At 34.5% G+C, this 57,671-nt stretch carries 48 protein-coding genes and 1 riboswitch (2 of these 49 cut by a window edge); of the genes, 25 read left to right on the forward strand and 23 right to left on the reverse strand.

Translation table 11 applies throughout. From position 1 onward, the window contains the following. On the forward strand, positions 1 to 668 hold the 3' portion of the coding sequence (locus DMB68_RS12360; protein WP_110346959.1) for an MOSC domain-containing protein. Its footprint begins 127 nt before the window's first position; 668 of the gene's 795 nt are visible here — the last part of the coding sequence; its start codon lies beyond the left edge, outside the window; it ends in the stop codon at positions 666 to 668. Here DMB68_RS12360 and DMB68_RS12365 read toward each other — a convergent pair. From DMB68_RS12365 to DMB68_RS12410, 10 genes are all read right to left on the reverse strand, one after another. After that, on the reverse strand, positions 665 to 1,375 hold the full coding sequence (locus tag DMB68_RS12365) for a HesA/MoeB/ThiF family protein (protein WP_110346960.1): 711 nt from the start codon (positions 1,373 to 1,375) through the stop codon (positions 665 to 667). The genes DMB68_RS12360 and DMB68_RS12365 overlap by 4 nt on opposite strands. A gap of 85 nt (positions 1,376 to 1,460) precedes the next feature. Next, on the reverse strand, positions 1,461 to 2,582 hold the full coding sequence (gene thiH, locus DMB68_RS12370) for a 2-iminoacetate synthase ThiH (RefSeq protein WP_110346961.1): 1,122 nt from the start codon (positions 2,580 to 2,582) through the stop codon (positions 1,461 to 1,463). A gap of 60 nt (positions 2,583 to 2,642) precedes the next feature. Then, positions 2,643 to 3,419, reverse strand: a complete 777-nt coding sequence (locus DMB68_RS12375; RefSeq protein WP_110346962.1) for a thiazole synthase — start codon at positions 3,417 to 3,419, stop codon at positions 2,643 to 2,645. Then, positions 3,400 to 4,038: a thiamine phosphate synthase gene (locus tag DMB68_RS12380; protein WP_110346963.1), complete on the reverse strand. Its 639-nt coding sequence runs from the start codon at positions 4,036 to 4,038 to the stop codon at positions 3,400 to 3,402. The genes DMB68_RS12375 and DMB68_RS12380 overlap by 20 nt, the downstream gene beginning before the upstream one ends. Next, positions 4,031 to 4,783 carry a hydroxymethylpyrimidine/phosphomethylpyrimidine kinase gene (locus tag DMB68_RS12385; RefSeq protein ID WP_110346964.1) on the reverse strand — a complete coding sequence of 251 codons (753 nt, stop codon included), beginning with the start codon at positions 4,781 to 4,783 and terminating at the stop codon, positions 4,031 to 4,033. Before DMB68_RS12385 ends, DMB68_RS12380 begins: the two co-directional genes overlap by 8 nt. Then, a complete protein-coding gene (locus tag DMB68_RS12390) occupies positions 4,750 to 5,343 on the reverse strand; it encodes a thiamine phosphate synthase (protein WP_110346965.1) in 594 nt (197 codons plus the stop codon). Before DMB68_RS12390 ends, DMB68_RS12385 begins: the two co-directional genes overlap by 34 nt. Before the next feature lie 80 nt (positions 5,344 to 5,423). Continuing rightward, positions 5,424 to 7,247 (reverse strand): phosphomethylpyrimidine synthase ThiC, encoded by a 1,824-nt coding sequence (gene thiC / locus DMB68_RS12395; protein ID WP_110346966.1) that lies wholly within the window; start codon positions 7,245 to 7,247, stop codon positions 5,424 to 5,426. A 214-nt stretch (positions 7,248 to 7,461) separates the two neighbouring features. Further along, on the reverse strand, positions 7,462 to 7,668 hold the full coding sequence (gene thiS, locus DMB68_RS12400) for a sulfur carrier protein ThiS (protein WP_110347096.1): 207 nt from the start codon (positions 7,666 to 7,668) through the stop codon (positions 7,462 to 7,464). Between the two features lie 66 nt (positions 7,669 to 7,734). Further along, positions 7,735 to 7,831: riboswitch (TPP riboswitch) on the reverse strand. 89 nt (positions 7,832 to 7,920) lie between these two features. Continuing rightward, complete coding sequence (locus tag DMB68_RS12405) at positions 7,921 to 8,490, reverse strand: DNA-3-methyladenine glycosylase I (RefSeq protein ID WP_110346967.1); 570 nt, start codon at positions 8,488 to 8,490, stop codon at positions 7,921 to 7,923. Further along, positions 8,490 to 9,164: a queuosine precursor transporter gene (locus tag DMB68_RS12410; RefSeq protein WP_110346968.1), complete on the reverse strand. Its 675-nt coding sequence runs from the start codon at positions 9,162 to 9,164 to the stop codon at positions 8,490 to 8,492. The genes DMB68_RS12405 and DMB68_RS12410 overlap by 1 nt, the downstream gene beginning before the upstream one ends. Before the next feature lie 194 nt (positions 9,165 to 9,358). Here DMB68_RS12410 and DMB68_RS12415 point away from each other — a divergent pair, with 194 nt between their 5' ends. Then, on the forward strand, positions 9,359 to 11,446 hold the full coding sequence (locus tag DMB68_RS12415; protein ID WP_110347097.1) for a M3 family metallopeptidase: 2,088 nt from the start codon (positions 9,359 to 9,361) through the stop codon (positions 11,444 to 11,446). A 92-nt stretch (positions 11,447 to 11,538) separates the two neighbouring features. Here the strand turns inward: DMB68_RS12415 and DMB68_RS12420 are convergent, their stop codons facing one another. The 11 genes from DMB68_RS12420 to DMB68_RS12470 form a co-directional block, all read right to left on the reverse strand. Beyond that, positions 11,539 to 12,510, reverse strand: coding sequence for a hypothetical protein (locus DMB68_RS12420; RefSeq protein WP_110346969.1), 972 nt, complete (start codon positions 12,508 to 12,510; stop codon positions 11,539 to 11,541). Between the two features lie 12 nt (positions 12,511 to 12,522). Continuing rightward, positions 12,523 to 13,482: a DUF6175 family protein gene (locus tag DMB68_RS12425; RefSeq protein WP_110346970.1), complete on the reverse strand. Its 960-nt coding sequence runs from the start codon at positions 13,480 to 13,482 to the stop codon at positions 12,523 to 12,525. 17 nt (positions 13,483 to 13,499) lie between these two features. Then, positions 13,500 to 13,970 carry a hypothetical protein gene (locus DMB68_RS12430; RefSeq protein ID WP_110346971.1) on the reverse strand — a complete coding sequence of 157 codons (471 nt, stop codon included), beginning with the start codon at positions 13,968 to 13,970 and terminating at the stop codon, positions 13,500 to 13,502. A 17-nt stretch (positions 13,971 to 13,987) separates the two neighbouring features. Then, entirely contained in the window at positions 13,988 to 14,494 is a 507-nt protein-coding gene (locus DMB68_RS12435; protein ID WP_110346972.1) for a hypothetical protein, read from the reverse strand. Between the two features lie 25 nt (positions 14,495 to 14,519). Then, a complete protein-coding gene (locus tag DMB68_RS12440; RefSeq protein ID WP_110346973.1) occupies positions 14,520 to 16,157 on the reverse strand; it encodes a hypothetical protein in 1,638 nt (545 codons plus the stop codon). A 356-nt stretch (positions 16,158 to 16,513) separates the two neighbouring features. Continuing rightward, the gene (tsf, locus tag DMB68_RS12445) at positions 16,514 to 17,476 is read right to left on the reverse strand and encodes a translation elongation factor Ts (protein WP_110346974.1); all 963 of its coding nucleotides are present in this window, start codon (positions 17,474 to 17,476) and stop codon (positions 16,514 to 16,516) included. 138 nt (positions 17,477 to 17,614) lie between these two features. After that, positions 17,615 to 18,397 (reverse strand): 30S ribosomal protein S2, encoded by a 783-nt coding sequence (rpsB, locus tag DMB68_RS12450; RefSeq protein WP_110346975.1) that lies wholly within the window; start codon positions 18,395 to 18,397, stop codon positions 17,615 to 17,617. A 175-nt stretch (positions 18,398 to 18,572) separates the two neighbouring features. Continuing rightward, positions 18,573 to 18,959 carry a 30S ribosomal protein S9 gene (gene rpsI / locus DMB68_RS12455; RefSeq protein ID WP_110346976.1) on the reverse strand — a complete coding sequence of 129 codons (387 nt, stop codon included), beginning with the start codon at positions 18,957 to 18,959 and terminating at the stop codon, positions 18,573 to 18,575. Then, the gene (rplM, locus tag DMB68_RS12460; protein ID WP_026983738.1) at positions 18,959 to 19,414 is read right to left on the reverse strand and encodes a 50S ribosomal protein L13; all 456 of its coding nucleotides are present in this window, start codon (positions 19,412 to 19,414) and stop codon (positions 18,959 to 18,961) included. The genes rpsI and rplM overlap by 1 nt, the downstream gene beginning before the upstream one ends. Positions 19,415 to 19,606: 192 nt before the next feature. Continuing rightward, positions 19,607 to 20,419: a ferritin-like domain-containing protein gene (locus DMB68_RS12465; RefSeq protein WP_110346977.1), complete on the reverse strand. Its 813-nt coding sequence runs from the start codon at positions 20,417 to 20,419 to the stop codon at positions 19,607 to 19,609. A gap of 26 nt (positions 20,420 to 20,445) precedes the next feature. Continuing rightward, positions 20,446 to 21,192, reverse strand: a complete 747-nt coding sequence (locus tag DMB68_RS12470) for a ferritin-like domain-containing protein (protein ID WP_110346978.1) — start codon at positions 21,190 to 21,192, stop codon at positions 20,446 to 20,448. A gap of 189 nt (positions 21,193 to 21,381) precedes the next feature. Here DMB68_RS12470 and DMB68_RS12475 point away from each other — a divergent pair, with 189 nt between their 5' ends. Then, positions 21,382 to 22,410, forward strand: coding sequence for a LacI family DNA-binding transcriptional regulator (locus DMB68_RS12475; RefSeq protein ID WP_110346979.1), 1,029 nt, complete (start codon positions 21,382 to 21,384; stop codon positions 22,408 to 22,410). A gap of 52 nt (positions 22,411 to 22,462) precedes the next feature. Here the strand turns inward: DMB68_RS12475 and DMB68_RS12480 are convergent, their stop codons facing one another. Then, complete coding sequence (locus DMB68_RS12480) at positions 22,463 to 23,287, reverse strand: universal stress protein (RefSeq protein ID WP_110346980.1); 825 nt, start codon at positions 23,285 to 23,287, stop codon at positions 22,463 to 22,465. A 176-nt stretch (positions 23,288 to 23,463) separates the two neighbouring features. Here DMB68_RS12480 and rimP point away from each other — a divergent pair, with 176 nt between their 5' ends. Genes rimP through infB form a run of 3 tightly spaced genes read left to right on the forward strand, consistent with a single transcriptional unit; the run spans position 23,464 to position 28,116 of the window. Further along, positions 23,464 to 23,928, forward strand: coding sequence for a ribosome assembly cofactor RimP (gene rimP / locus DMB68_RS12485; protein WP_165830132.1), 465 nt, complete (start codon positions 23,464 to 23,466; stop codon positions 23,926 to 23,928). A gap of 13 nt (positions 23,929 to 23,941) precedes the next feature. Continuing rightward, positions 23,942 to 25,195 (forward strand): transcription termination factor NusA, encoded by a 1,254-nt coding sequence (nusA, locus tag DMB68_RS12490; RefSeq protein WP_110308204.1) that lies wholly within the window; start codon positions 23,942 to 23,944, stop codon positions 25,193 to 25,195. Positions 25,196 to 25,245: 50 nt separating this feature from the next. Beyond that, positions 25,246 to 28,116, forward strand: a complete 2,871-nt coding sequence (gene infB / locus DMB68_RS12495; protein WP_110346982.1) for a translation initiation factor IF-2 — start codon at positions 25,246 to 25,248, stop codon at positions 28,114 to 28,116. Positions 28,117 to 28,323: 207 nt separating this feature from the next. On the opposite strand, the gene DMB68_RS12500 is transcribed toward infB, so the two are convergent. Continuing rightward, positions 28,324 to 28,713, reverse strand: a complete 390-nt coding sequence (locus DMB68_RS12500; RefSeq protein WP_110346983.1) for an SPOR domain-containing protein — start codon at positions 28,711 to 28,713, stop codon at positions 28,324 to 28,326. Positions 28,714 to 28,932: 219 nt separating this feature from the next. On the opposite strand from DMB68_RS12500, the gene DMB68_RS12505 reads away from it, so the two are divergent. The 19 genes from DMB68_RS12505 to DMB68_RS12595 all read left to right on the forward strand — a co-directional run. After that, positions 28,933 to 30,264, forward strand: a complete 1,332-nt coding sequence (locus DMB68_RS12505; RefSeq protein ID WP_110346984.1) for a c-type cytochrome — start codon at positions 28,933 to 28,935, stop codon at positions 30,262 to 30,264. A gap of 32 nt (positions 30,265 to 30,296) precedes the next feature. Beyond that, entirely contained in the window at positions 30,297 to 33,356 is a 3,060-nt protein-coding gene (locus tag DMB68_RS12510; RefSeq protein WP_110346985.1) for a TAT-variant-translocated molybdopterin oxidoreductase, read from the forward strand. Between the two features lie 33 nt (positions 33,357 to 33,389). Further along, the gene (nrfD, locus tag DMB68_RS12515) at positions 33,390 to 34,793 is read left to right on the forward strand and encodes an NrfD/PsrC family molybdoenzyme membrane anchor subunit (protein ID WP_110346986.1); all 1,404 of its coding nucleotides are present in this window, start codon (positions 33,390 to 33,392) and stop codon (positions 34,791 to 34,793) included. Continuing rightward, positions 34,786 to 35,310 (forward strand): DUF3341 domain-containing protein, encoded by a 525-nt coding sequence (locus tag DMB68_RS12520; RefSeq protein ID WP_110346987.1) that lies wholly within the window; start codon positions 34,786 to 34,788, stop codon positions 35,308 to 35,310. The genes nrfD and DMB68_RS12520 overlap by 8 nt, the downstream gene beginning before the upstream one ends. A gap of 8 nt (positions 35,311 to 35,318) precedes the next feature. Beyond that, positions 35,319 to 35,864, forward strand: a complete 546-nt coding sequence (locus tag DMB68_RS12525) for a c-type cytochrome (RefSeq protein ID WP_110346988.1) — start codon at positions 35,319 to 35,321, stop codon at positions 35,862 to 35,864. Between the two features lie 27 nt (positions 35,865 to 35,891). After that, the gene (locus tag DMB68_RS12530; RefSeq protein WP_110346989.1) at positions 35,892 to 37,415 is read left to right on the forward strand and encodes a quinol:cytochrome C oxidoreductase; all 1,524 of its coding nucleotides are present in this window, start codon (positions 35,892 to 35,894) and stop codon (positions 37,413 to 37,415) included. 19 nt (positions 37,416 to 37,434) lie between these two features. Next, positions 37,435 to 38,625 (forward strand): cytochrome c oxidase subunit II, encoded by a 1,191-nt coding sequence (locus DMB68_RS12535; protein ID WP_110346990.1) that lies wholly within the window; start codon positions 37,435 to 37,437, stop codon positions 38,623 to 38,625. A gap of 30 nt (positions 38,626 to 38,655) precedes the next feature. After that, complete coding sequence (locus tag DMB68_RS12540; RefSeq protein WP_110346991.1) at positions 38,656 to 40,458, forward strand: cytochrome c oxidase subunit I; 1,803 nt, start codon at positions 38,656 to 38,658, stop codon at positions 40,456 to 40,458. 110 nt (positions 40,459 to 40,568) lie between these two features. Beyond that, positions 40,569 to 41,591 carry a Holliday junction branch migration DNA helicase RuvB gene (gene ruvB, locus DMB68_RS12545; protein ID WP_110346992.1) on the forward strand — a complete coding sequence of 341 codons (1,023 nt, stop codon included), beginning with the start codon at positions 40,569 to 40,571 and terminating at the stop codon, positions 41,589 to 41,591. A gap of 11 nt (positions 41,592 to 41,602) precedes the next feature. Next, a complete protein-coding gene (locus DMB68_RS12550) occupies positions 41,603 to 42,949 on the forward strand; it encodes a cytochrome P450 (RefSeq protein WP_110346993.1) in 1,347 nt (448 codons plus the stop codon). Beyond that, on the forward strand, positions 42,946 to 43,872 hold the full coding sequence (queG, locus tag DMB68_RS12555) for a tRNA epoxyqueuosine(34) reductase QueG (protein WP_110346994.1): 927 nt from the start codon (positions 42,946 to 42,948) through the stop codon (positions 43,870 to 43,872). Before DMB68_RS12550 ends, queG begins: the two co-directional genes overlap by 4 nt. Before the next feature lie 261 nt (positions 43,873 to 44,133). Further along, positions 44,134 to 44,559: a CBS domain-containing protein gene (locus tag DMB68_RS12560; RefSeq protein WP_110346995.1), complete on the forward strand. Its 426-nt coding sequence runs from the start codon at positions 44,134 to 44,136 to the stop codon at positions 44,557 to 44,559. Positions 44,560 to 44,712: 153 nt separating this feature from the next. Then, positions 44,713 to 47,004, forward strand: coding sequence for an NADP-dependent malic enzyme (locus DMB68_RS12565; RefSeq protein WP_110346996.1), 2,292 nt, complete (start codon positions 44,713 to 44,715; stop codon positions 47,002 to 47,004). Between the two features lie 65 nt (positions 47,005 to 47,069). Next, entirely contained in the window at positions 47,070 to 47,651 is a 582-nt protein-coding gene (gene ruvA, locus DMB68_RS12570; RefSeq protein WP_110346997.1) for a Holliday junction branch migration protein RuvA, read from the forward strand. Positions 47,652 to 47,676: 25 nt separating this feature from the next. Next, entirely contained in the window at positions 47,677 to 54,954 is a 7,278-nt protein-coding gene (sov, locus tag DMB68_RS12575) for a T9SS outer membrane translocon Sov/SprA (RefSeq protein ID WP_110346998.1), read from the forward strand. An 84-nt stretch (positions 54,955 to 55,038) separates the two neighbouring features. Continuing rightward, positions 55,039 to 55,419: a glycine cleavage system protein GcvH gene (gene gcvH, locus DMB68_RS12580; protein ID WP_110346999.1), complete on the forward strand. Its 381-nt coding sequence runs from the start codon at positions 55,039 to 55,041 to the stop codon at positions 55,417 to 55,419. Further along, positions 55,412 to 55,795, forward strand: a complete 384-nt coding sequence (locus DMB68_RS12585) for a VanZ family protein (RefSeq protein ID WP_110347000.1) — start codon at positions 55,412 to 55,414, stop codon at positions 55,793 to 55,795. The genes gcvH and DMB68_RS12585 overlap by 8 nt, the downstream gene beginning before the upstream one ends. Before the next feature lie 80 nt (positions 55,796 to 55,875). After that, complete coding sequence (gene deoC, locus DMB68_RS12590; protein WP_110347001.1) at positions 55,876 to 56,619, forward strand: deoxyribose-phosphate aldolase; 744 nt, start codon at positions 55,876 to 55,878, stop codon at positions 56,617 to 56,619. Next, positions 56,619 to 57,671 carry the start of an energy transducer TonB gene (locus DMB68_RS12595; RefSeq protein WP_110347002.1) on the forward strand. 1,089 nt of this gene lie beyond the right edge of the window, so only the first 1,053 of its 2,142 coding nucleotides appear in the window; its start codon is at positions 56,619 to 56,621; its stop codon lies off the right edge, out of view. Before deoC ends, DMB68_RS12595 begins: the two co-directional genes overlap by 1 nt.

Here is a 57,671-nt window from a genome sequence, read left to right on the forward strand (position 1 = left end):
ATTCGGATAATCAACACATAACACAGCGTGAATACCCTTTAATGAGTCAGTTTTATCCGGAGATTTCAGGCGGTAAAATCAGCATCACTTTTAAGGATCAAAAGCATGAATTTTCAATTGATGAACATTTAGAACATCAGATTTATACTAAAGTGTGGGAGGACAAAAGTTTTGTTTTCGAAGTAAATAAAGCGACTTCAAAATGGTTTAGCGATCATATAGGATTCGAATGTAAATTGGTTAAAATTATTAAGACCGGAGACCGTAAGCATGAAAGTTCAAGGTCAAAAGAAATCTATAATGTTAGTTTTGCGGATGCTTATCCTTATTTACTCATTGGTACTCAAAGCCTGGATTTTTTAAACGATAAGCTCGAAGAAAAAATTACGATAAAAAGATTCCGTCCCAATATTGTTGTGAGTACTCAAAACGCTCATGAAGAAGATGATTTTGAGACTTTTAAGGTTGGAGAGGTTCAGTTTAAAAATGTAAAACCATGCGGAAGATGTATCATGGTTAACAATGATCCGCAGAATGGAGTTGTAAAAAAAGAACCTCTGAAAACCTTAAGTAAATATAGAAATTTCAACAAATCTGTTCTATTCGGAACCAATATTGTGGGTTTGAATCCCGGAATAATTCAGGTTGGTGATGAAGTTGTTTTTTAGAAGTTCAATTTCGTAAAATTATAATTCAAAGTATTAAAAAGTACTAATTCATTTTTTAATGTTGGCAATTCCAGAATTAATTTCAGTGTTTCATGCGCCATCATTGTGCCTATAATTCCGGGTAAGGTGCCAAGAACACCGTTTACACTACAATTCGGAACATACTTCGGATCCGGCATTTCAGGAAATAAATCACGAAGATTTTTGCTGCCGTTATGATTAAAAACAGCGACCTGACCTTCAAATTTTAAAATGCTTCCGTAAACGAGAGGTTTGTTTAAAGTGACACAGGTATCATTTACCAGATAACGGGTTGTAAAATTATCAGAACCATCCACAACAATATCATATTGCTGAATTATCTGAGCTGCATTTTCAATAGTTAATTTTTCAGTAATAGGTTCAGCCTGAATTAAAGGGTTTAGTTTCGAAACAATATTTTGGGCTACAATAGCTTTCTGCTGACCAATTTCGTTTTCAGTATATAAAATTTGTCGGTGTAAATTATGAATTTCGATGGTGTCAAAATCCATTATTCCAATAAAACCAACTCCTGCGGTAGCAATATATTGTAAAATGGGACAGCCTAAACCTCCGGCTCCAATAACCAGAACTTTCGCTTTTTTGATTTTTTCCTGACCTTCATCGCCAATTTCGGGTAAGATAGTCTGTCTGCTGTAACGTAAAAATTCTTTTATAATGCTCATTTTTTAAGTCTTAATGTTTGAAAGTTGTAAAGTCGAAAGTCAAAGGGTCTACTTCAAAAGTTGATAGACTTTATGACTTTCGACTTTAAGACTTTTGGCTAAATGTTCTGTCCCAATCTTTCCAAACGGGTTCATAGCCAGCTTTTTTTATAATTTGTTTAATTTCTTCTGCAGAACGTTCGTCGCTGATTTCAAACTGTTCCAAAGATTGCGGATCAACGACATAACCACCCGGATTAGTTTTAGAACCGGCACTCATACTCGTAACACCAATCGGAATAATATTGTTTCTGAATTTTTCGTTTTCACGTGTTGAAATCGAAATTTCCAAGTCTTCGTTCCATAAGCGATAAGCACAAATTAACTGTGTCAGATCTTTATCGTCCATAATAAAATTGGGTTCGATAATGCCTTCTGCAGGTCTTAATCTTGGAAATGATACTGAATATTTCGTCTGCCAGTATTTTTTTTGAAGATAATCCAGATGCAGGGCATTAAAAAAACTATCAGTTCGCCAGTCTTCCAAACCTAATAAAACTCCCAAACCTATTTTATGAATTCCCGCAGTTCCAATTCGGTCTGGAGTTTCAAGCCTGAAATCAAAATTTGATTTTTTGCCCTTGGTATGATATCTTTTATAAACTTCCTGATGGTACGTTTCCTGATAAACCAAAACCGAATATACACCTGCTTCGTGTAAACGTTGATATTCTTCGGTTGAAAGTGGTTGAACTTCTACGGAAATAATAGAAAATTGTTCTCTGATTAAATTAATGGCATTCAGGAAATAATTAATATTTACCGTATAATTGGCTTCGCCTGTTACCAGTAAAACATGATCGAAACCGTTTTTTTTTAATGCTTCAACTTCTTGTTTGATTTCTGAATCAGAAAGTGTTTTTCGTTTGATTTTATTATCAAGACTGAATCCACAATAGGTACAGATATTTTGACATTCATTGCTCAAATAAAGTGGTGCATACATCTGGATAGTTTTGCCGAAACGTTTTTTGGTAATTTCATGGCATTCCCGGGCCATCTGCTCTAAATAAGGCTGAGCTGCTGGTGAAATCAAAACCAGAAAGTCATCAAGATTTCTTTTGGTTTTGGCTAAAGAATATTCAACATCTTTTGATGTGGTTTGGTATATTTTTGATTGAATGGAATCCCAATCGTATTGTTCAAAAGCAGATTTGAATGTTTTCATTGTATTATTTTATTTCACACAGATTTTTGCCTAGTTAAGCAGATAAAAAGTGATTTCTTTTTATTCATATAAAAAAGCCGTCAAAGGGCTGGAAGCCACAGCATAGTTTTGCTGATTAGCAACCTTGGCTTCAAACGCTTTTCTCCCTGCGATTACGGCTTCTTTAAAAGCTTCTGCCATTAATTTTGGATTTCCGGCGACAGCTATTGCAGTATTTACCAAAACTGCATCGGCACCAATTTCCATAGCTTTTGCAGCATCAGATGGAGCTCCAATTCCGGCATCGACTATGACAGGAACACTACTTTGTTCGATGATAATTTCTAAAAAATCAATTGTTTTTAAGCCTTTGTTACTCCCAATTGGCGAACCTAATGGCATGACTGCAGAAGTTCCTGCATTTTCCAGATGTTTGCATAAAACGGGATCAGCATGAATATATGGCAGAACAAAAAAACCAAGTTTAGCAAGTTCTTCAGTAGCTTTTAAAGTTTCAATTGGATCCGGCATCAAGTATTTTGGATCCGGATGAATTTCAAGTTTGACCCAATTTGTTTCGAGTGCTTCACGTGCCAATTGTGCAGCAAAAATAGCTTCTTTTGCATTTCGGGCACCTGATGTGTTGGGCAATAAATTGATGTTGGGATGCTGTAAATGTGATAAAATTGCATCTGTATCGGTTTCGAGATCAATACGCTTTAAGGCCACTGTTACCAGTTCACTTTCTGAAGCTAAAATGGCTTCTTCCATTTGCAGGTTAGAACCGAATTTTCCTGTTCCCAAAAATAAACGGGAATTAAAGATTTTATCTCCTATTTTAAATAATGACGTCTGCATGTAATTTGTCGTTAAGTTGTTGAACCAGTTTTTCTTTTTGAAGGCTTTTTGTAATCATTCCGGAAACGGCAATGCCATGAACACCTGTTTTCATCAGGCTTTCTATATTTTCTAAAGTGATCCCGCCAATGGCATAAACCGGTGTTGTAATGTTTTCTGATTTCATTTTATTCAGGATAGAAACATAACCTTCTGCACCTAAAATGGGACTTAGTTTTTCTTTCGTTTCAGTAAACTGAAAAGGTCCTAAACCAATATAATCGCAGCCGTTTTTTGTCTGCAGAAGAAGATCTTCAAAAGTATTTGCGGTTGCACCAATGATTTTTGTGTCTCCTAAAATAGCCCTGGCTGCCAGGATATTCATGTCAGTCAAGCCTAAATGCACACCATCTGCTCCAATTTTATGAGCAAGTAAAACATCATCATTTACAATGAAAGTTGCCAGATATTCTTCGCATAAATTTTTTACTGCTTCGGCAAGAATTATTCTGTTTTCAAAAGTTTGATTTTTGAATCGCATTTGTATCCACTTACAACCAGCGTCCAATGCCTGATGGATATTATACAATTGTTTTTCGGCAGTTTCGCCTTGTGAGATATATTGTAATTTGTTAAACATAATGGTACCCAATTAGTGTTGATGTGGAGTTTAAATACTTTTCGATATATACTTTAGCTTCTAAACAAGCCGTTTTTAGGTCATAACCCAAAGCTAAATTGGCAGCAATGGCTGAGGATAACACGCAGCCTGATCCATGTTTTGGGCGGAAATTAATTTTAGTAGGCAGGAGTTCAATCAGATTACTTTTTAGAAATAAATAATCAGTGCCCAAAGCGGTATGATTATGGCCGCCTTTCAATAAAATAGCAGTTGGGAGTTCATTTTTAACCCAAAGTTTTTCAGAAATGAAATTGGGATAAAGCTGTAGTATTTCCTCATAATTGGGCGTTATCAAATCAATTTTGGACAACGTTTTTTGTAAATCTGTTTGGTTTTCGATTGTTAAAAATTCAAATTCGGTTGAAGATTTCAATACAGTATCCCAAACAATAAGGGTGTTTGGACTTAGCTTTTTAATTAAGGAAACCACTTCGTTTAAATAAAAAAAGGAAGGAACGATACCAATTTTAACTGATTTTATTGTATAATTTTTAAATAGCTTTTTTATAGAACGTAGCACAAAATCAAGTGATGTCCATTCTATTTCGTAGAATTTACAATCGGTTTGAATTGTATTTGCAGTGCTGATAGCCAATCCCTGTACCTGATGCTGTTCAAAAGTTTTAGTATCTGCTAAAATTCCGGCACCTCCTGAAGGGTCTAAACCAGCTATGCTGAGAGCGAAAGGACGATTTTTTGACATAGTTTAAAATTTTTAATTGCATTTGGATTATTCCAGATGGTACCTAAAAGAGCAACATCATCAAAACCACTTTGTAAAGGCTTTTCAACATTGCCCGAATAAATTCCGCTTAAAGCAACCATTTTGGTATTAAAATTTTCTCTCTGTTTTATTGCTTCAAAAAGATTGGTTTGTGAACTGTAATTTTCCTTTGAAATACTAGGAAATACAGGACTCAAAAAAGCATATTCAAAAATGTTTTCCAATGCATTAAAATCCTGAATCGAATGTGTTGACGTTGACAAAACATAACCCGATAGTTCAGGAAAATCGATTGCTTTTTTTCTTTCTGTTTCTGAAAAATGAATTCTGTTGATTCCAAAGTCAGCTGCTATCTGATGATGGGTATGTAAAACCAGATTTTTTCGATGTTTATGCTTTATCTGATGAATGAATTTTGCTGTTTCTACTTCTGAAAAATCCGGTTTCCGAATATGAAGTAAAGACAATCCTTCTTCAAATAAGGAATCAATAATGCCGATTTCATTTGCAATTGGAGAAGGATTTGTAATTACAATCATATTTCGTAAAATGTTTTCTGTGAGATGTAAAATGTGAAAATCAATCAATGCCTTTCACATTTTACAAATATCATCTCACATTATATGTAAATCTCTTTCCCTTGTTCAATAAATTCTTCTGATTTCTCCTGCATCCCTTTTTCGGCGGCGGCGACATCCCTGATTTCCTGAGATATCTTCATGGAGCAGAATTTTGGTCCGCACATCGAACAGAAATGGGCGACTTTTGCACCGTCAGCCGGAAGCGTTTCATCGTGGAATTCTCTTGCTGTATCAGGATCTAACGCCAAATTAAACTGATCTTCCCAGCGGAATTCAAATCGTGCTTTACTCAAGGCGTTGTCTCGATATTGCGCTCCCGGATGACCTTTGGCCAAATCAGCAGCGTGTGCAGAAATTTTATAAGTGATTACTCCATCTTTAACGTCTTTTTTATTAGGTAAACCAAGATGTTCTTTCGGTGTTACATAACACAACATCGCGCAACCGTACCAGCCTATCATAGCAGCTCCGATTGCAGATGTAATATGATCATAACCTGGTGCAATATCAGTTGTTAATGGGCCTAAAGTATAAAATGGCGCCTCATGGCAATGTTCTAATTGTTTGTCCATGTTTTCTTTGATCATGTGCATCGGAACGTGTCCCGGACCTTCAATAAAAACCTGAACGTCGTGTTTCCAGGCAATTTTTGTCAGTTCTCCTAAAGTTTCTAATTCGGCGAATTGAGCGGCATCGTTGGCATCTGCAATAGATCCGGGACGTAAGCCATCTCCAAGGGAAAAAGCAACATCATATTGCTTCATAATTTCGCAGATTTCTTCAAAATGTGTGTAAAGGAAATTTTCTTTATGATGGAACAGGCACCATTTTGCCATAATAGAACCACCACGGGAAACGATTCCGGTAACACGATTAGCGGTTAAATGAATATAACGCAGTAAAACTCCGGCATGAATTGTAAAATAAGAAACACCTTGTTCTGCCTGTTCGATTAAAGTATCCCTGAAAACTTCCCAGGTTAAATCTTCTGCGATTCCTTTTACTTTTTCTAAAGCCTGATAAATCGGAACAGTACCAATTGGAACCGGCGAATTACGTATAATCCATTCTCTGGTTTCGTGAATGTTTTTTCCGGTTGACAAATCCATAATCGTGTCAGCTCCCCAGCGGCAAGCCCAGACTGCTTTTTCAACTTCTTCCTCGATACTTGAAGTCACAGCACTGTTTCCAATATTTGCATTTATTTTCACTAAAAAGTTACGTCCAACAATCATAGGCTCACTTTCCGGATGGTTGATGTTATTTGGGATGATAGCTCTTCCGCAGGCAACTTCGCTACGAACGAATTCAGGCGTGATTTTGCTTTTTGGGGTATTGGCACCAAAACTATGTCCGCTATGCTGACATTGCATGGCTTTGGTTTGTTCGTTTAAAAGTTCGATGCGCTGATTTTCACGAATCGCAATATATTCCATTTCAGGAGTGATGATTCCTTGTTTAGCGTAGTATAATTGTGTTACGTTCGTGCCTTTTTTTGCACGTTTTGGCTGATGTAAATATTCAAAACGCAGATGGTCTAAACTTTCATCCTTCAAGCGAGTTTGCCCATAATCTGAAGTTATTTCGTTTAAGATTTCAACATCATTTCGTTCTAAAATCCATTGTTCCCTTAAACGTGGCAAACCTTTTCGGATGTTGATTTCGATGTCCGGATCAGTATAAGCTCCCGAAGTATCGTAAACGCTAACGGGTGGATTTTTCTCAATTCCGCCATTCGAAAGTTTGGTGTCGCTTAAATGAATTTCGCGCATTGCAACTTTTATGGGATGAATTTCGCCATCGATATATACTTTTTTAGAATTTGGAAATGGGGTTCTGGATATTTGTTCTTCCTGATTCATTCTTCTTAGATTTGAATTAATATTGTTATTTTGATTGAAAATTTAAATTTCTCTTAGCCATTTTCTGCCAGGGATAGAAGTGTAAAGCCCGTAAAGGAGAAAACCGTAAAAAAAACAAGGAATAAAAAAGCGACCAGCGGAAGCTTTGTTATGACTATGTTTTTGTGGTTGACGACTGCGGACTTGTAACGGATAGCCCGTTTGTGCAGCCAAATTATCCTCCCTGAGTGGCAGAGATAATTAGAATTTCGTCAGTTTCGGATACAAAATGCCGGCTCCAGTTTATTTTTGGAACAACGGTATTGTTAATGGCAACGGCGATTCCGTTTTGTTTGTTTGGAATTTCGAGATCGAGCAATGATTGAACGCTTAGCGATTCAGCATTGAATTGTTTGATTTGTTGGTTGATTTTTAGTTCCATTCCTTTGAATTTAGTGTATAGTGACACATTAGGAATGGCTACAATTACGCACAAAAAAATGCGTGAAGAAGTCATCTTACTTTTCCCTACGCTAGTATGAACTAGATCAGGTTCAGAGGGTAAAATCTCAGCCTGCACGATGCAGACACCCCTAAAGTGTGAAGCAAATGTAATGAAAATTTTGTTTGGGAGTTTAAAAAAGTTTCAGGTTTCAGGTTTCTGCTTATTGGTAAACCTGAAAATCTAGGCCGTTTATTTAGTTCTTATCCAGCAATCTTCAGCGTGATCATTGACCATTCCGGTAGCCTGCATGTGTGCGTAAACTACCGTTGAGCCTACAAATTTGAATCCTCTTTTTTTTAAATCCTTACTAATTTCATCAGAAAGCGGAGTAGTGGCAGGAACGTCTTTTGAGGTTTTTGGATTGTTTATTACGGGTTTTCCGTTGGTGAATTTCCAGATATAATCAGAGAAACTTCCAAACTCTTTCTGAATCTTCATAAAAGCCTGAGCGTTTGAAACAGCCGCTTTTATTTTGAGTTTGTTGCGGATGATTCCGGTGTTTTGCATCAATTCTTCGATTTTCTCTTCAGAATATTGAGCTACTTTTTTATAATCAAAATGATCAAAGGCATTTCTGAAATTTTCTCTTTTGTTTAAAATAGTAATCCAGCTTAATCCGGTCTGAAAAGTTTCAAGAATTAGAAATTCGAATAGAGTAGGGTCATCATAAACAGGAACGCCCCATTCTTCATCATGGTATTTTTTATATAAATCGCTGGAAGTGCACCAGCCACATCGAATTAGATCTTGAGTGGTCATTATTTATCCTGAATTTCTTTATGCAGATTATCTTTTTCTAGATACTTTTTAATCCAATGATGTCCTGCGTAAATTAAAGGCGTTAGTAAAATGGCAACCGAAAGTTTAAATACATAACCGGTTAATCCTGATGTAATGAAAGTTTCAAAATCAATTTTCCCAGGTAGCCAGAATGCGATTCCAAGAACAATAAACGAATCAAATAATTGAGAAATTACAGTTGAACCTGTTGCTCTGAGCCAAATCTTTTTTTCTCCCGTACGTTTTTTAAAAAACCAGAATATCCAAACATCTATTAATTGTGACACTATAAAAGCTATTAAACTTCCGACAATTATCCACATACTTTGACCAAAAACTGCCTGAAATTGCTCATCATTTACGGGACTAATTCCTTTTGCTGCCGGAATTACAATTGCCATAAAAAGGATAAGAAAAGCATAAGCAATTAAACAAGCTGTAATAAATGATAATTTTTTTACTCCCTTTTCACCAAAATATTCATTGATTAAATCTGTTGTAAGAAATACAATTGGCCAGGGCAAAATCCCGATACTCATTACAAATGGACCAATCTGAATCAGTTTTCCTCCTATAAGTTCTGCTACAACGGCATTAGTGATAAATATTCCTGCCAGAATTACAAATACAATCTCTCTTTTGGTTTTAAACATAAAAATTTGCTAAATGATACATCAAATTTAAGGTATTTCTATTTAAAATTTCGGGAGAAGTAACAAATTAAAAGTGATGTTTGCTGTAATAAAATTGTAAATTTGGTTTTGATGATTCATTAGAATAGTTTTTGAAAACAAAATTTCTAATTTGTCGAATGATCACTTTACGAATAAAATCAATTTTAGTTTTTATGAATACGACTGTTTTAAATAACAATACTTTAGAATTAAATTCACAGAATCCGCTGCTTCAAAAATGGACAGGACCATATGGAGGAGTTCCATCTTTTCACGAATATAAGGTTTCAGATTTTAAACCTGCAATAGAAATTGCGATTCAGGAAAAATTAGATGAATTAGATAAAATTGCGTCTAATCAGGAGTCGCCTTCTTTTGAGAATACAATCGAAGCTTTAGAACTGTCAGGAAAAACAATCGCAAGAATCCGTGAAATCTTCGAAGTCTTCAGTTCAAATATTTTTACTCCTGAGTTCGGAATTGTAGAAACAGAAATGTCTCCAAAATTATCTGAGCTGAATGATAAAATGTATCAAAACCACAAGCTTTTTCTAAGAATAGAAACTATATATAATTCAGAAGAATATGAAAGTCTGAATAGCGAACAGCAAAGATTGGTTTGGTGGTATTATACTAATTTTGTTCGGGAAGGGGCAAAATTAAATAGCAATGACAAACAAAAAGTGGCAAATATTAATCAGGAATTAGCACTTCTGTTTACTAAGTTTAGTCAAAATTTATTAGCCGAAGAACAGAATCAATTTATTGAATTAAAATCAGAAAAGGATTTTGACGGTCTTCCTGAAGAGATAAAAAAGGCAGCTATTGCTGAAGCAAAAGCCAGAAAGATTGAAACTCTAGGCTGTATTCTAAATACAAGATCTTCTATTGAGCCTTTTTTGACATTTTCTAAGAATAGAAATTTAAGACAGAAAGCTTTTGATATTTTTGTAAAAAGAGGAGATAACGGAAATGAAAATGATAATAATGCGATACTTATTTCAATTTTGAAATTACGAAGTGAAAAAGCAGTATTGTTAGGTTATTCTTCTTTTGCAGAATGGAGTATGTCAAATAAGATGGCAAAGAATCCTGGTGAAACATTAGCATTGATGCATTCTGTTTGGAAACCTGCTGTTGATAAAGTACATCAGGATGTTGCAGAAATGCAAAAGATTGTTGATGCTGAAGGGGGGAACTTTAAAATTGAGCCATGGGACTATCGCCATTATGCTGAAAAAGTTAGAAAATCTAAATATGATTTGGATCAAAATGAAGTAAAACAATATTTGCAACTGGAAAACTTACGCAAAAGTATGTTTTGGGTGGCAGGTAAATTGTTCAATTTAAGTTTTAAACAAATCGATACGATTCCGGTTTTTCACCCGGATGTTCGTGTTTGGGAAGTTAATAATGACGAAACCGGTAAAACCATTGGGCTTTGGTATTTTGATCCTTATGCAAGAGCAGGAAAACGTTCAGGAGCATGGATGAGTTCTTACAGAGATCAGCAAAAGTTAAGTAATGTACTTCCGATTGTTTCTAACAATTGTAATTTTATAAAAGGAAACGCTAATGAACCGGTTTTAATTTCCTGGGATGATGCAACAACTTTATTTCATGAATTTGGCCATGCGCTTCATGGTTTATCTTCCAATGTAACATATCCGAGTTTGTCAGGAACGGCAGTAGCGAGAGATTATGTAGAATTTCCATCTCAATTATTAGAGCATTGGCTGGCTACTCCTGAAGTATTAAATAAATTTGCTTTGCATTACAAGACAAACGAGCCATTGTCGGAATCTTTGGTTGAGAGAATAGAAAAAGCAGCCAATTTTAATGAAGGTTTTGCAACTGTAGAAACAATTTCAAGCTCTTTTGTTGATATGGAGCTTCATCTAACAACCGAAACAATTAATCCCGTTACATTTGAAGAAAAGATATTGAAAAAACTGAATATGCCTTCAGAAATTGTAATGCGCCATAGAATTCCACAATTTGCTCACATTTTTTCCGGAGATGGATATGCAGCCGGATATTATAGTTATTTATGGGCAGATGTAATTAATGCAGATGCTTATGAAGCTTTTATTGAAGGGAGTGGACCTTACGATAAAGAACTGGCAAAAAGACTTTATGATACGGTTTTTAGTGTTGGTAATACTATTGATAATGAAATAGGATATGAAAATTTCAGAGGAAGAGCGCCAAAATCGAATGCATTGATGAAGGCAAGGAATTTTCAGATTACAGATGAATAATTAAGACTGTTCAATTCTAAAGTATTTTTGTAAAAAAAAGCAAACCTCAATTATATAATTGAGGTTTGCTTTTTTTTAATGATTAGTAAAATTTACCACCATCCTTGTACATTGTAAACTACAGATTTAGCCTGACCATTACCATAAGCAACTCCTACTGCCTGATATGCTTTGATTAAGTCTCTTTTAAGATTGACATCTGTTTCAATTTTATAATCCCATTCTCTTTGTTCAAGATCTAAAACGCGTTTTGATATTTTTGCGGATAATGTTTTAACGTCATTATAACAGCCCGCTTGCGGATCAATAGAATTTAAAATTTCTCCAACTTGATTAGCTGTAGCAACATCCTGGTTTGCGGCCCAAAGATTATTTGCCTGAGCTAATTTTAGTTTGCAATCTCTGTTTATCATTTTATCAAACATAGGGGCAATTATAGCTACTGCTTTGTTGTAACAATCTGTACATTCTTCTGGAATTGCAGTTAGCTTGTAAATCGCTTCATCGTATTTTAGCTGTGCCTGAAGTGCCTGAGCTTCTTTGATTATTTGAGCGCAACGAGTATTGTAGTAATTGATGATTTTCTTTTTTCCATTTGATAAAAAATTCTGGATACTTTCATCATTGACATTTATACCTTTTATGGCTTCCATGTAGGCTAAGTTTTCATTTGTGCCAACTCCCTTAACCGATACTGTTTGACTTGAATATTTTTTTCCGTCCAAACCGTCACCAATATAAAATGTTACATCTAAGGTCAAAGCTGTCATTGGGGGAGCTGTAGCCAGCATATCTTTTGTAAGAACATTTATATTGGCTGTAATAATGAACCTTGAATCAATACCCGAAGCAGCTATTCCATTAGTACTGGTAATCTGGTTCAATTTGTTGATTAATAAATTTTCGGCTCCTGATGGCAGGTTTTCAATTTGCTCCGGAACATATGATGTAAGTGCAATATTTCCTAAAGCTTCATTTGTTGATGGACTTTGTGCAGTTGTAAAAAAGCTAAAGCCAAATATAGTTAACGCACTAAAAATACTTTTACTGATATAATTTTTCATAATTGTCTCTTGTTATTTTTCACCTAAAATAATTACAGCCTGTCCTAAACCTTTCATAGTTAATTTGTTCGGAATAGAATATGGAGCATTTTTTAAATAGTCCTGAAGCCCTCTAAGAAAACCTCTGGCATCAGTCGCTCTATTTTTACTGTCATATAAAGGAATGCGTACTTGTTCAAAAAGCATAGTGTTTTCGGTTGCATCACTTGTATTGAAACGACCTTTCACAGTGTTTTTAGCAATCCAGTCTTCTATGATAACGCTTAAATCTTGTCCATCATATTGCTTTTCTAAATTACCTGACCAGCCATTGAATTTTTTAATACGAACAATTATTTCTCTGCCATTTTCAAACATATCGTCAAAATGCTTTTGCAATTGTGCGTTAAAATTATCAACATGTGCCAAAACAGCTTCTTCTAAAAGTACTGGTATTTCTGCAGAAAAAGAAGGGGCTCCGGTTCCTTGTGCGGCAGCAATTTGTTTATCGGTATAAGAATCTATTCCCTGAAGTATAAAGTTTACTGATTTTTTTGGGCCAACTTGTTTTGTTTCCCAGGTTAGTTGGATGATAATATCTGCTTTAGCAACTTTTTTTATTTTATCGATTGGGCTTTCAGCAATTCCTGCTCCTGTTTTAGATGAAGTAAGATTATTTTCAGCACTTTCAGCTTCAAGTGTTTTAATGGCTGATTCCATATCTTTTAACGGGAATCCTCTTTCGGCCATCAAAGTATTGATTTTAGATATCACGGTTTTAATATCCATGTTCTCCTGAAAAACTTTTTTATAATTAGGAATTTTTACTTTCGTTCCCTGATTATCAAATTCCATCATGTATCCATTAGTGTTGCACCATACATCACTAGGGACTATCATAATAGTTGGTTTTTTTGCCTGAGAAAAAGCAAAACTTACAAAGAAAATTGTAAATAGAGCCAGTGTTTTTTTTATGTTAACTATTTTTTTCATTGGTTTGTTTTCAATTATTATTTAAGAATACCGTCAGCAATTAATTTCTTTTTTAAATCGGAGCGAAGAACTCTCAGAACAATACCTTTAGTAATACTCTTATGAGCTTTTCTTTTGTCTCTTTTTTCATTGTTTTCATCTCTTAAAGAAATAAAACGTTTGTAGTCTCCACCATCGGTAAAAAAAATGTTAAAATAATCTTCGTATTTCTCCCTGGCATTTACTTCTGTGATAAGAGGTTTTATTTCACATTCCTGCTTGCCTTCGTGTATTCCATTAAAAAGTACATCACGCACTGCATTTTTTTTCGCTTGTTCTTCTGCATCAGCTTTATTTTTTCCATTGCCCCATGCTTTTACAGTTTGGGACCCATCTAGTTCAACACCAAGGCATTCAGTTTTGTAGATGTAATTACCTGCAATTTTTTGCTGAGCATTCGAATTAGTAAGTAATAGTAAGAATGTTATTAATGGTAAAATTAATTTCATGTTTTGATATATTAAGATTAAAATCCTGATGATAAACTTCTGATGATTCCTGCTGCTTCCAGGTCTTTTCTTAGTGCATCTTTAGAAACAGATACGATTACACCAATCTTATACTCTTTTCCAACTTTCATACGATCTGAAGCATCTATATTTCCATCTGTTGATTCGCTTACATATTTCATGTATTTACCTCCTTCTTCAAAGAAAGACAAAAAGAATTCTTCTTTTTCAGATTCGATGTTTGGATTGGTAGTTAAAGGTTTTTGAGCATTACAGCCGCGTTCTCCTCCAGAAAACCCTTTAAAAATTATTCCGTGAACAGCATTTTTTTTAGCTTGAGTAATTGCTATTTTGCCATTTTTGGAATATGACCAAACTTTTACCAGGTAAGTTCCATCTGTGCCGATACCAGCACATTCGATCTCATATTTCCATTGGTTTGTAGCTTTGTCTGCTTTTTTTTGAGCTTGGCTAAAACCTGCCAGTGAGGATATTAAAATAAATAGTGTGAATAGTTTTTTCATTTTTAGTTTATATTTATTGTACGGATTATTTACCTTTTTTCTGAACCAATAACATCCCGGGAAAAAGTTCTTTCCCACTTATTTTTTTTAAGTATGTTTTGTCAGTAGTAGTATCGGGATTCTCAACGTCAGCACCATAGCGATTGTCCCAAATTGGGAATTTATCATCTATTTTAACCTGGCCAACAGTGACATATGACATAATTCCCTCTTCGTTAACTTGTTGTTCTAAAACATCAAAAACTGATTTATAAGATACACCTTCTTTTAATCCAATTTTAGCAGTCAGAGGTTCATTTGTATATATTGGTGTTTTGGTTTTAAATTCATCGTGATTTTTCTGTAGCTTAAAAATTACGGCATCCATAGCTTTCATTGTCGCTCTTTCTACTAATTTTAAATCTGTTTTATTAGTAAAGATTGAAGACTGTACGTCCGCCCAGGATTCATCCGTGCCTACATAAATCAATTTAAAAATATCCGTCTCATCAAAGGCTTTTTTTCTTTCCGGAGTAATAGTTTTATCTGTTGCCCAAAAATCAGCATAAAATTTAGCAGCAACTTCATCATTCCAATCCAGACGATATAAGTGTCCTTTTGTTTTTACAATATACCCTTTACCCGCAATAGTAACCCCCACAGATGTCAAGGCCGAAACATTTGATACATTCGATGCTCCAGGCACAAAAGCTGCTGCTTGAGAAACTATATTAAGGATACCACTTGTTTTTTTAGCGACTTCTTCTTTGTCAGTATATTTGAATTCATTGATGAGTACAAAGGTGTTTTTAATTAAATCCTCTCCCGCATCACCTAGCATGGCTAAACCTCTTTTACTGGCTCTTGCTTTTGCAATGTCCATAACAGTGGCGTCATAATTACCTCTGGATTTAATAAGACTCATATTAAATCCTCCTTTTGGTGAACGGTCAAACCATTTGGCAACTAATGCTTTAGCAATGTCATTGATTTCTTTTTGTTCTGCATTAATCCTGTCCTTGACTTCCTGAGGCAATAAGTCATATTCTTCTTTTTGTTGTTTTTGAGCATCAAAAACAACTCTTTTGTCTATATATTCTAATATTTTTTTCTTTTTCGTTACACCTATTTCTTTCGCTTCTACTTCAAGTCGTTTTCTTTCAGCTAAATATTCCTTTGCATAGGAAGTTTGAGAAACGGCTAAAAGGTTAAGCATCTGATTTGATACTGGTGCTGGTGAATCTGAAGTATCTTCGGAAGATTCTCCACCAGTTAAGGAAGAAAGTAGACCTGAACTTGTTGTTGGTTTTGAAAATGAAGTAAGTAACTCAGATGAAGGAGAAGGTAGCTTAGTTATGATTCTACTCCCTAAATTGTGATTATTGAATTTATCAGGTATTTTGCTATCAATAAAATATTTTTTAATAGAGTCTCCATAAGGCATTGTGGGAGTCTCTAACATTAGGGTATAAAGAGAACTTCTTCTGTATTTTACTTTTAAAGGATTTGATTCCGGAGCCTCTTCAACAATTTGTTTGTCAATATTCTCTTCAGTTTCAGTTTCTTTAACTAAAGTGGTTTTTGTCGATTTTTTAGAAGTCGTCTTTTTTTTAGGCTTTGTTTGTGCGCTCCCTATCGTCAGATATAAAATTAGTAATAAAGTGCTTAGTAGTTTTATTGTCATAAAGTTAACGCGATTTTAATTGTTTTTTTTAGGGGTAAAACTAAAGTTTATTTCTTTAATAAACAACACAAAAAATTAACATTATTTAAGATATTAAAACAAGAAAAGTCTTTAAAAAAAGCCTATTTCGGAATATTTCGTAAGAATTTAACTATTGTTTAATTTTTTAAAATCGATAAACTGTTTAAAAAAACCGATGAAGTGATATAGTTGTTAATTTTGTAAATAATTACACTCTTTTTTACTATTGATTTTTAATTTTAAGTTTTTAAAATTTTTTCAAAATGGATATTAAAAAAAGCACAAAAAAAGCCCGAATAAATTAATATTCGGGCTTTTTATATTGAAATAATATATTAACCTAAAGTAACTCTTTTGAAACCTGTAATTTCAACGTTGAATCCTTTAACGTAATCACTTACTTTTTTACTGTCATCTTTGATGAAGTTTTGGTCTAATAAAGCTTTCTCCTGATCTAAAGTAGTGTTATCAGAAATGAAACGCTGCACTTTTCCAGGAATAATTTTATCCCAGATTTGTTCTGGTTTACCTTCTGCTTTTAATTCCGCTTTAGCATCTTCTTCAGCTTGTTTTAAAACTTCTTCAGTTAATTGAGAGAAAGAAATATATTTAGGAACATTTTTTAAAGTTTTTCCTAAACGTTTTGCCTCTTCGTTATCTTTTTCGATTACAGCAATACGAGCAGCAAGTTCAGATTCAACGAAAGCAGGATCAAAATCTTTGTAAGATAATGTATCAGCTCCCATAGAAGCAACTTGCATAGAAACATCTTTAGTTAAAACGTCAGCGTTAGGAATTGCAGAAGAAATGGCTGTTAATGCAGCAATTTTGTTAACGTGAACATAAGATCCAACGAAAGCACCTTCTAAAATTTCAAAACCACCGATTTCGATTTTTTCACCGATAACACCAGTTTGCTCGATTAATTTTTCAGCAACAGTAATTCCGTTGAAATCTGAAGCTAAGAATTCCTCTTTAGAAGAAAAGTTAATAGCTTTTTCAACTAAATCTTTAGCTAAAGTTACGAAAGCTTCATTTTTACCTACGAAGTCAGTTTCGCAGTTCAAAGTGATGATAGCTCCTTTAGTGTTGTCTGCATTTATAAAAGAAACAGCAGCTCCTTCAGAAGACTCACGGTCAGAACGGTTAGCAGCAACTTTTTGTCCTTTTTCTCTAAGGACTTGTATAGCTTTATCGAAATCTCCATCAGCTTCAACTAAAGCTTTTTTACAGTCCATCATTCCGGCACCTGTAGATTGTCTTAATTTATTTACGTCTGCAGCAGTAATTGTTGCCATAATATTTTGAATTTTAATGTTAAAAGTAAAAATTCCATCTTCTAAATCCCAGACTCCAATTTTATTAAATTATCAACATAACGTTTTTAATTTTGTATTTGGAATTTGGAATTTAAAATTTGGAATTTAAAATTTGATTTATTCTTCAGTTGCAGCAGGAGCAGCAGCTTCAACAGCTGGTGCAGCTTCTACAGCAGCTTCTTCTGTTGTAGCTTCAGTTTCTTTTTCAGAACCTCTGTCAGAAAGACCTTCGATTACAGCAGCAGTTACTAAAGATAAAATTTTGTCAATTGATTTAGAAGCATCATCATTTGCAGGAATAACGTAATCAACCTCTCTTGGGTCAGAATTCGTATCAACCATTGCGAAAACTGGAATGTTTAATTTTTGTGCTTCTTTTATTGCGATGTGTTCAGCTTTGATATCTACTACGAACAATGCTGCAGGTAGTCTTGACATATCAGCAATTGAACCTAAGTTTTTCTCTAATTTAGCACGTAGACGATCAACTTGTAAACGCTCTTTTTTAGAAAGTGTGTTGAAAGTACCATCTTTCTTCATTTTATCAATAGAAGACATTTTTTTTACTGCCTTTCTGATAGTTACGAAGTTAGTTAGCATTCCACCTGGCCATCTTTCAGTGATATAAGGCATGTTTGCAGCTTTTGCTTTATCAGCAACGATGTCTTTTGCTTGTTTTTTGGTAGCTACGAATAAAATTTTTCTACCTGATGCAGCGATTTTTTTTAAAGCTTCATTAGCTTCTTCAATTTTAGCTGCAGTTTTATATAGATTGATAATGTGAATACCATTACGCTCCATATAAATGTAAGGAGCCATGTTTGGATCCCATTTTCTAGTCATGTGTCCGAAGTGAACACCTGCTTCTAGTAAGTCTTTTACTTCTATTTTGTTTGCCATTTTTGTACTAGTTTACGTTCTGTTGATTAGCAATGTATAAATGGCGGTTTCCCAGGCTTTATACATTTAGATGCTAAACTATATCCTACCTCGGTAGGAGAGCAACAATAACTGTGTTTTTAATTTCAATAAATAATTGATAATGTCTTGTCCCATCTGAACAAGACAGGTAATATTAACGTTTAGAGAACTGGAATCTCTTACGAGCTTTCTTCTGACCGAATTTCTTACGTTCAACCATTCTTGGATCTCTTGTTAATAAACCTTCTGGTTTAAGGATAGCTCTGTTTTCAGCGTTAGCTTCACACATTGCACGTGCTAATGCCATTCTTACAGCTTCTGCCTGACCATTTGAACCACCTCCGTAAACATTTACTTTTACATCAAAGTTACTTGCGTTTTCTGTCATAGAAAGCGGTTGTAAAACTTTGTACTGTAAAGTTGCAGTTGGAAAGTAAGTTGCGAATTCTTTTTTGTTTACAGTGATAGTACCTGTTCCTTCAGAAACATAAACACGTGCAACAGCGGTTTTTCTTCTACCGATTTTGTGAATAACTCCCATTACTTAAGATCGTTTAGGTTAACAGTTCTAGGTTTTTGAGCTCCGTGAGTATGCTCAGCACCTACAACAACATTTAGATTTCTAAAAAGTTCTGCTCCTAATTTGTTTTTAGGTAACATTCCTTTTACAGCTTTTTCTACTAATAATGCAGGATTTTTAGATTGCAGTACTTTAGCAGTTAAAGTTCTTTGTCCTCCTGGGTAACCTGTATGACGCATGTAAATTTTGTCATTCATTTTTGTACCTGTAAGGTTAATTTTTTCTGAGTTGATAACAATTACGTTATCTCCACAGTCAACGTGTGGTGTGTAACTTGGCTTGTACTTACCTCTTAAGATCATCGCAACCTTTGAAGCAAGACGACCTAAGTTGTGACCTTCAGCGTCTACAACGATCCACTCTTTCGTTACAGTGGCTTTGCTGGCTGAAATTGTCTTGTAGCTTAATGCGTCCATAATATTATTTTAATTAAACATTCCATCCCCAATAAAGGGGATGCAAAAGTACAATTAATTATTTTAAAACCAAATACCTTAAAAGATTATTTTATCTACTGAAAATCAGGGCTTCAGTTTTTTATTTGAAACAATAAAAAAAACCACCTTCACAAATAACGTGAAGATGGTTTAATATTTTATATTTTTTTGTTATACAATAAATAAATTGGCAATATCTACTACTTGCTGAGTTCCAAGTGGTTCGTCGTAAGCTTCTGATCCTGCAGCGGCTCCGAATAAAGTGGCTGTATTGTAGCCTGCCTGTATAGTAACTCCTTCGCCGGCATAAACTGCCTGTGTAGCTTCTGGCATTCCTGCGCCTCTTTCTGCATTTGAGATCCATCCTTTTAATCCGCGCAGACGTCTTACTTCTGACGCATGACGCGCTTCTACTGAGTGGATTTGTAATGCCGCTGTTAGTAAATCGGGTGTAGTTATTAAGTTAGCGGCTTGTCCTTTATATGCTCTTACACCTGTGTCTTCAAAAGCTTGTGCTAACGCTAAAAAGGTTGGGTAATCTCCAAAAGGATCGAATGCGCCTCCGACTGTAAAGTCAAAAGTAGGTTTCGGAACAAAATTAGCACTCATTGTTCCACCTAATCCTGCAATTAAAAAAGATACGTGATCTGCCTCGTGTGCAGCTATTTGTTGAAAAACTTTTAAATCGCGTCCGTTATTTTCTGATGCCGGAATCACACCTGAATCTAACGCCTTGGCGTAAAATTCGTTTTCAAGATATTCTAATGTTAATGCAAATTGCAAAGCCCCAATTGGAGTTGCGGGCGTAGGGGTAATGTCTTTTGCTAATACTTTATTTGCTATTGTAGATAATCCAAATGGGATTGATGCATATGCCAGTGTTTTTCCTATGTTTCCAAACTGCGAAAAACTGTCTCTGCGCGAACCGGTGCTTCTCATTAAGCTGTCGTCAGTAAAGGTTTCTATAAATTTTAAAATATTCATAATTTCTAAGTTTTAGCGGGTTAGGATTAAGGTAAATATTTAGCAGTAAATTGTGTGGTAATAAATCCTCCTGCGATTGGTAGAATTTTGGAAGGATCTTTTGCAACATCTAATCCGGTTGATGTGCTTATGATGTCATCACCGGCAAAATCTTTGGAATTTGGGTTTATCAGACTTCTGATGGCTGAAGCGTGTCTTGCTTCAACAGAAACAATTTTCCCTGCCAATAATAAATAATCGGCACTTTTAATTAATTTTCCGGCCCCATTATAGGCTGCAACTCCAGTGTCTTCCAATGCTTTTGCGGTAGCAAGAACTTCTGTACGGCTATTGAAATTCATAGAGCCATAATTAAAAGTCAAAGAAGGCAATAATTGTGAACTTGGGTCAGGAAGTGCTCCGTTTAAAGCAGCTTTAAAAAAATCTCTGTGGATTACTTCATGATGGTATAAGTCGGTTAGCACCTGACGTTCAATGTCATTAAATATGGTATTGAAGTTTGAAGCATTTACAACTTTAGTGTAAAAGTCTGCTTCTAATTGTTCCAGTGCATACGCATATGTTAGTACGCCAAAATCCCCGGATCCTAAATCGAATATCCCATTTCTGACTCCTGGCAATGAGGTGTCGTTCATGTCGTCATCATTGTCGTTATCGCTACAGCCGGCCATAATCAAACCTGCGGTTGCTAATGTCAAACCGCTGAGCTTAAGAAAACTCCTTCTGGTATTCAGTGAAGAATCTACTTCATGAATTTGAACTTCGTTTTTCATAATTTTAGTTTTTTAAAAAAAGGTTATTAACAGTATATTAAGACATAAACGAGATTTTTAGAGATGCGGTTTTAAAAAAGTGTCTTTTTTTAAAAAAGTTCTTACAAGATGGGAATTGGATTTATATGATTTTTGTTTTATTCTCGGTAATTCTATTATATTTGTATTAATTACATAAAATTCACTTGAATGAAAGCTAAAGCAACTCTAAAACAAATAGCAAAAGAACTTGGTGTTTCTGTATCAACTGTTTCTAAGGCACTAAACGATAGTCCTGAAATTAGTGAACAAACAAAGGTGAAAATTAAGGAGTATGCCAAACTCAAAAATTATAAGCCAAATGTTATTGGTTTGAATTTAAAGAATCGTAAAACCAAAACAATTGGTGTAATCATACCTAATATATTGAATTCCTTTTTTGCAAAGGTTTTTAGTGGTATCGAAAAAGTAGCCGATAAAAAAGGATATAATGTAATTACATGTATTTCAAACGAATCTTTAGAGAAGGAAATTCATACGCTTGAAATGCTGAGTAACGGAACTATTGACGGATTTATTCTTTCTGTTTCACAAGAGGCACAAAATTTAGAAGAGTACAGTCATTTTTCTGAAATTATTAATGACGGAACCCCAATTGTAATGTTCGACAGAATTGCTGATGGAGTTCAATGTGATAAAGTGGTAGTAGATGATTTTGATTCGGCTTTGAATTCCACTCAACATTTAATTAGTTTGGGGTGTAAAAATATCGCCTTGATTTCTTCAGTAGATAATTTAAGTGTTGGAAAACTGAGAGCTGATGGCTATTTAAAAGCCTTAAAGAATAATAATATTCCGGTAAATGAAAAAATAATTCTCCGTACTAATTCAGAAGATGATATGAAAAGTAGGATAGAGGCGCTTTTCGATCATAAAATTGATGGAATTTTTGCTTTGGATGAAAATGATTCAGTTGCAGCCTTAAGGGTTAGTTTGAAAAAAGGATTTAATGTTCCTGAAGATATTTCAATAATAGGATTTGCAGATGGAATTTTAGCATCGAGACGTTTGTCTCCAAGCTTAACAACTGTAAGCCAGCATGGAATTGAGATTGGAGAAGTTGCGGCTAAACGATTGATTTCAAGATTGGAAGAAAGTGAGGAAGAAACTTCTGATTATGAAACAATTGTTATTAAAACAAAGCTAAAAGAGCGGGAGTCAACGAGAAAATCTAAATAAAAAAAGAATCCATTTTAATGTTAAAATGGATTCTTTTTTTATTAGGGTATTTTTAAATTTTAAATGTGATAACGGGTCTTGCTGCATGATTTACCAAGCCTTCACTGATACTTCCATTAAAAAAATGAGCGAAACCTGTTCTTCCATGAGTGCACATTCCAATAATATCGGCGTTTATGCTGTTTGAGAAATTGATAATTCCTTTTTCTATACTGGTGTCATTATATATATGTTTCGAATAATTCGTGAGGTTAAATTCATTCACAAAATCATTCATTGCTTTTTCAATAATATGAGTCGGTTTAAAGCTATTAGGTGTGCAAATTGTAACCAAATGTATTTTTGAATCGAAGAATTCTGTGAAGTTCAGTAGTTTTTTAAAGGGTTTTTTAGATTCTTCCGTAAAATCAGAAGCGAAAACAATAGTAGATGCGTTAAAATTTGAAATGTCTTTTTTAATAACCAAAACCGGAATGTCAGAATTTCGAACAACTTTTTCAGTATTAGATCCAATTAGTAGTTCCTCAACACCAGAAGATCCGTGCGATCCCATTACAATTAAGTCAATATCATTTTCTTTGCTAACTTGTGAAATTCCATGGATAGTTTTGTCGATTTTTAAGATTTCGGTTATAGAAATGCCTTCGAGATAAGGTTTTTCAGTGATTTTATCCAGCATTTCATTGGCTTTCTTCATAAACAATATTGTTTCGGGAATACTTGCTCCACCTGTAATCGCATCATTCATTTGGCTTGGTAACTCCAGCATGTGAAGCAGGATGATTTCGGAGTTGTGTTTTTGTGCTATTTGAGCTGCGACTTTTAAGGCGTCTTCTGCATGTTCTGAGAAGTCAGTAGGGACTAGAATTCTTTTCATAATTTTTTGAAGTTAAATTATTTGAATAATCCGTTATTTAATGCTCTAATAAAGATAAGAAATATTATTAGAGCAATCTAATTATTTTGATTTATAAAAAAAACACTATATTTGCACCGTTATTTATTAAAATCTAAATAATGAGGGGACTAAGTGTCCCCTCTTTTTATAAAATTATGACATTTAAAGAAAAAGTAAACGCATTAATTGCAGAAGCCCTTTTAGAAAAGCCATCGATCTTTTTGATTGATTTGAGTATTTCTGATTCTTTTAAAATTAGTGTAGGTTTAGATGGCGATAATGGAGTAGCACTTCAGGATTGTATTGATATCAGTCGTGCAATTGAGAATAATCTGGATCGTGAAGAACAGGATTTTTCTCTTGAGGTAGCATCTGTTGGAGTAGGTTCGCCACTGAAATTTACAAGGCAATACATGAAAAATATTGGTAGAACATTGATTGTTACTACAAATAGTGAAAAAATTGAGGCAGAATTAGTAGAAGCTAACGATGTTTTTATAATTTTGTCTTGGGAAGCAAGAGAACCGAAAAAAGTAGGAAAAGGAAAAGAAACAGTTCAAAAAGAGCAACAAATACCTTATACAGAAATTAAAGAGGCAATTGTTACAGTAACATTTTAATTAAAGAATTCGCATGGAAAATTTAGCATTAATCGATTCATTCTCAGAGTTTAAAGATAATAAACTTATTGATCGTGTAACGCTTATGGCAATTTTAGAGGACGTGTTTAGAAATGCATTAAAGAAAAAATACGGTTCTGACGATAACTTCGATATTATCATTAATCCAGATAAAGGAGATATGGAGATATGGAGAAGAAGAGTAATTGTTGCTGACGAAGATCTTGATTTTGAAAATGAAGAAATTACTTTGACAGAAGCAAGAATGATTGAAGCGGATTTTGAAATTGGTGAAGAAGTTTCTGAAGAGGTTAAATTGATTGATTTAGGAAGAAGGGCTATTTTAGCATTGCGTCAAAACTTAATATCTAAAATTCACGAACACGATAATACTAATCTTTACAAACAATTTAAAGATATTATTGGTGATATTTATACTGCAGAAGTGCATCACGTACGTCCAAGAGTTGTAATTTTGGTTGATGACGAAGGAAATGAAATTGTGCTTCCAAAAGAAAAACAAATTCCATCTGACTTTTTCCGTAAAGGAGATAACGTTCGCGGAATTATTGAAAGCGTTGAATTAAAAGGAAATAAACCTCAAATCATTATGTCGAGAACTTCTGAAAAGTTTTTAGAGAAATTGTTTGAGCAGGAAATTCCTGAAGTATTCGACGGTTTGATTACGGTTAAAAATGTAGTGCGTATTCCTGGTGAAAAAGCAAAAGTTGCCGTAGATTCCTACGATGACAGAATTGATCCGGTTGGAGCATGTGTTGGTATGAAAGGATCTCGAATTCACGGAATTGTTCGTGAGTTAGGAAACGAAAATATCGACGTAATCAATTATACAAATAATATTCAATTGTTCATTACAAGAGCACTAAGTCCTGCAAAAGTTTCTTCAGTGAAAATTGATGAAGAAAATAAAAGAGCTGAAGTTTTCTTGAAATTAGAAGAGGTTTCTAAAGCAATTGGTAGAGGAGGTCATAATATTAAATTAGCAGGCCAGTTAACAGGTTACGAATTAGATGTTATTCGTGAAGGAGATGTTGCTGGTACCGTTGCAGATGAAGATGATGTTGAATTAACAGAGTTTTCAGATGAGATCGAAGAATGGGTAATAGAAGAATTTGCTAAAATAGGTTTAGATACTGCAAAAAGTATTTTGAAACAAGAAGTAGAAGATTTAGTAAGAAGAACTGATTTGGAAGAGGAAACAATTCTTGATGTTATGAAAATACTAAAAGAAGAGTTTGATAGCTAGTTGTATCTACTCTAACAACACAACGAAAAAGGTAATAATAAAAAGGTTATATGTCTGAAGAGAGAGTAATAAGAATAAACAAGGTTTTAAGGGAATTAAATATTTCGCTGGAAAGAGCTGTTGATTATCTAAAAGATAAGGGAATTGCTATTGATGCAAATCCGAATGCGAAAATTTCTGATAGCGAATTTAATATCCTACAAAGCCAATTTGCGGGCGATAAGGGGAATAAGGAAGCTTCTAAAGAGGTGGGGGAAGAGAAGAGAAAAGAGAAAGAGGCATTGCGTGTAGAACGTGAGAAAGAAATTGAAGATAAACGCAGACAAGACGAAGAGCGCCAAAAACAACAGGAAATTATAAAAGCAAAAGCTGTTGTAACCGGACCGGTTCAAGTAGGTAAAATTGATTTGAATCCGAAAAAACCTGTTGCTGTTTCTGTTCCTTCGGAGGAGCCAGCTAAAGTTAAGGCTGAAGAGCCTAAAGTTGTTGTTCAGGCAGAAGTTGAAAAACCAATTCAAAAAGAGGAGGTTAAAACTGAAGCTCCGATAGCTCAAGACAAAGTAGAAAAACCTATTATTACTGAGAAAAAAGAAGTTAAAGCTGAAGTTTCTAAAACAGCACAAGAGCCAGTTGTTGTAACTGACTCTGAAACTGCAGAAGAAACGATCACTACGCAATATCAAAAATTATCAGGAACAACTCTTACTGGTCAGACAATTGATTTATCTCAATTTAACAAACCAAAGAAAAAGAAAGAGGATCCTAAAATTATTCCAAATAAACCTGGAGCACCAGGGGCAAATAACAATGCGAATAAGAATAAGCGTAAAAGAATTGCTCCAAAACCAGGAACTCCGGGAGCGCCAAAACCTGCGACAGGTAATGCGCCAGGAACGCCAAATCCTAATAAAATTACACCAAATGCAGGTGGTGGTGGAGGCTTTAATGCTAACAGAAGCGCGAGACCTGGTTTTGTAAAAGGAAATCGTCCTGCTATTGTAGCTAAGGTTGAACCTACTGAAGAGGAAGTAAAAAACCAAATTAGAGAAACTCTTGAAAAACTTCAAGGTAAAGGCGGGAAATCAAAAGCTGCTAAATACAGAAGAGATAAAAGAGATACACACCGTCAAAAATCCGATGAAGAGCAAAGAGCACTTGATGAGGGAAGTAAAACTATTAAAGTTACTGAGTTTGTTACTGTAGGCGAAATTGCAATCATGATGGATGTGCCGATTACCAAAGTAATTGGAACTTGTATGTCTCTTGGTATCATGGTTACGATGAACCAGCGTTTAGATGCAGAAACTTTAACTATAGTAGCTGATGAATTTGGTTATGAGGTTGAGTTTATAACCGTTGACATCGAGGAGGCTATTGAAATAGTTGAAGATAAAGAAGAAGATTTAGTAGTTAGGGCGCCTATTGTTACTGTAATGGGACACGTCGATCACGGTAAAACGTCTTTACTGGATTATATTCGTAAAGAAAATGTTATCGCTGGTGAGTCCGGAGGTATTACACAGCACATTGGGGCGTACGGAGTAACTTTAGACAACGGTCAAAAAATCGCATTCTTAGATACGCCAGGACACGAAGCGTTTACTGCGATGCGTGCACGTGGAGCTCAGGTTACCGATATTGCTATTATTGTTGTTGCTGCGGATGATGATATCATGCCGCAAACAAAAGAAGCAATTTCTCATGCACAAGCAGCGGGAGTGCCAATTATATTTGCAATCAATAAAATTGATAAACCTAATGCTAATGTAGAGAAAATTAAAGAGCGTTTGGCTAGTATGAATTTACTTGTTGAAGATTGGGGTGGAAAAATTCAGTCACATGATATTTCTGCAAAAGTAGGAACAGGAGTAAAAGAATTATTGGAAAAAGTTTTATTGGAAGCTGAAATCTTAGATTTAAAATCAAACCCGAATAAGGCAGCGCAGGGAACTGTTGTCGAAGCTTTTCTGGATAAAGGAAAAGGATATGTTTCGACAATTTTGGTTCAGCACGGTACTTTAAGAGTTGGAGATTATATGTTAGCTGGAAAGCATCATGGTAAGATTAAAGCGATGCATGATGAACGTGGACATAATGTAAAAGAAGCTGGTCCTTCGACTCCTGTGTCTGTTTTAGGTCTGGATGGAGCGGCTACTGCCGGAGATAAATTCAATGTATTTGAAGACGAAAAAGAAGCGAAACAAATTGCATCTAAACGTTCTCAGTTAATGCGCGAACAATCTGTACGTACACAAAGACATATTACGCTTGATGAGATTGGACGTCGTATTGCTCTTGGTCAGTTTAAGGAATTAAATGTTATTCTTAAAGGAGATGTTGACGGATCTGTTGAAGCATTATCTGATTCGTTCTCTAAACTTTCAACCGAAGAAGTTCAAATTAATATTATACATAAAGGGGTTGGTGCAATTACAGAAACCGATGTTAACTTGGCTTCCGCTTCGGATGCTATCATTATCGGATTTAATGTGCGTCCTGCAGGAAATGCAAGGCAGCTTGCTGATAAAGAAGAAATAGATATCCGTTATTATTCAATTATCTATGCTGCCATTGATGATTTGAAAGATGCAATGGAAGGAATGTTAGCTCCTGAAATGAAAGAAGAAGTCCTTGGAACTGCTGAGATTCGAGAGATATTCAAGATTTCTAAAGTGGGTTCTATTGCTGGTTGTATGGTAACAGACGGTAAAATCTTGAGAGCTTCAAAAATTAGAGTTATCAGAGAAGGTGTTGTTGTACATACAGGAGAGCTGGTGGCATTGAAGCGTTTTAAAGATGATGTTAAAGAGGTTACTAAAGGATACGATTGTGGTATTCAGATTAAAGGATTTAACGACATCGAAGAAAGAGATGTTATCGAGGCTTACCATGAAGTAGCAATTAAAAAGAAGTTGAAATAATAGTAAAAATAAAATTAAAAGTCCCATGGAAATTGGGACTTTTTTTGTTTCTAATGCGTTGTAAATACTGCTAGAGGAGTGTTTTTTTAGGGGTTTAATGCCTGAGATTGTAAATTAAAAAGGAGTTTGTTTTAGGTGTTGTAAATTGACTTTTTTTTCTGAAATCAAAAACAATGGGTAAATTCCCTTTTTTATTAAGGATGGGTTTTATTTACTTGGTTTAACAAGAAAGACGCTTGTATATTTCTTTTTAATTTCTGCTAAATTTCTTTCGGCTTCAATTCTGGTTTTGAAATTTCCAACTAAAACTTTGTAATTTGGAGTATTAAAAATTATTGTACCATCTATCGGGTTAAATTCTTTTTTAAAACTAGATAATGTTTTTTTTGCCTCTTCGCTTTTGCCGCTAAAAATTTGAATTCTGTAAGTTTCGTTGGTACTAATTGACGTGTTAATTTTACGTTTATCATTCAATATTTGCTCAAATTTAGGGTCTTGATTTAAGGTAATATTTTGGTCTTGAGCATTAATATTACATGTTAAGGCAAACATAGATAATGATAGTAAAATCTGTTTTGAAGGGGTTAAAATTCTCATAATGTGATGGTTTTTATACAAAAGTAGTGTTTAAAGTTTATATGTGAAATGTTCTTATTATTTAGAATTGATATAAATTGATATTTAAGACTATTTTAAGGTTTTGAGAATAGCACTTAAATTGTATTTTTGTGCAAGTTTTAAAAGAGGGTATACGGTTTTATCTTGTTTAATCAAGAAAAAATCATACCAAAAATTAGTAGATAATTATTATACTATATGAAAAAGGTGGGTAACCATAATTCGATCTCAAGAAAATTGATGCTTAGCTTATCGCTAACGCTGATTTTCTCCCTAACTTCATTTGCTCAAGATCCTGCTGCTGCTCCGGCAGCTACAGAAGCTGCTGCTGCTCCGGCTGCAACTGGTGGAGGTGATCCGGTAAAAGGGAAGGAGCTTTTTAATGCAAATTGCGCTGCATGTCACAAATTAGATGCTAAATCAACTGGTCCTGCTTTAAGGGGAGTTGCTTCTAAGCATGATATGGCTTGGATTTACAAGTGGGTGCATAACAGTTCTGATATGATTAAATCAGGTGATGCTGTTGCAGTTAAACTTTTTGAAGAAAACAATAAGTCTGTAATGACTTCTTTTCCTCAATTATCTGAAGGCGATATTGATAATATTATCGCTTATACTTCAGAAGTAAAAGCTGAGGCGCCTAAGGATACTCAAAGCTTGCCCTCAGGTCCTCAGTCTGAAGGAAGTGGTATATCAAATAATATTATTTTAGGAGCTCTTGCTCTTGTCATGGCTATTTTGGTTGTGATGTTATTCATGGTAAACAAGGTTTTAACTAAAGTAGCAAATAAAAACGGTATTGAGGTTGCTCCAAAAGAAGCTAGAACTCCAATTTGGAAAGCTTTTGTTAAAAATCAATTCTTGGTTTTGGTGACTTCTATTTTCTTGCTTTTGGCAAGTGGTTATTTTGTGTATGGTTATTTGATGCAAGTAGGTGTGGATCAAAATTATGAGCCAATTCAGCCGATTCACTATTCTCACAAAATTCACGCCGGTGATAATGAGATCAACTGTAAATATTGCCACTCCGCTGCACGTGTAAGTAAAACGGCTGGTATTCCTTCTTTAAATGTTTGTATGAACTGTCATAAAAACATTTCAGAAGTTGCTGAGACTACTGCTACAGCTGAGTACAGTAAAGCATTTTACGATGCGCAGATTCAAAAATTATATGATGCTGTTGGATGGGATAAGACTAAACAAGCTTATACAGGAAAGACACAGCCTGTAAAATGGGTTCGTATTCACAACTTGCCTGATTTCGTTTACTTCAATCACTCTCAACACGTTTCTGTTGCGGGAATTGAATGTCAAACTTGTCACGGTCCGGTGCAAGAGTTTGAAATCATGAAGCAATATTCTAAATTAACAATGGGATGGTGTGTTGATTGCCATAGAAAAACCGATGTTAAGATGGAAGGGAATGCTTACTATGATAAAATTCATGCTGAACTTTCTAAGAAATACGGTGTAGAGAAATTAACTGCAGCGCAAATGGGAGGTTTAGAATGCGGTAAATGCCACTATTAATCGAATTATTAAGATTTTAATATTTATATACAATGTCATCAAACAAAAAATACTGGAAAAGTGTTGAGGAGCTAGAAAACAGCTCTATTGTTGAGGCGCTTAGAAATAACGAATTCGTTGAAGAAATTCCAACTGATGAGTTTTTAGGTAATGCTGATGCTTTATCTACATCTGGAACTTCACGTCGTGACTTTTTAAAGTACGTAGGGTTTAGTACTGCAGCTGTTACTTTAGCTGCTTGCGAAGGTCCTGTTCACAAGTCTATCCCTTATGTGTTACAACCAGAACAGATCATTCCTGGCGTTGCAGATTATTATGCAACTACAGTATTTGATGGTTTTGATTTTGCTAATCTTTTGGTTAAAACTCGTGAGGGTCGTCCAATTAAAATTGAAAACAATACAATTGCTGGAGCTAAATTTTCTGCGAATGCTAGAATTCATGCCTCTATTTTAGGATTGTATGATAGCAGTCGTCTGAAAGAGCCTAAGATTGATGGGAAAGATAGCAGCTGGTCGGCTGTTGATTTGAAAATCAAATCAAGTTTAGCAGATGCAAAAGTAAAAGGAGGTCAGGTAGTGTTGTTAACCAATACTTTGGCCAGCCCTTCTACAGAAAAATTAATTGCGGAGTTTATTGCTAAAAATCCAAATGCTAAGCATGTTGTTTATGATGCAGTTTCTTCTTCTGAGGCTTTAGATGCTTTTCAAGCTGTTTACGGTCAAAGAGCTTTAGTTGATTATGATTTTTCAAAATCTAATTTAATTGTATCTGTTGGGGCTGATTTTTTAGGAGACTGGCAAGGTGGTGGATATGATTCTGGATATGCAAAAGGGCGTATTCCTCAAAACGGGAAAATGTCTCGTCACTTCCAGTTTGAATCAAATATGACATTATCTGGGGCAGCTGCTGATAAGCGTGTTCCAATGACTACAGCTGTTCAAAAACAAGCTTTAGTTCAAATTTATAATATTATAACAGGTACTTCTGTTCCTGTAGCTTTAGATGCAAATGTTAAAGCTGAAGTGGTAAAAGCTGCACAACAGCTTAAAGCTGCTGGATCAAAAGGAGTTTTAGTATCTGGAATTGAAGATAAAAATGCTCAATTATTAGTTTTGGCAATTAATCAAGTATTAGCTAGTGAAGCTTTTACTACTGCTGGAGCAAGACAAATTAGAAAAGGTTCTAATGCTGTCGTTTCTCAGTTAATTAAAGATTTGAACGCAGGAAGTGTTCATACTTTAATTATGAGTGGAGTTAATCCTGTTTACACTTTAGCTGATTCTGCTGCTTTTGTTTCAGGATTGAAAAAAGTTAAAACATCTGTTGCTTTTTCATTAAAAGAAGATGAAACTGCTTCAATTGTTACTGTTGCTGCTCCGACTCCTCATTATTTAGAATCTTGGGGTGATGTAGAAATAACAAGCGGAACTTATAGCTTAACGCAACCTACGATTCGCCCTATCTTTAATACAAAACAATTTCAGGATGTTTTATTGTCATTAAATGGTGCTGGCGGTACTTTTTACGATTATTTAAAAGTTAACTCTTTAGCATTTACTGCAGGATCTTCTTGGAATAAAGTATTGCACGATGGTGTTTCAGTACTTGGATCTGCTCCATTGTCTGGAGGGGCTATTGATGCTGCTACTGCTGCAAATACACTTGCAAAATCTAAATCTGCAGGAGATTTCGAATTAGTATTATATACTAAAACTGGATTGGGAGATGGACAACATGCGAACAACCCTTGGTTACAAGAGTTTCCAGATCCAATTACAAGAGTTTCTTGGGATAACTATATTACAGTTTCAAATTCAGATGCTAAGAAAATCGGTTTGTCTAATGAAATAGTTGCTAATGGTGGTTTAAATGGTAGTTATGCTACTATTACTACTGCTGATGGATTGAAATTGGAGAATGTTCCGGTTATCGTTCAGCCTGGTCAAGCGGTTGGGACTATTGGTTTAGCTCTTGGTTATGGACGTAAGGCTTCTCTAAAAGAAGAAATGCAGGTAGGTTTAAATGCTTACACTTTATATAAAGGTTTCAATGGCGTTCAATCTGTATCTATTGCTAAAGCTGGAGGAGAACATGAGTTTGCTTGTGTTCAAGGTCAGAAAACGTTAATGGGTAGAGGAGATATCATTAAAGAAACTTCTTTAGAAATATTTAATAGTAAAGATGCTGAACATTGGAATGAAAAACCAATGGTATCTTTAGATCACCAAGAAGTTGAAGCTACAACTGTAGATTTATGGGAATCATTTGATCGTTCAACGGGTCACCACTTCAACCTTTCAATCGACTTAAATGCTTGTACAGGATGTGGTGCTTGCGTTATCGCTTGTCACGCAGAAAATAACGTTCCCGTTGTTGGTAAAGCAGAGGTAAGAAGAAGCCGTGATATGCACTGGTTACGTATCGACAGATATTATTCTTCTGAAAGCACTTTTGAAGGTGATAATGAAAGAAAAGAAGGAATTGCAGGTTTGTCTAGTTCATTATCTACATTTAATGAAATGGAAAAACCAGGCGATAATCCACAAGTAGCTTTCCAACCGGTAATGTGTCAGCACTGTAATCACGCACCTTGTGAAACAGTTTGTCCTGTTGCTGCTACATCTCACGGTCGTCAAGGTCAAAACCATATGGCGTATAACAGATGTGTTGGTACTCGTTACTGTGCAAACAACTGTCCTTATAAAGTTCGTCGTTTCAACTGGTTCTTGTATAACAAAAACAGTGAATTCGATTATCATATGAATGACGATTTAGGTCGTATGGTGTTAAATCCAGACGTAAATGTTCGTTCTCGTGGAGTTATGGAAAAATGTTCTTTCTGTATACAGAGTACACAGGCTGTAATCCTTGAGGCAAAACGTCAGGGTAGAGAAGTAGCAAAAGATGAGTTCAATAATGCTTGTGCTTGTTCTGCCGCTTGTTCATCTGGAGCTATGGTTTTTGGAGATGTTAATGATAAGGAAAGTGAAGTTGCTAAACTTGCTGAAAGCGAAAGAGCTTATCACTTATTAGAGCATGTTGGTACAAAACCGAATGTTTTCTATCATGTAAAAGTTAGAAATACTTAGTAAAATTATTAATTAGAAACAATATAAAGGATTATGTCGTCTCATTACGAAGCACCCATTAGAAAACCTTTAGTTATAGGTGATAAAACTTATCATGATGTAACTGTAGATGTGGCAGCGCCTGTTGAAGGACCTGCAAATAAGCAATGGTGGATTGTATTTACAATCGCATTAGTAGCCTTCCTTTGGGGGTTAGGTTGTATAATTTACACCGTATCTACCGGTATCGGAACATGGGGATTAAATAAAACAGTTGGTTGGGCTTGGGATATCACTAACTTCGTTTGGTGGGTTGGTATTGGTCACGCCGGAACATTAATTTCTGCAGTATTATTACTTTTCCGTCAACGTTGGAGAATGGCTATTAACCGTTCTGCGGAAGCTATGACCATTTTCTCTGTAGTACAAGCAGGTTTATTTCCAATTATTCACATGGGACGTCCATGGTTAGCATACTGGGTATTACCTATACCAAACCAATTTGGATCTTTATGGGTGAACTTTAACTCACCATTACTTTGGGACGTATTTGCGATTTCAACTTATCTTTCAGTATCATTGGTTTTCTGGTGGACTGGTTTGTTGCCTGACTTTGCAATGCTTCGTGATAGAGCTATAACTCCATTTAACAAAAGAGTTTATTCTATCTTAAGTTTTGGATGGAGCGGTAGAGCAAAAGATTGGCAGCGTTTTGAGGAAGTATCTTTGGTACTTGCTGGTTTAGCTACTCCTCTTGTACTTTCTGTACACACAATTGTATCTATGGACTTTGCAACTTCTGTAATTCCTGGATGGCATACAACAATCTTTCCTCCATACTTCGTTGCTGGAGCAGTTTTCTCCGGATTCGCAATGGTAAATACATTGTTGATTGTTATGAGAAAAGTTTCTAACCTTGAAGCATACATCACATTACAGCATATCGAATTAATGAATATCATTATCATGATTACGGGTTCTATTGTAGGTGTAGCTTACATCACTGAGTTATTCGTAGCTTGGTATTCAGGTGTAGAGTATGAGCAATATGCATTTTTGAACAGAGCTACCGGACCTTACTGGTGGGCATATTGGGCAATGATGACTTGTAACGTTTTCTCTCCACAGTTTATGTGGTTTAAAAAACTAAGAACAAGTATCATGTTTTCATTTGTAATTTCGATCGTAGTAAACATCGGAATGTGGTTTGAAAGATTCGTAATTATTGTTACTTCTTTACATAGAGATTATCTTCCATCTTCTTGGACAATGTTCTCACCAACATTTGTTGATATTGGAATTTTCATTGGAACAATTGGTTTCTTCTTTGTGTTGTTTTTATTATACTCAAGAACTTTCCCTGTAATTGCTCAGGCAGAGGTAAAAACAATTTTGAAAGGAACAGGAGATAATTACATTAGAGAAAGAGCAGCACATAAAGATTCACACCATGAGTAATAAAGTAATATACGCCATTTATAATGACGATGATATTTTGATGGATGCAGTAAAGAAAACAAGAGCTGCTCATCATCATATTGAAGAAGTTTTTACTCCATTTCCGGTTCACGGATTGGATAAAGCGATGGGTTTACCACCAACAAGATTAGCTATTTGTGCTTTCCTATACGGATGTGTTGGTATTTCTGTTGCTACATTTATGATGAGTTATATCATGATTCATGACTGGCCACAAGATATTGGTGGTAAACCAAGTTTTAGTTTCATACAAAACATGCCGTCATTTGTGCCAATTATGTTTGAAATGACTGTATTTTTTGCTGCTCACTTAATGGTAATTACTTTTTATATGAGAAGTAGATTATGGCCGTTTAAAGAAGCTGAAAATCCAGATGTAAGAACAACTGATGACCATTTTTTAATGGAAGTAGCGGTGAATGATAACGAAGCAGAACTGGTTTCTTTCTTTGAAGGGACTGGAGCTGTAGAAGTTAAAGTAATAGAAAAGAATTAATTGTAGCTATGAAAAGGATATATAAAATAACACTTTTGGTTGGTTTAACTATTTTAGTTTCATCTTGCCACAATAATTCGGCACCAAACTATCAGTACTTTCCTAATATGTATGAATCTGTTGCTTACGAGCCTTACACAGAATCAAAAATATTTAAAGGAGGAAAAGAAGGACAGCTTCCTGTAGATGGGACTATTAATAGAGGTTTTGAACCTTATGAATATGAAAATTCAACAGCAGGGTATGAATTGGCAAAAGCTAATTTAAAATCTCCTTTGACTGAAGAAGAAAAAAAATCTGACAAAGGAAAAGAGCTTTTTGAAATTTATTGTATCAGTTGTCATGGGGCGACTGGAAATGGAAAAGGTAAATTGGTTGAAAGAGAAAAATTTCTTGGAGTACCTAGCTACAAAGACAGAGTTATCACTGAAGGAAGTATTTTTCACGTTGAGACTTATGGTTTAAATGCAATGGGTTCACATGCAAATCAATTAAGTGCCCACGAACGTTGGTTAGTTGCTGACTATGTTCTAAAACTAAAAAGCCAATTATAATTGTTGAACAAACTGATCGTAATAGATATGTACACATTTTCAAGTAAATTAAAAACTTTTTCTATCATTCTAATGGCCGTTGGTATATTAGGGATTGGATATGGTTTTTTAAACGCTCCTAAAAATATTGAAGAGGTAGAAACTCTTCTTAAAAAAGAAGCATCAGAGCACGGTGGTGGTCATCATGAAGCTGCTGCGGCACATCATGAAGAAAAAGCCGAAGCTACTCATGAAGAAAACGATGAAAAAGTTGCTCACCATGAAGAAGCTAAAGGAGCACATGTAGTGGTTGCTGTAAATAATGACTCTGTTGTTGCAAACGGAGATACAGTTCATGAAGTAAAAACTGAAGTAACTCACGAAACAGTAGTTGCTAATCATGAAGTAAAAGCGGAAAAGCACGAAGAAGTTTCACATGGACATGATCCTAAAGCTCATGCTGAACATGTTTTACACCAATTGCAAAACAAACCTTGGTCTGCTTTGTATGTTGCTTGTATTTTCTTCTTACTGCTTTCTATGGGAGTTTTAGCATTTTATGCTATTCAACAAGTAGCTCAGGCTGGTTGGTCTCCTGTATTATTTAGAGTTATGCAGGGAATCACAGCTTATTTACCAGCTGGTTCTATTATTTTCTTTATTATTTTAGTTCTTTGCGGTTTACATTTTAATCATATTTTTGTTTGGTTAGGTGAAAATGTTACTAAAGTTGGACATGAAGATTATGATGCAATTATTGCAGGTAAATCTGGATATTTGAACTTCCCTTTTTGGATTGCAAGAGCATTTATCTTTTTATTAGGTTGGAACTTATACCGTATTTATTCTAGAAAAAACTGCCTGGCTCAAGATGAAGCTAATGATGATCTATATTACAAAAAGAACTTTAAGTTATCTGCTGGTTTCTTAGTATTCTTCATCGTTTCTGAGTCTATTATGTCTTGGGACTGGATTATGTCTTTTGACCCACACTGGTTTAGTACATTATTCGGATGGTATGTGTTTGCCTCTTTCTTTGTAAGTGGTATTACAACAATTGCATTAGTTACAGTTTATTTAAAATCTAAAGGATATTTAGAGTATGTAAATACAAGTCACATTCATGACTTAGCTAAATTTATGTTTGGTATTAGTATTTTCTGGACTTATTTATGGTTCTCTCAATTTATGTTGATATGGTATGCGAATATTCCTGAAGAGGTTACATATTTTATAACAAGAATTCAATTATATAATCTTCCTTTCTTTGGAGCTGTAGTTATGAATTTTGTTTTTCCTGTATTAATTTTAGTTAATACTGATTTCAAACGTCTAAACTGGGTTATTGTAATGGCTGGTATTGTGATCTTATTAGGACATTATGTTGACTTCTTTAATATGATTATGCCTGGTACTGTGGGTGACAGATGGTTTATTGGAGTTTCTGAAATTGCATCTATTCTTTTCTTCTTAGGCTTATTTATTTTCGTAGTGTTTACTGCTTTGAGTAAATCTCCTTTGTTAGCAAAAAGAAATCCTTTCATAGAAGAAAGTAAACATTTTCATTATTAATATTTAAAGAAATAAACAGATGACAAGTTTGTTGGTAATTATAGTTGTAGTTTTATTAGCGGTTGCATTATGGCAATTGACCAAGATATTTGATCTTACTCAGGTAGGAACTTCTTCGGACGATTCTCAGGTTGCATCAGATAATGATAATAATATTCAAGGATATGTTATGTTTGGCTTTTTAGCTTTCATATATATATTTACAATTTACGGTTTACTAAAATGGGGTGGTTTAGCACTTCATACACCGGCTTCTGAGCATGGACTTTTGGTAGATAGTCTGATGAATATTACTTGGGTTTTAATTTTTGTAGTTCAATTTATAACTCAGGGTTTATTGTACTGGTTTTCTTTTAAAAATAGAGGAAACAAAGACAGAAAAGCATTATTCTTTGCTGATAGTAATAAATTAGAAGCAATCTGGAGTATTATTCCATCTGTTGTTTTAGCTGTTTTGATTCTTTATGGATTGTATGCCTGGAATAATATTATGTTTGTTGACAAAGACGAAGATGTAATAGAAATTGAATTATACGCTCAACAATTTAAGTGGACTGCAAGATATGCTGGACAAGATAATGTTTTAGGAAAAGCAAATGTTCGTTTAATTGAAGGTGTTAATACTTTAGGAGTAGATATGTCTGATCCTAATGCTCAGGATGATATAGTTGTTAGTGAATTGCATATTCCAAAAGGAAAAAAAGTGCATTTTAAAATGCGTTCTCAGGATGTACTACATTCAGCTTATTTTCCTCACTTTAGAGCTCAGATGAACTGTGTTCCTGGTATGGTTACAGAATTTGCTTTTGTTCCGACTTACACAACAGCTGAATATAGAGAGTTGTCTTTTATGGTTGAGAAAGTTGCAAATATCAATAAACTTAGATCAGAAAAAAGTGTAGAGTTAGTCGCCAAAGGCGGAACTGCCTTAGATCCTTATACATTTGATTATTTATTATTATGTAATAAAATTTGTGGAGCTTCTCACTACAATATGCAGATGAAAGTTGTTGTTGACACTCCGGAAGATTATAAAAAATGGTTAAGTGAGAAAACAACTTTAGCCCAGGATATTAAAGCTGCGGCAGCTGCTGAGAAACCAACAGAAGGAGCTGAATCTACTACAGATACAACTGTAAAAGTAAAAGATACTGTAAAAGCGGTTATTGATACTGTTAAAGCAGCTGTAGCAAAAGTTGCGGTTAAATAATATTATTAAGAAAATTTAAAGTACACATATATGTCAGCAGAAGCGCACGGTCACGATCACGGACACGATCACGAGCACGAACATCATCATAAAGACACGTTCATTACTAAATATATTTTTAGTATTGATCATAAAATGATTGCTAAACAATACTTAATTACTGGTATTGTTATGGGAGTAATTGGTATTGCAATGTCCTTGCTTTTCAGAATGCAATTGGCTTGGCCAGAAGAGTCTTTTAAAATTTTTAATGTTTTATTAGGAGATAAATTTGCACCTGATGGTGTAATGGCGAATGATATTTATTTAGCTTTAGTTACAATTCATGGTACTATCATGGTATTTTTTGTACTGACGGCTGGTTTGAGTGGAACTTTTAGTAATTTACTTATTCCTCTTCAAATTGGAGCAAGAGATATGGCTTCTGGGTTTATGAATATGATTTCATACTGGTTGTTTTTCCTGTCTGCTGTTGTAATGTTGTGTTCATTATTTGTTGAAGCTGGACCAGCATCTGCGGGTTGGACTATATATCCGCCATTAAGTGCTTTACCACAAGCGATTCCTGGATCTGGAGCTGGTATGACTTTATGGTTAGTTTCAATGGCTATTTTTATTGCATCTTCTTTAATGGGATCATTAAATTATATTGTTACTGTAATTAATTTAAGAACCAAAGGAATGTCTATGACAAGACTTCCTCTTACAATCTGGACATTTTTCGTAACAGCTATTATTGGTGTTATTTCATTCCCCGTTTTATTATCAGCTGCTTTATTATTGATTTTTGATAGAAGTTTTGGTACTTCATTCTTCTTATCAGATATCTATATCGCAGGAGAGGTTTTACACTATCAAGGAGGTTCTCCTGTATTATTTGAGCACTTATTCTGGTTCTTAGGTCATCCTGAGGTTTACATCGTAATTCTACCTGCAATGGGTCTTGTTTCTGAAATTATGGCTACGAATTCCCGTAAACCAATCTTCGGGTACAGAGCAATGATTATGTCGGTTCTTGCAATTGCATTTTTATCAACTATTGTATGGGGTCACCACATGTTCCTTTCTGGAATGAATCCTTTCTTAGGATCTGTGTTTACTTTTACTACTTTATTGATTGCAATTCCGTCTGCTGTAAAAGCGTTTAACTGGATTACGACTTTGTGGAAAGGTAACTTACAATTTAATCCTGCAATGTTGTTCTCTATCGGAATGGTTTCTACTTTCATCACTGGAGGTTTAACAGGAATCATTTTAGGAGACAGTACTTTAGATATTAACGTTCATGATACTTACTTCGTAATTGCTCACTTTCACTTAGTAATGGGTATCTCTGCACTTTACGGAATGTTTGCAGGTATTTACCACTGGTTCCCTAAAATGTACGGAAGAATGTTGAATAAAAATTTAGGTTATATCCACTTCTGGGTAACTGCAGTTTGTGCTTACGGAGTTTTCTTCCCAATGCACTTTATTGGATTAGCTGGTTTACCAAGACGTTACTATACAAATACGAACTTCCCGTTATTTGATGATTTACAAAATGTGAATGTCTTAATTACAACATTTGCTCTTGTAGGAGGTGCGTTCCAATTAGTATTCTTATACAATTTCTTTAGTAGTATTTTCTACGGTAAGAAAGCAGTTCAGAACCCATGGAGATCTACAACTTTAGAGTGGACAACACCAGTTGAGCATATCCACGGTAACTGGCCAGGTGAAATTCCTCACGTATATCGTTGGCCGTATGACTATAGTAACCCAAATCATGATGTAGATTTTGTTCCTCAAAATGTACCGATGAAAGAAGGTGAAGAAGTTTTACACCACTAAAAATATTTTAAAAAGACCATCATTTCTGATGGTCTTTTTGTTTTTGTAAAAGTTTTTATCTGTGAACTTTTACTGTTTTACAAACTAATTACTTTGCATATCTTTGTCAAATGAATGAAAATCTAGATCCTACCGCAAAAGGATACAACCCAGAAGAGTTAGATCTTGAAAAAAGATTACGTCCGCTGTCATTTGATGATTTTGCAGGACAAGACCAGGTTTTAGAAAACTTAAAAGTTTTTGTTGCTGCGGCTAATCAACGTGGTGAAGCGTTGGATCACACACTTTTTCATGGACCTCCCGGACTTGGAAAAACCACTCTTGCTAATATTTTGGCAAATGAACTCGAAGTTGGAATCAAAATCACTTCTGGTCCAGTTTTGGATAAGCCAGGAGACTTAGCCGGCTTATTGACTAATCTAGATGAAAGGGATGTATTATTCATTGATGAAATTCATCGTTTGAGTCCTATTGTTGAAGAATATCTATATTCTGCTATGGAGGATTTCAAGATTGACATTATGATTGAATCCGGTCCTAATGCCAGAACGGTGCAAATCAATTTAAATCCTTTTACCTTAATTGGAGCAACTACACGTTCAGGGTTATTGACTGCACCAATGCGTGCCCGTTTCGGAATATCTTCCCGTTTACAATATTACACCACTGAACTTTTAACCACAATTGTTGAAAGAAGTGCTTCTATTTTAAAAATGCCTATCGATCTTGAAGCAGCAATAGAAATAGCAGGACGTAGCCGTGGGACACCTCGTATTGCAAATGCTTTATTGCGTCGTGTACGTGATTTTGCACAGATAAAAGGAAATGGTACGATTGACTTAGAAATATCCAGATATGCTTTGAAAGCATTAAATGTTGATGCGCATGGACTTGATGAAATGGATAACAAGATATTGTTGACCATTATAAGTAAATTTAAAGGAGGTCCTGTTGGTCTTTCAACTTTGGCAACTGCCGTTTCTGAAAGCAGTGAAACCATTGAAGAAGTTTATGAGCCATTTTTAATTCAGGAAGGTTTTATTATGCGTACTCCCCGTGGGCGTGAAGTTACTGATAAAGCTTATAAACACTTAGGGAAAGTAAATATGAATATTCAAGGAGGATTGTTTTAATTTATTATCCAATGTCTGAGAATAAAAGATATAATTACCCAAAGAAGCTTTCAATCGTTAGATTTTTTTTGGATGCTGAAGGGATACGTAAAAACCCTATTCCGTTTCACAACAGATATTTTAATGTTTTAGGAGATTCGTTTTCTATTAAAATTGGAAAATCAAAATATATCATTTTATCCAGAGACAATGAGGTTGCTGAATATATTTTACAGAAAAATCAAAAGAACTACCATAAATCAAAGTTTCAATCTGTCTATCTTTCAAAATATTTGGGAAAAGGACTTTTAACTGTTGATGGAGAATTTTGGCTAAAACAAAGAAGACTCATCCAACCGGCTTTTCATAAGCAAAAAATGAATCAACTGGTTGGAAACATGGAACAGATAATTATTTCTGAGCTTAATGATTTAGTTGAAGAAGAACCAATTGATCTTTTTCCTGTAATGAGCGAATTAGCTTTTAATGTTGTGGCTAAATCATTATTTCAATTTTCAACTTCTGATACTAAATTAAATCGTATAAAGTTTATTATTGAAGAAGTCCAAAATTTTTTAATAAAAGAAATTAGGCTCCCTCATAAAACATGGTGGTTTTCAATTAGCGGTCAGGTAAAAAAACACCTTGAGTTAGCAGTCGAGAACAATAAAATTATTCAGGGAATTATAGAAGAAAGAATTGCTTCAAAAAAAGAGGTTAATGATTTGCTCAACATGCTTCTTGAAACACGTTATGAGGATAGCGGTGAAGGAATGTCTGTAGAGCAATTAATAGATGAAATAAAAATCCTTTTTATTGCCGGGCATGAAACGACAGCAAATGCTTTAACTTTTACCTTACATCTTTTAGGAAATAATCCTGATGTACAGGAGAAGATATTTGACGAAATTTTCAAAATAGAATTGGAGACTGATGATACGGTGGAGCAACTTCAAAAAATGACTTATATAAATGCAGTTTTAAATGAATCTATGCGATTGTATCCGCCGGCCTGGATTACAGACAGAGAGAATGTAGATGATGATAGTTTGGGTGAATTTAATATTAAAAAAGGAACTCTGATTGGCGTTTCTTTTTATGAACTGCATCGTAATCCTAAATATTGGGAAAATCCAAATGAATTTATTCCTGAACGTTTTCTTGGTGAACAAAAAAAGAAGTCGTTGCAATATTTTTATCCTTTTGGAGCCGGACCGAGAATGTGTATTGGAGTCGGATTTGCTATTTATGAAATGTGTCTGACATTATCTTACATTGTAAAAAGATACGTGATTAAATCAACTAAAAATGAAATACGGTTTAATCCGTTAATTACTTTAAAACCAGTTGTATCTGAAGTTATATTCTCTAAAAGATGACCATTAATTCTAAAGAGACATATTCGAAATTTATTAAATCTGAAGCAAAACGACTTGGTTTTCTTTCCTGCGGTATATCCAAAGCAGGATTTCTTGAAGAAGAAGCTCCCCGTTTGGAAAAATGGTTAAAAAATAATCATAATGGTCAAATGGCTTATATGGAAAATCATTTTGACAAACGTTTAGATCCAACATTATTAGTTGATGATGCTAAAAGTGTAGTTTCACTTTTACTAAATTATTATCCTACTGAGATTCAGAATAATGAAAGTTTTAAAATTTCAAAATATGCATACGGCCAGGATTATCATTTTGTTATTAAAGAAAAACTAAAAGAATTTCTTCATTCAATTCAGGAAAACATAGGGGATGTTTCCGGACGTGCTTTTGTCGATTCTGCTCCTGTTCTGGATAGAGCATGGGCTGCAAAAAGCGGTTTGGGCTGGATTGGTAAAAGCAGTAATTTATTAACTCAAAAAGTAGGCTCGTTTTATTTTATTGCTGAACTAATTTTGGATTTAGATTTAGAATACGATCATGCGGTAACGGATCATTGTGGTTCATGTACAGCCTGTATAGATGCTTGTCCAACTCAGGCGATAGTCGCTCCATATGTTGTAGACGGCAGTAAATGCATCTCTTATTATACAATTGAACTCAAAGAAAATATTCCATATGAAATGAAAGGTAAATTTGATGAGTGGATGTTTGGCTGCGACACCTGTCAGGATGTTTGTCCCTGGAATCGTTTTTCGAAACCACATTCAGAACCCTTGTTTAATGCAAATCCTGAGTTGCTTTCTTTTTCTAAAAAAGACTGGATCGAAATAACAGAGGAAACTTTTCGGTTGGTTTTTAAAAATTCTCCTGTCAAGAGAACTAAGTTTGATGGTTTGAGAAGAAATATTAAGTTTTTGGAATAATCTCGTACAGCTTATATCTTCAATATTGTGCCGTTCTTTTTAATTTTAGGAAATGCCTTTTATTTTCGATTTAAATGTAAAAACGTTGTGTTTTTCATAAAAAAGAGCTTGTGAATTATTCTTTTGTTTCAGAGAATATTTGGAAACAGTTAAATATCTTGTAAAGATTTAAAAATGAATTTATTAGGTGTTAAAAAATGTTGAGGCTTATCTTTTGTATTCAATTTTTTTTAACTTTATACTCCTAAAAAATTTTCAGATATGACTGTAAATCAAATACTAAACGCAAAAGGGAAAAATGTTTATTCCGTACGTTCAACAACAACTGTTTATGAAGCATTGAAAGTAATGGGCGAAAAAAATATAGGCGCTATTCTGATTATCGATGGTTCTGAGTTAAAAGGAATATTGTCTGAAAGGGATTATGCACGAAAAATTGTTTTAAAGGATAAATCATCAAAAGAAACTTTAGTTGATGAAATCATGGAAAGCACTGTTTTTACAGTAAAACTTTCGGATAATTTAGAAGATTGCATGGAGCTCATGAGTACAAAAAGAATAAGACACCTGCCAGTTTTAGAAGACGAAATAGTTGTAGGTATTATTTCGATTAGTGATGTAGTAAAGGCTATTATCGAATTGCAAAAGGATACAATTAATCATCTTAACTCTTATATTTCACAATAACAATTTAAATAATAAAGTTTTAGAAATAGTCCGAAATTATATCGGACTATTTTTTTATCCAAAATTTAAACATTTTCAGTAAAAGTATACTCAAAAACAAACAGTTTTATTCGAAGTCTTATATCTTTGTAAGACACAATTAAGTGAAAACGAATGAATAAAGAGACTAAAAGAAGAGAAGCGTTATTGTATCATGCAGAACCGACTCCAGGGAAAATTCAGGTAGTTCCAACTAAAAAATATGCCACGCAAAGAGACCTGTCTCTGGCTTATTCACCGGGAGTTGCTGAGCCATGTTTAGAAATCGCGGCAAACGTTGAAGACGTTTATAAATATACAGCAAAAGGAAATTTAGTAGCCGTAATTTCAAACGGGACAGCTGTTTTAGGTCTTGGAGATATAGGACCGGAAGCAGGAAAGCCGGTAATGGAAGGAAAAGGTTTGTTATTTAAAATTTTCTCTGATATTGATGTTTTTGATATTGAAATCGGGACAAAAGATGTTGAAGAATTTATTCAGACCGTAAAAAATATTGCTCCAACTTTTGGAGGGATTAATCTTGAAGATATTAAAGCCCCGGAATCTTTTGAAATAGAAAGAAGACTGATAGAGGAATTAGATATTCCGGTAATGCACGATGATCAGCATGGAACCGCCATTATTTCTTCAGCGGCTTTAATTAACGCATTAGAATTAGCAGGCAAAAAAGCCGAAGATGTAAAAGTTGTAGTTTCCGGAGCCGGATCAGCTGCGATAGCCTGTACAGATTTATATGTTTTACTGGGTGTTAAAGTTGAAAATGTTTTGATGTTCAATAGTAAAGGACTTTTAACAAAAGATAATCCTTCGCTTTCAGAATTGCAATTGAAATATGCTATAGATGGAGCTAAAATTGATTTGGCAGAAGCTGTAAAAGATGCTGATGTTTTTATAGGATTGTCATCCGGAAATATTTTGTCAGCTGAAATGCTGTTGTCAATGGCAGAAAGCCCTATTGTGTTCGCAATGGCAAATCCAAATCCTGAGATCGATTACAACTTAGCGGTAGAAACCCGTAAAGATGTTATTATGGCTACAGGTCGTTCAGATTTTCCTAATCAGGTAAATAATGTTCTTGGTTTTCCATATATTTTTAGAGGAGCTTTAGATGTCAGGGCAACAAAAATTAATGAAGCGATGAAAATGGCAGCTGTAAAAGCTCTGGCTTCATTAGCAAAGCAATCTGTTCCGGAACAGGTAAATGTGGCTTACGGAGCAACAAAATTAGGTTTCGGCCGCGAATATATAATTCCTAAACCATTTGATCCAAGATTAATTGCGGTTGTGGCACCTGCTGTTGCAAAAGCAGCTATTGAATCAGGTGTGGCCAAAAATCCAATTACAGACTGGCTTGCTTATGAAGAAAGACTTTTAGAACGCTTAGGGAATGATAATAAAATGGTACGCTTAATTACAAACCGTGCCAAAATGGATCCGAAAAGAATTGTTTTTTCGGAAGCAGAGCATCTGAATGTTTTAAAAGCTGCTCAAATTGTACATGAAGAGGGTATTGGTTTCCCGGTTTTATTAGGAAATAAAGAAATTATTTTAGAACTGAAAGAAGAGTTAGGTTTTGATGCAGATGTTGAAATTATTGATCCAAAAATAAAAGAGGAAGAGCAAAGAAGAGATAAATTTGCAAAGTCATATTGGTCAACCAGAGAACGACGAGGTATTTCATTATTGGATGCTCAGAAATTAATGCGCGAAAGAAATTATTTTGCAGCCATGATGGTTAACGAAGGTGAAGCAGATGCTTTAGTTACAGGGTATTCAAGAAACTATCCATCAGTTTTAAAACCAATGCTTCAATTAATTGGCAAAGCAAATGGAGCCTCACTTGTAGCAACTGCAAACATGATGCTTACAGCCAGAGGTCCAATGTTCTTATCGGATACAGCTATTAATATCAATCCTTCAGCAGAAGATTTGATAAACATTGCTCTTATGACATCCAAAACAGCTAAAATGTTTGGAGTAGAGCCTGTAATTGCAATGGTTTCGTATTCAAACTTTGGATCATCAACGCATCAGAATGCTTCAAAAGTTAGAGAAGCAGTTGCCTATTTGCATAAAAATCATCCTGATATGATTGTTGATGGAGAAATTCAGGCTGATTTTGCTCTTAACCCTGAAATGCTTCAGGAGAAATTTCCTTTTTCGAAACTGGCAGGAAAAAAGGTAAATACATTGGTTTTTCCTAATCTTGAATCAGCGAATATTACCTATAAATTGTTAAAAGAATTATATCAAGTGAACTCTATTGGTCCTATTATGATGGGAATGGGTAAACCTGTTCATATTTTTCAATTGGGTGCAAGTGTTGAAGAAATGGTAAACATGGCAGCTATTGCAGTTATTGATGCTCAGGAAAAAGAATTAAAGAAAAATAAACTGGCTAAATAACAGATGGCTCAAGTCGTTGTTAATATTGTCTTAATTTTATTATATTTGGCACCACAAATTATATTATGATAGCACATTTGCAAGGAAAATTAGTAGAGAAAAATCCAACAGAAGTTGTGATTGATTGTGCAGGGGTTGGGTATCAGGTCAATATCTCTTTGCATACTTTTTCATTAATTCCAAATACTGATTTTATAAAATTATATACGCATCTTCTAATCAAAGAAGATGCGCATACCTTATACGGTTTTGCAGAAAAATCGGAAAGAGAAATATTTAGAATGTTAATATCTGTTTCGGGAATCGGAGCTAACATTGCCAGAACAATGTTGTCATCTATAGAGCCAAGACAAATTATAAATGCGATTGCCTCAGGTGATGTTGGTGTTATTCAGTCTATTAAAGGAATCGGTAATAAAACAGCACAGAGAGTAATATTGGATTTGAAAGAAAAAGTCTTAAAATTATACGATTTAGATGAAGTTTCTGTTGTTCAAAACAATACAAATCGAGATGAAGCGTTATCTGCTTTAGAAGTTTTAGGTTTTGTTAGAAAAACTTCTGAAAAAGTAGTTGAGAAAATTGTAAAAGAAGATCCGGAAGCGACTGTAGAAACTATTATCAAAAAGGCTTTAAAAGCTTTATAAATTACTATTAAGACACCTGAATTGTATGCGTAAAATTTTACTTTTTTTACTGGTTTTAATGTGTGGTAATGCTTTGCGTGCACAGGTAAATCCAACAATTCAGGATACTACTAAAACAGGATTTTCTGTTGGAAAGTTAGAGTTACAAAACCCACCAAGCGTACTTTCTGCTTACAAGTACGATCCAATTACTGACCGTTATATTTATACGAGTACAGTTGATGGCTTTTCTATTGATTATCCTTTGGTTTTGACACCAAAACAATATGAGGATTTACTGCTTAAAGAATCCAGAAGAGATTATTTTAGGCAAAAAATGATTGCTATTGACGGTAAAAAAGCGGGAAGTGAAGATGCAAAAAAAGATTTATTGCCAAGGTATTATATCAACTCAAGTCTTTTTGAATCTATTTTTGGAAGCAATACAATTGATGTAAAACCCACAGGTTCTGTTGAAATGGATTTGGGGCTGCGATATAGCAAACAAGATAATCCGTCTTTTTCGCCAAGAAACAGATCGAGTCTGACTTTTGATTTTGATCAACGAATTGGTATGAGTTTAATGGGGAAAGTAGGTACCAGATTAGAGGTAAATGCTAATTATGATACCCAGTCTACATTTGCTTTTCAGAATTTATTTAAACTTGCTTACACTCCCACAGAAGACGATATCGTTCAAAAAGTAGAAGTAGGTAACGTCAGTATGCCTTTGAATAGTACTTTAATTCGTGGAGCACAGAGTTTGTTTGGTGTTAAAACACAACTGCAATTTGGAAAAACAACAGTTACGGGAGTATTCTCTGAACAAAAATCGCAAACGAAAAGTATAGTGGCAGAAGGTGGTGGAACAATTCAGAATTTTGATTTGTATGCTCTGGATTATGATAATGACAGGCATTTCTTTTTATCACAATATTTTAGAAATAAATACGATGCTTCGCTTAGAAATTACCCATTTATTGATAGTCGGGTTCAAATTACAAGGTTAGAAATTTGGGTAACGAACAAGCAAAACCGTGTTAGTACAACAAGCAATAACTTGCGAAATGTTATTGCACTACAGGATTTAGGAGAAGCACAGCTCACAGGAATACCTGATTCTGAAGTTGTTGTTATAAGCCCTTCAACGGGATTTTTCAATCCTACTAAGCCTATTGATTCACCTACAGATAATGGAAATAATAAATATGATCCGGCTGTAATTGGTCAGCCCGGGGCTTCCTATCTAAATTCAAATATTAGAGAAATAGTGACAGCTAAGTCTGGTTTTAATCCTGCTAATGTTCCAAATGTTAGCGAAGGAACTGATTATTCTGTACTTGAAAATGCCAGAAAATTAACTGCCACCGAGTATACTTTTAACCCTCAGTTAGGTTATATTTCATTACAGCAACGTTTGGCTAACGATGAGATTTTAGCAGTAGCCTATGAATATACTGTTGGAGGAGTTGTATATCAGGTAGGAGAGTTTGGTAGCGACGGTGTTGATGGGACAGTGGTAACAGGAAGTACTCAGAATAATAATCAGGCTGTTATTACGCAAAGTTTGATTTTGAAAATGCTGAAAAGCAGTTTGACGAATGTTCAAAATCCGGTTTGGAATCTGATGATGAAAAACATTTATCAAATACCCGGTGCTTATCAGGTTAAACAAGACGATTTTAGGTTCAATATCCTTTATACAGATCCTTCACCGATAAATTATATTTCACCTGTTGATGCTGCAAATCCTTTTCCTTCTAATCCTACAGCAGGTAATGAAGTAACAGAAACTCCCTTATTGAAAGTTTTCAACCTGGATAAATTGAATTACAATAATGACCCGCAAGCAGGAGGTGATGGTTTCTTTGATTACCTTCAGGGAATCACTTTTGATGCGCAAAATGGGCGTATTATTTTTACGACCAAAGAGCCTTTTGGAAAGCTTTTATTCGATAAATTAAATACTGGAACAGCGGGAGAAAATTATAATGATCCTTCTACCTATAATCCGAATCAAAGGAAATACGTGTTCAGAAGCATGTACAAAACCACACAGTCAGGTGCTCTACAGGACAGCGAAAAAAATAAGTTTTTATTAAGAGGAAAATATAAATCATCAGGAAGTGATGGAATACCTATTGGTGCTTTTAATGTTCCTCAAGGTTCTGTTGTAGTGACTGCCGCAGGGAGAGTTTTAGTTGAGGGGATTGATTATAGTGTTGATTATCAACTAGGAAGGGTTCAGATTTTAGATGCGTCTTTGCAGGCTTCAAATACGCCAATAGAAGTTTCTTTAGAAAATAATTCGGTTTTTGGTCAACAAACCAGAAGGTTTATGGGGTTGAATGTTGAACATAAAATTTCAGATAAATTTATTGTTGGTGGTACCTATTTAAAAATGACAGAAAGGCCATTTACTCAAAAATCAAGTTACGGTCAGGAATCTGTAAATAATACAATTTTCGGGTTTAACGGGAATTATTCAACCGAAATTCCGTTTTTTACTAGATTGGTAAACAAGCTGCCTAATATTGATACAGATGTTCCTTCTAATCTTTCGATAAGGGGAGAAGTTGCTTTTTTAAGGCCGGACGCACCAAAAGCAAGTGATTTTGAAGGAGAGGCAACTATATATGTAGATGATTTTGAAGGTTCGCAATCTACTATAGATATGCGGTCAGCTTATGCCTGGAGCCTGGCATCAACACCATTTATTAATTCAGCTGGAGATAATACTTTTGGAGCAGCAGATAATTCATTAGATTATGGATATAAAAGAGCTAAACTTGCATGGTACTCCATTGACCCTATTTTTTACACTCAAAAGCCATCAGGAATATCAAATGACGATTTGTCTTTAAACACTACCAGAAGAATTTACAGCAAAGAACTATATCCAAATACAGATATTGCTCAAGGACAATTACAAGTGATAAACACTCTTGATTTAACTTATTTCCCTTCTGAAAGAGGTCAGTATAATAACAATCCTGGTTTTGGTACACAACCTGCTAATGGTAATTTTGGTGGAATTATGCGTTCTTTGAATTCGACCAATTTTGAACAAAGTAATGTCGAGTATATTCAGTTTTGGGTACTCGATCCATATGTAGGAAATGCATCAGCACAGCTTTCTAATGTTGGAAAAATATATTTTAACTTAGGAGAAGTTTCAGAGGATATTTTAAAAGATGGAAGAAAGCAATATGAAAATGGTCTTGGACCTGATCAAATTATTGCTCAGCCAATTCAAGGGCAGGCACATTGGGGAGATGTCCCGGCTTCACAATCTTTAATATATGCTTTTGACAATAATGCGGGTAACAGAACTAATCAGGATGTTGGTTTGGATGGTTTGCCAAATGCAAGAGAAGCTGCAATTTATACTAATTATGCTTCAGAACCTGATCCGGCAGCAGATGATTATACGTATTTTTTAAATACAGATGGAGACGTTCTTAATCGTTATAAGAAATATAATGGTCTTGAAGGCAACTCTGCCGTAGATATAAATTCTGCCAATCGTGGCTCAACTACACTACCTGATGTCGAAGATATAAATCGTGATAACACCATGAACACTATTAATGCCTATTATGAATATAGCATTGATATGAAACCTGATATGGTTATAGGGCAAAATTATATAACCGATATTAAAGTGGTAAATAATGTTGAATTGCCAAATGGTGGAAATACAACGGCCAGATGGATTCAGTTTAAAATTCCAGTTGCTCAACCGCAAAATACTATAGGAAACATTTCTGATTTTAGGTCTATTCGATTTATGAGAATGTTTATGACTGGTTTTAATGATCAGGTTACGTTGCGATTTGGGGCATTAGATTTAGTAAGAGGAGAATGGAGAAGATATGACGGTACTCTTGATGCAGCAGATACGGATCCAACTAATGATGGGACAGATTTTGATGTACAGGCAGTAAATATTCAGGAGAATAGTACAAAATGTCCTGTAAATTATGTTGTGCCACCTGGTGTTCAAAGAGAACAATTATATAACAATAATACGGTAATCAATCAAAATGAGCAATCTTTAGCATTACGTGTTTCAGGAAACGGATTAGAAAAGCAGGATTCAAGAGCTTCTTTTAAAAATGTAAGTCTTGATATGCGTCAGTATAAAAAACTTAAAATGTTTTTGCATGCTGAATCATTAGAAGGTGAAGTGCCTCTTGGGGAAGATGAAATGGTAGCATTTATACGTTTTGGAAATGACTTTACAGAAAACTTCTATCAGGTTGAAATACCATTAAAAGTGACTTCAATAGGTGGAGCTTGTAATATAAATCCAGATCAGGTTTGGCTTGAAGGAAATGATATGGATTTGGCTCTTGCTTTATTAACCAAAATGAAGATTAAAGGAATGAGTGTTGATATAAACTCTCCTAAACGCGATATAAACGGTATTTATTATCCTGATAATGATTCAGAAGTTGAAGGAGGTGATGGAGATGGAAGGTTGAAATTAGGGATCAAAGGAAATCCTAATTTTGGCTTGGTGCGAAATTTAATGGTAGGTCTGAAAAACAGTAATACCACTGATAAAAATATAAAAGGAGAAGTCTGGTTTAATGAACTTCGCTTGTCTGATATGGATAACAAAGGAGGTATGGCAGCGATATTAAGTATTGATACTAATATGGCCGATTTTGCTACGGTTTCTGCAACAGGTAGAAAAAGTACCATTGGTTTTGGATCTATTGAAGAAGGTGCAAACGAAAGAGATCGTGAAGATATTCAGCAATATAATATTGTTACGAATTTAAATTTGGGAAAATTACTGCCTCAAAAATGGGGAATCAATCTTCCGTTTAATTATGCAATTGGAGAAGAGGTAATTACACCAGAATATGATCCTTTTAATCAGGATATTAAACTACAGCAATTACTTGACGAAACAACAGATCAGGCTACAAAAGATAATTACAAAAATAGAGCGATAGATTATACCAAACGTAAAAGTATCAACTTTATAGGCGTTAGAAAAGACAGGGCACCAGAACAAAAACCGCACGTTTACGATGTAGAAAATTTTACTTTCTCTCAATCGTACAATCAGGTGCAACGACATGATTATGAGATTGAAGATTATGAAGATGAATTGTCAAATTCATCTGTAAATTATGCCTATACATTTCAGCCAAAAGAAGTAGTGCCTTTCAAGAAGAATAAATTCATGAAAAAAAGTGAATACTGGAAGCTTTTAAGTGATTTTAACTTTAACTATTTGCCTTCCAATATTTCGTTTAATTCAAATATTATAAGACAAAGCAACAGCCAGCAATTCAGGCAGGTTGAAGATGTTCCTGGAATTGGTCTTGAAACCCTTTACAGAAGAAACTTTGCACATAATTATCAATACGGATTTGGATTCAATCTGACCAAATCTTTAAAGCTAAATTACACGGCTGCTTCAAATAATATTGTTAAAAATTATTTGAATGATGATAATACACCAAAAGAGGATTTTAATATCTGGGATGATTATTTTGATCTCGGAACACCAAATCAGCATACACAGCAGTTGATTGTAAATTATGATATTCCAATCAATAAGCTGCCAATTTTTAGTTTTGTAAAAGCTAATTATTCTTATACGGCAGATTATAACTGGCAGCGTTCATCAACTGCATTGTCTCAATATGAAGAAGAAAATCCGGATGGGTCTACTACGATTTATAATTTAGGAAATACGATTCAGAATGCAAATTCAAATACACTAAATACAACTTTTAATATGGCAACGTTGTACAAGTATTTAGGATTAACGCCAGGAGCTAAAAAAGCAGCTAAGCCCAAACCGGCTGGTCCGCCAAAACCGGGAGAAAAAATAGTAAATACCAATAAAGCTGCAGCTGCCAGAAGCCCATTTTATGATGGTTTGATTGGAGTTCTGACGAGTGTAAAAAATATTCAGATAAATTATACAGAGAACAGCGGAACAGTTTTACCGGGTTATACCCCAAGCATAGGATTTTTAGGAACTTCAAAACCAACATTAGGGTTTATTTTCGGAAGTCAGGATGACGTACGTTATGAAGCGGCCAAAAATGGCTGGCTGACTACCTATGAAAATTTCAATCAGAATTATACTCAGGTAAATACTAAACTTTTAAAAGTAACAGCAAATGTTGATTTGTTTCCAGATTTTAAAATAGATTTGACCATGGACAGGTCTTATTCTGAAAATTCTTCCGAGCAATATAGCGTTACGAATGGCGAATATGTACCTCTGTCACCTTATACGTATGGAATGTTTTCTATTTCCACAGTATTAATCAAAACAGCATTTTCTGCAAGTGATGAAAATGTATCAGCGGCTTTTGACGATTTTAGAGAGAATCGTTTGATAATAGCCAATCGTTTGGCAGAAGATAGATACGGTACTGCAATTCCAAGATATGATGCAGGAGCACTTCCTGTTGAAGATACAAGTGTGCCTATAGATAATCTTGCAAACCCAAACAACCCTCAAAGAAAGCAAACTATAGCAAATGATGGATTTCCTGTGGGGTATGGAAAAAGCAATCAGGCTGTTTTATTGCCAGCCTTTTTAGCTGCTTATTCAGGAAGTGATGCTTCTGGTGTTTCGACAGGAATTTTTAGAAATTTCCCTATTCCAAACTGGAGTATAAAGTATAATGGACTGATGCGTTATAAATATTTTAAGGACAGGTTTAAACGCTTTTCTTTACAGCATAATTACAGGGCTTCTTATACGATTAATCAATTCAGATCAAATTTTGATTATAATGAAAATCCGGATGGCACAGATGTAAATGGTAATTTCTTCAACAAAACCATTATGTCAAATGTCAATTTGGTAGAGCAGTTTAGCCCGTTGATTCGTGTAGATTTTGAATTAAAAGGATCGTTAAGAGTTCTTACAGAAGTTAAGAAAGACAGGGCTTTGTCAATGAGTTTTGATAATAATTTATTGACCGAAGTAAAAGGTCTTGAATATGTTGTAGGGTTAGGTTATCGTTTTAAAGATGTTATTTTTTCGTCAACATTAGCAGATAATCCAACAGGAATTATAAAAAGCGATATCAATATCAAAGCAGATTTATCCTATAGAAATAATCAGACTCTGGTTCGTTATCTGGATTATGACAATAATCAGCTGGCAGCCGGACAAAATATCTGGTCAGTAAAAGTTACTGCTGATTATGCTTTTAGTAAAAATCTTACGGCCATATTCTATTATGATCATTCGTTCTCGAAAGCTGTAATTTCTACATCATTTCCATTGACTAATATTCGATCAGGGTTTACACTTCGATACAATTTCGGAAATTAATTTTGTGATTATAAACTAATTTTTATTAGAAGATTGTTACATTTGTTGCTTTAAAATTAAATTATCAATTTCAAACATAGTATTATGAGCATACCAGCAAATTTAAAGTATACAAAAGATCACGAATGGGTTAGCATCGATGGAGATGTTGCAACAGTAGGAATTACTCATTTTGCTCAAAAAGAATTGGGAGATATCGTATACGTTGAAGTAGAAACTTTAGATCAGACATTAGATAAAGATGAAGTTTTTGGAACTGTAGAAGCAGTAAAAACGGTTTCTGATTTATTTTTACCTTTGACAGGAGAAATCATTGCTTTTAATGAAGATTTGGAAAGCACGCCTGAAGCAGTAAACTCTGATCCTTACGGAGCTGGTTGGATGATTAAAATAAAAATTGCTAACGCTTCAGAAATTGATTTATTATTATCTGATGAAGCATACAAACAACTAATCGGTGCCTAAACAATTGCTTTTATTGTGGGCTATAGTTTGCTCTGGAATTATTACTTATTTTTGTCTTACAGACTCAAGTAATATTCCGGCAGTAAATTTTCCCAGTATTGATAAAATAGTGCATTTTTGTTTTCACTTTGGATTTACAATTTCTTGGATTTTATTCTTCAAAAAAGAATTTAAAGGAAAGACAACTGATGATTACAAGGCTTATTTGATTTCTTTTATATTTTCAGTTTTTTTTGGAATAACCATCGAAATATTACAAAGTATATTTACTAAAACCAGAGCTGCAGATGTCGCAGATATTTTAGGTAATGCAATTGGTGCTACAGCAGCTATTTTTTCGGCAATGGCTTTTAAAAAGCAAATCGAAAAAATCTAAATATAAATTCCCACTTCGGTGGGTTTTTTATTTTCTGAATTTAAAATGTATTTTTGCCACAATCCTGTAATTTTAAAATCATGAATATTAAGCAATATTTGGATTCGACTTACTTAAAAACGGCCTCTCAGGCTGGTCTTTCGGAAACGGAAAATACTGCTTTAGTTAAAAATGCAATTACAGAAGCAATTACAGAAGGGTTTAAACTAATTATGATTCGGCCAGAATATGTGAGTTTAGCCAAAGAAATGATTTTACATGCCAATTCAAATTTGGGTGTTGGTACGGTTATAGATTTTCCGGAAGGTAAATCAGATATACAGGAAAAAATCAGAGAGGCTAATGAAGCAATTGCAAATGGAGCAGATGATTTGGATTTTGTCTGTAATTATGACGCTTTTAAAAACGGAGATACTGAGTTAGTGAAGCAAGAGATTTTAGTAGCAACACAAATAGCGTTGGCCAATAATAAAATAGTCAAATGGATTATTGAAGTTGCAGCCTTAAATGAAAAAGAAATTATTCAGTTTTCATCTTTGATAAAGAATATTGTTATTTCGAATTTTAAAGAGGAAGAATATGCTTCAGTTTTTGTAAAATCATCAACGGGATTTTATAAAACTCATAATAATTTGCCTAATGGAGCAACGATGCCGGCTATTGTTATGATGCTGGAAAATGCTTCACCTTTGCCGGTAAAAGCAGCCGGAGGAATTAAGTCATACGAGGAAGCAATAGAAATGATTCGTTTAGGGGTTAAGCGAATTGGAACTTCATCTGCTAAAGCAATTGCAAATGGAGAAAACACCACAAATCAATATTAATGAAAATCAAAAATATTTTGAATAAAAGTTTTTTTACTTTCAGTCTGGCACTATTATCACTATCTGTTTTCTCTCAGGAAATAAACAACTCTTCCGTAAAACCAGGCTTTTCTGCTGAGCGTTTTCCTGTTTTTCCTAATTGCGAAAATTTAGAATCTAAAAATTTAGAAAATTGTTTTTATAAAGAAGTTCAGGATTTCGTTTATCAAAATTTTCAAATACCTGAAAATTTAAAGCAGACAAATTACAAGGGCGAAGTTAAAGTGCTGTTTGAAGTGGATGCAAACGGAGTTTTTAAGGTGATTTATGTTAATGCAGCAAATGATAATTTGGCAAAAGAAGCGAAACGCGTTTTTGAAAAATTTCCAAATATCAAACCTTCTACTTATAACGGAGTTGCGACCTATTCTAAATATACAATTTCAATAAATGTACCATTAAAAAGTTCTGAACAGATTGCTGCTGAGGCTTTGGCTGCAGCCGAAATTTTAAAACCAACAGAAAAACCAATGACAGAACTGGATAGTATTGTGTATAAAAAATACAATAATCCTGAGTTCGAAAGTCACTTAAATATCCCTTTTTCTCATAGCTATTATGCACAGTTTGATGGTGCTATGAATCAGGTTGGCAGTAATAATCATACAGCTTCAAAACCTTACACATATGCAGAAGTTTCAAAATATTATAATTTAAAAGGAGTGAACGAATCGCTTCAGAAAAAAACTTCAGGCTGGCTGGGAAGAAAATGGTGGAACGAGAATATGGTTCAGATACAGGGAGAAGATTATTGGTTGTCCTTAAATCCTATTGTTGATCTGCAAATGGGTAAAGCTTCAGATCTTGATGCTTCTTACACTTATGTGAATACAAGAGCAATCAATTTCAGAGGAGGTTTGGGAAAGCAAATTAATTTTACAACCACTATTTTTGAAAGCCAGGGAAGATTTGCAGGATATTTTAGTGATTATGCAAATTCTTTAAAACCTTCAGGAGGAAATCCTGCAATTATTCCGGGTATGGGAATTGCAAAACAATTTAAAACCGATTCG

Source organism: Flavobacterium hydrophilum, from assembly GCF_003202405.1.
Classification (GTDB): domain Bacteria; phylum Bacteroidota; class Bacteroidia; order Flavobacteriales; family Flavobacteriaceae; genus Flavobacterium; species Flavobacterium hydrophilum.

Coding starts and splice junctions, on each gene's coding strand:
- DMB68_RS12380 (WP_110346963.1), bottom strand. CDS start 4,038: ATGTTTAACAAATTACAATATATCTCACAAGGCGAAACTGCCGAAAAA.
- DMB68_RS12385 (WP_110346964.1), bottom strand. CDS start 4,783: ATGTCAAAAAATCGTCCTTTCGCTCTCAGCATAGCTGGTTTAGACCCT.
- ruvB (WP_110346992.1), top strand. CDS start 40,569: ATGAATGAAAATCTAGATCCTACCGCAAAAGGATACAACCCAGAAGAG.
- rplM (WP_026983738.1), bottom strand. CDS start 19,414: ATGGACGCATTAAGCTACAAGACAATTTCAGCCAGCAAAGCCACTGTA.
- DMB68_RS12525 (WP_110346988.1), top strand. CDS start 35,319: ATGAAAAGGATATATAAAATAACACTTTTGGTTGGTTTAACTATTTTA.
- DMB68_RS12420 (WP_110346969.1), bottom strand. CDS start 12,510: ATGAAAAATTATATCAGTAAAAGTATTTTTAGTGCGTTAACTATATTT.
- DMB68_RS12530 (WP_110346989.1), top strand. CDS start 35,892: ATGTACACATTTTCAAGTAAATTAAAAACTTTTTCTATCATTCTAATG.
- DMB68_RS12435 (WP_110346972.1), bottom strand. CDS start 14,494: ATGAAAAAACTATTCACACTATTTATTTTAATATCCTCACTGGCAGGT.
- DMB68_RS12480 (WP_110346980.1), bottom strand. CDS start 23,287: ATGAAAAGAATTCTAGTCCCTACTGACTTCTCAGAACATGCAGAAGAC.
- DMB68_RS12465 (WP_110346977.1), bottom strand. CDS start 20,419: ATGAATATTTTAAAATTTATAGAAACCTTTACTGACGACAGCTTAATG.
- DMB68_RS12550 (WP_110346993.1), top strand. CDS start 41,603: ATGTCTGAGAATAAAAGATATAATTACCCAAAGAAGCTTTCAATCGTT.
- DMB68_RS12475 (WP_110346979.1), top strand. CDS start 21,382: ATGAAAGCTAAAGCAACTCTAAAACAAATAGCAAAAGAACTTGGTGTT.
- thiS (WP_110347096.1), bottom strand. CDS start 7,668: ATGGAACTAAAAATCAACCAACAAATCAAACAATTCAATGCTGAATCG.
- DMB68_RS12470 (WP_110346978.1), bottom strand. CDS start 21,192: ATGAAAAACGAAGTTCAAATTCATGAAGTAGATTCTTCACTGAATACC.
- DMB68_RS12505 (WP_110346984.1), top strand. CDS start 28,933: ATGAAAAAGGTGGGTAACCATAATTCGATCTCAAGAAAATTGATGCTT.
- queG (WP_110346994.1), top strand. CDS start 42,946: ATGACCATTAATTCTAAAGAGACATATTCGAAATTTATTAAATCTGAA.
- rpsB (WP_110346975.1), bottom strand. CDS start 18,397: ATGGCAAACAAAATAGAAGTAAAAGACTTACTAGAAGCAGGTGTTCAC.
- ruvA (WP_110346997.1), top strand. CDS start 47,070: ATGATAGCACATTTGCAAGGAAAATTAGTAGAGAAAAATCCAACAGAA.
- deoC (WP_110347001.1), top strand. CDS start 55,876: ATGAATATTAAGCAATATTTGGATTCGACTTACTTAAAAACGGCCTCT.
- DMB68_RS12425 (WP_110346970.1), bottom strand. CDS start 13,482: ATGAAAAAAATAGTTAACATAAAAAAAACACTGGCTCTATTTACAATT.
- thiC (WP_110346966.1), bottom strand. CDS start 7,247: ATGAATCAGGAAGAACAAATATCCAGAACCCCATTTCCAAATTCTAAA.
- DMB68_RS12430 (WP_110346971.1), bottom strand. CDS start 13,970: ATGAAATTAATTTTACCATTAATAACATTCTTACTATTACTTACTAAT.
- rimP (WP_165830132.1), top strand. CDS start 23,464: ATGACATTTAAAGAAAAAGTAAACGCATTAATTGCAGAAGCCCTTTTA.
- DMB68_RS12535 (WP_110346990.1), top strand. CDS start 37,435: ATGACAAGTTTGTTGGTAATTATAGTTGTAGTTTTATTAGCGGTTGCA.
- DMB68_RS12440 (WP_110346973.1), bottom strand. CDS start 16,157: ATGACAATAAAACTACTAAGCACTTTATTACTAATTTTATATCTGACG.
- DMB68_RS12500 (WP_110346983.1), bottom strand. CDS start 28,713: ATGAGAATTTTAACCCCTTCAAAACAGATTTTACTATCATTATCTATG.
- DMB68_RS12405 (WP_110346967.1), bottom strand. CDS start 8,490: ATGACCACTCAAGATCTAATTCGATGTGGCTGGTGCACTTCCAGCGAT.
- DMB68_RS12390 (WP_110346965.1), bottom strand. CDS start 5,343: ATGATTGTAATTACAAATCCTTCTCCAATTGCAAATGAAATCGGCATT.
- DMB68_RS12375 (WP_110346962.1), bottom strand. CDS start 3,419: ATGCAGACGTCATTATTTAAAATAGGAGATAAAATCTTTAATTCCCGT.
- DMB68_RS12510 (WP_110346985.1), top strand. CDS start 30,297: ATGTCATCAAACAAAAAATACTGGAAAAGTGTTGAGGAGCTAGAAAAC.
- DMB68_RS12560 (WP_110346995.1), top strand. CDS start 44,134: ATGACTGTAAATCAAATACTAAACGCAAAAGGGAAAAATGTTTATTCC.
- DMB68_RS12565 (WP_110346996.1), top strand. CDS start 44,713: ATGAATAAAGAGACTAAAAGAAGAGAAGCGTTATTGTATCATGCAGAA.
- tsf (WP_110346974.1), bottom strand. CDS start 17,476: ATGGCAACAATTACTGCTGCAGACGTAAATAAATTAAGACAATCTACA.
- DMB68_RS12415 (WP_110347097.1), top strand. CDS start 9,359: ATGAATACGACTGTTTTAAATAACAATACTTTAGAATTAAATTCACAG.
- gcvH (WP_110346999.1), top strand. CDS start 55,039: ATGAGCATACCAGCAAATTTAAAGTATACAAAAGATCACGAATGGGTT.
- infB (WP_110346982.1), top strand. CDS start 25,246: ATGTCTGAAGAGAGAGTAATAAGAATAAACAAGGTTTTAAGGGAATTA.
- DMB68_RS12520 (WP_110346987.1), top strand. CDS start 34,786: ATGAGTAATAAAGTAATATACGCCATTTATAATGACGATGATATTTTG.
- sov (WP_110346998.1), top strand. CDS start 47,677: ATGCGTAAAATTTTACTTTTTTTACTGGTTTTAATGTGTGGTAATGCT.
- thiH (WP_110346961.1), bottom strand. CDS start 2,582: ATGAAAACATTCAAATCTGCTTTTGAACAATACGATTGGGATTCCATT.
- nrfD (WP_110346986.1), top strand. CDS start 33,390: ATGTCGTCTCATTACGAAGCACCCATTAGAAAACCTTTAGTTATAGGT.
- rpsI (WP_110346976.1), bottom strand. CDS start 18,959: ATGGGAGTTATTCACAAAATCGGTAGAAGAAAAACCGCTGTTGCACGT.
- DMB68_RS12410 (WP_110346968.1), bottom strand. CDS start 9,164: ATGTTTAAAACCAAAAGAGAGATTGTATTTGTAATTCTGGCAGGAATA.
- DMB68_RS12365 (WP_110346960.1), bottom strand. CDS start 1,375: ATGAGCATTATAAAAGAATTTTTACGTTACAGCAGACAGACTATCTTA.
- nusA (WP_110308204.1), top strand. CDS start 23,942: ATGGAAAATTTAGCATTAATCGATTCATTCTCAGAGTTTAAAGATAAT.
- DMB68_RS12540 (WP_110346991.1), top strand. CDS start 38,656: ATGTCAGCAGAAGCGCACGGTCACGATCACGGACACGATCACGAGCAC.